40 protein-coding genes (2 of these 40 running past the window's edge) are annotated in these 57,671 nt (G+C 51.1%); 21 read left to right on the top strand and 19 right to left on the bottom strand.

Annotation, left to right across the window (positions count from 1 at the left end):
• Together B5D63_RS32470 and B5D63_RS32465 are read left to right on the top strand one after the other, a co-directional pair.
• On the top strand, positions 1-6,081 hold the 3' portion of the coding sequence (locus tag B5D63_RS32470) for a T9SS type B sorting domain-containing protein (RefSeq protein WP_078673052.1). The gene continues 648 nt to the left of window position 1, outside the view; 6,081 of the gene's 6,729 nt are visible here — the last part of the coding sequence; the start codon falls outside the window, past its left edge; the stop codon is at positions 6,079-6,081.
• Positions 6,082-6,216: 135 nt separating this feature from the next.
• A complete protein-coding gene (locus B5D63_RS32465; protein WP_078673051.1) occupies positions 6,217-8,448 on the top strand; it encodes a glycoside hydrolase family 20 protein in 2,232 nt (743 codons plus the stop codon).
• Between the two features lie 60 nt (positions 8,449-8,508).
• Here B5D63_RS32465 and B5D63_RS32460 read toward each other — a convergent pair whose 3' ends face one another.
• The 3 genes from B5D63_RS32460 to serA form a co-directional block, all read right to left on the bottom strand.
• A complete protein-coding gene (locus B5D63_RS32460) occupies positions 8,509-10,083 on the bottom strand; it encodes a S41 family peptidase (protein WP_078673050.1) in 1,575 nt (524 codons plus the stop codon).
• 26 nt (positions 10,084-10,109) lie between these two features.
• Positions 10,110-10,898: a hypothetical protein gene (locus tag B5D63_RS32455; protein WP_078673049.1), complete on the bottom strand. Its 789-nt coding sequence runs from the start codon at positions 10,896-10,898 to the stop codon at positions 10,110-10,112.
• A 239-nt stretch (positions 10,899-11,137) separates the two neighbouring features.
• Entirely contained in the window at positions 11,138-12,373 is a 1,236-nt protein-coding gene (gene serA / locus B5D63_RS32450) for a phosphoglycerate dehydrogenase (protein ID WP_078673048.1), read from the bottom strand.
• 321 nt (positions 12,374-12,694) lie between these two features.
• On the opposite strand from serA, the gene B5D63_RS32440 reads away from it, so the two are divergent.
• Positions 12,695-13,906: a serine hydrolase domain-containing protein gene (locus B5D63_RS32440; RefSeq protein ID WP_235021687.1), complete on the top strand. Its 1,212-nt coding sequence runs from the start codon at positions 12,695-12,697 to the stop codon at positions 13,904-13,906.
• Between the two features lie 220 nt (positions 13,907-14,126).
• Here B5D63_RS32440 and B5D63_RS32435 read toward each other — a convergent pair whose 3' ends face one another.
• Positions 14,127-15,104 (bottom strand): cation diffusion facilitator family transporter, encoded by a 978-nt coding sequence (locus tag B5D63_RS32435; protein ID WP_078673045.1) that lies wholly within the window; start codon positions 15,102-15,104, stop codon positions 14,127-14,129.
• A gap of 164 nt (positions 15,105-15,268) precedes the next feature.
• On the opposite strand from B5D63_RS32435, the gene B5D63_RS32430 reads away from it, so the two are divergent.
• From B5D63_RS32430 to B5D63_RS32420, 3 genes are read left to right on the top strand one after another with little or no spacing between them, the layout of a single operon-like run.
• Positions 15,269-15,856: an HD domain-containing protein gene (locus B5D63_RS32430; RefSeq protein ID WP_078673044.1), complete on the top strand. Its 588-nt coding sequence runs from the start codon at positions 15,269-15,271 to the stop codon at positions 15,854-15,856.
• A 17-nt stretch (positions 15,857-15,873) separates the two neighbouring features.
• The gene (locus B5D63_RS32425) at positions 15,874-16,389 is read left to right on the top strand and encodes a hypothetical protein (protein WP_078673043.1); all 516 of its coding nucleotides are present in this window, start codon (positions 15,874-15,876) and stop codon (positions 16,387-16,389) included.
• A gap of 10 nt (positions 16,390-16,399) precedes the next feature.
• The gene (locus B5D63_RS32420) at positions 16,400-16,618 is read left to right on the top strand and encodes a hypothetical protein (protein ID WP_078673042.1); all 219 of its coding nucleotides are present in this window, start codon (positions 16,400-16,402) and stop codon (positions 16,616-16,618) included.
• Positions 16,619-16,681: 63 nt separating this feature from the next.
• On the opposite strand, the gene infC is transcribed toward B5D63_RS32420, so the two are convergent.
• Both infC and thrS read right to left on the bottom strand, forming a co-directional pair.
• Positions 16,682-17,350: a translation initiation factor IF-3 gene (infC, locus tag B5D63_RS32415; RefSeq protein ID WP_078673041.1), complete on the bottom strand. Its 669-nt coding sequence runs from the start codon at positions 17,348-17,350 to the stop codon at positions 16,682-16,684.
• 167 nt (positions 17,351-17,517) lie between these two features.
• Positions 17,518-19,458 carry a threonine--tRNA ligase gene (thrS, locus tag B5D63_RS32410; protein ID WP_078673040.1) on the bottom strand — a complete coding sequence of 647 codons (1,941 nt, stop codon included), beginning with the start codon at positions 19,456-19,458 and terminating at the stop codon, positions 17,518-17,520.
• A 515-nt stretch (positions 19,459-19,973) separates the two neighbouring features.
• Between thrS and B5D63_RS32400 the strand changes: the two genes are divergently transcribed.
• The 3 genes from B5D63_RS32400 (at position 19,974) to B5D63_RS32390 (ending at position 21,243) form a co-directional block, all read left to right on the top strand.
• A complete protein-coding gene (locus B5D63_RS32400) occupies positions 19,974-20,294 on the top strand; it encodes a hypothetical protein (protein WP_078673038.1) in 321 nt (106 codons plus the stop codon).
• 29 nt (positions 20,295-20,323) lie between these two features.
• Positions 20,324-20,773 carry a hypothetical protein gene (locus B5D63_RS32395; protein WP_078673037.1) on the top strand — a complete coding sequence of 150 codons (450 nt, stop codon included), beginning with the start codon at positions 20,324-20,326 and terminating at the stop codon, positions 20,771-20,773.
• 98 nt (positions 20,774-20,871) lie between these two features.
• Positions 20,872-21,243, top strand: coding sequence for a hypothetical protein (locus B5D63_RS32390; protein ID WP_078673036.1), 372 nt, complete (start codon positions 20,872-20,874; stop codon positions 21,241-21,243).
• Between the two features lie 3 nt (positions 21,244-21,246).
• Here B5D63_RS32390 and B5D63_RS32385 read toward each other — a convergent pair whose 3' ends face one another.
• The gene (locus B5D63_RS32385; protein ID WP_078673035.1) at positions 21,247-23,610 is read right to left on the bottom strand and encodes a TonB-dependent receptor; all 2,364 of its coding nucleotides are present in this window, start codon (positions 23,608-23,610) and stop codon (positions 21,247-21,249) included.
• A 43-nt stretch (positions 23,611-23,653) separates the two neighbouring features.
• On the bottom strand, positions 23,654-24,241 hold the full coding sequence (locus B5D63_RS32380; RefSeq protein WP_159456251.1) for a DUF3347 domain-containing protein: 588 nt from the start codon (positions 24,239-24,241) through the stop codon (positions 23,654-23,656).
• 208 nt (positions 24,242-24,449) lie between these two features.
• Here B5D63_RS32380 and B5D63_RS32375 point away from each other — a divergent pair, with 208 nt between their 5' ends.
• The 6 genes from B5D63_RS32375 (at position 24,450) to B5D63_RS32350 (ending at position 34,231) form a co-directional block, all read left to right on the top strand.
• Positions 24,450-26,411, top strand: a complete 1,962-nt coding sequence (locus B5D63_RS32375; protein WP_078673033.1) for an ABC-F family ATP-binding cassette domain-containing protein — start codon at positions 24,450-24,452, stop codon at positions 26,409-26,411.
• A gap of 129 nt (positions 26,412-26,540) precedes the next feature.
• Complete coding sequence (locus tag B5D63_RS32370; protein WP_078673032.1) at positions 26,541-27,227, top strand: response regulator transcription factor; 687 nt, start codon at positions 26,541-26,543, stop codon at positions 27,225-27,227.
• Between the two features lie 6 nt (positions 27,228-27,233).
• On the top strand, positions 27,234-28,604 hold the full coding sequence (locus B5D63_RS32365; RefSeq protein ID WP_078673031.1) for a sensor histidine kinase: 1,371 nt from the start codon (positions 27,234-27,236) through the stop codon (positions 28,602-28,604).
• Positions 28,605-28,719: 115 nt separating this feature from the next.
• A complete protein-coding gene (locus tag B5D63_RS32360; RefSeq protein ID WP_159456250.1) occupies positions 28,720-29,997 on the top strand; it encodes a TolC family protein in 1,278 nt (425 codons plus the stop codon).
• Positions 29,998-30,001: 4 nt separating this feature from the next.
• The gene (locus B5D63_RS32355) at positions 30,002-31,093 is read left to right on the top strand and encodes an efflux RND transporter periplasmic adaptor subunit (protein WP_078673029.1); all 1,092 of its coding nucleotides are present in this window, start codon (positions 30,002-30,004) and stop codon (positions 31,091-31,093) included.
• 39 nt (positions 31,094-31,132) lie between these two features.
• A complete protein-coding gene (locus tag B5D63_RS32350; RefSeq protein WP_078673028.1) occupies positions 31,133-34,231 on the top strand; it encodes an efflux RND transporter permease subunit in 3,099 nt (1,032 codons plus the stop codon).
• A 173-nt stretch (positions 34,232-34,404) separates the two neighbouring features.
• On the opposite strand, the gene trhO is transcribed toward B5D63_RS32350, so the two are convergent.
• Both trhO and B5D63_RS32340 read right to left on the bottom strand, forming a co-directional pair.
• The gene (trhO, locus tag B5D63_RS32345; protein ID WP_078673027.1) at positions 34,405-35,421 is read right to left on the bottom strand and encodes an oxygen-dependent tRNA uridine(34) hydroxylase TrhO; all 1,017 of its coding nucleotides are present in this window, start codon (positions 35,419-35,421) and stop codon (positions 34,405-34,407) included.
• A 244-nt stretch (positions 35,422-35,665) separates the two neighbouring features.
• Positions 35,666-35,893 (bottom strand): helix-turn-helix domain-containing protein, encoded by a 228-nt coding sequence (locus B5D63_RS32340; RefSeq protein ID WP_078673026.1) that lies wholly within the window; start codon positions 35,891-35,893, stop codon positions 35,666-35,668.
• Between the two features lie 286 nt (positions 35,894-36,179).
• On the opposite strand from B5D63_RS32340, the gene B5D63_RS32335 reads away from it, so the two are divergent.
• Positions 36,180-36,563, top strand: coding sequence for a response regulator (locus B5D63_RS32335; protein ID WP_078673025.1), 384 nt, complete (start codon positions 36,180-36,182; stop codon positions 36,561-36,563).
• Between the two features lie 113 nt (positions 36,564-36,676).
• Here the strand turns inward: B5D63_RS32335 and B5D63_RS32330 are convergent, their stop codons facing one another.
• The 3 genes from B5D63_RS32330 to B5D63_RS32320 form a co-directional block, all read right to left on the bottom strand.
• Entirely contained in the window at positions 36,677-36,883 is a 207-nt protein-coding gene (locus B5D63_RS32330) for a hypothetical protein (protein WP_078673024.1), read from the bottom strand.
• Between the two features lie 474 nt (positions 36,884-37,357).
• Positions 37,358-39,868 carry a DUF5686 and carboxypeptidase regulatory-like domain-containing protein gene (locus B5D63_RS32325; protein ID WP_078673023.1) on the bottom strand — a complete coding sequence of 837 codons (2,511 nt, stop codon included), beginning with the start codon at positions 39,866-39,868 and terminating at the stop codon, positions 37,358-37,360.
• Positions 39,869-39,946: 78 nt separating this feature from the next.
• Positions 39,947-40,303: a hypothetical protein gene (locus tag B5D63_RS32320; protein ID WP_078673022.1), complete on the bottom strand. Its 357-nt coding sequence runs from the start codon at positions 40,301-40,303 to the stop codon at positions 39,947-39,949.
• A gap of 122 nt (positions 40,304-40,425) precedes the next feature.
• Here B5D63_RS32320 and B5D63_RS32315 point away from each other — a divergent pair, with 122 nt between their 5' ends.
• A complete protein-coding gene (locus B5D63_RS32315; RefSeq protein ID WP_078673021.1) occupies positions 40,426-40,830 on the top strand; it encodes a hypothetical protein in 405 nt (134 codons plus the stop codon).
• 71 nt (positions 40,831-40,901) lie between these two features.
• Here B5D63_RS32315 and B5D63_RS32310 read toward each other — a convergent pair whose 3' ends face one another.
• Positions 40,902-42,089, bottom strand: a complete 1,188-nt coding sequence (locus tag B5D63_RS32310; protein ID WP_078673020.1) for an O-succinylhomoserine sulfhydrylase — start codon at positions 42,087-42,089, stop codon at positions 40,902-40,904.
• 21 nt (positions 42,090-42,110) lie between these two features.
• A complete protein-coding gene (locus B5D63_RS32305) occupies positions 42,111-42,530 on the bottom strand; it encodes an OsmC family protein (RefSeq protein ID WP_078673019.1) in 420 nt (139 codons plus the stop codon).
• A 163-nt stretch (positions 42,531-42,693) separates the two neighbouring features.
• On the opposite strand from B5D63_RS32305, the gene metX reads away from it, so the two are divergent.
• Together metX and B5D63_RS32295 are read left to right on the top strand one after the other, a co-directional pair.
• On the top strand, positions 42,694-43,707 hold the full coding sequence (metX, locus tag B5D63_RS32300; RefSeq protein ID WP_078673018.1) for a homoserine O-acetyltransferase MetX: 1,014 nt from the start codon (positions 42,694-42,696) through the stop codon (positions 43,705-43,707).
• A 96-nt stretch (positions 43,708-43,803) separates the two neighbouring features.
• The gene (locus B5D63_RS32295) at positions 43,804-46,674 is read left to right on the top strand and encodes a TonB-dependent receptor (protein ID WP_078673017.1); all 2,871 of its coding nucleotides are present in this window, start codon (positions 43,804-43,806) and stop codon (positions 46,672-46,674) included.
• An 82-nt stretch (positions 46,675-46,756) separates the two neighbouring features.
• Here B5D63_RS32295 and B5D63_RS32290 read toward each other — a convergent pair whose 3' ends face one another.
• From B5D63_RS32290 to ychF, 4 genes are all read right to left on the bottom strand, one after another.
• A complete protein-coding gene (locus B5D63_RS32290) occupies positions 46,757-48,337 on the bottom strand; it encodes a reverse transcriptase family protein (protein ID WP_078673016.1) in 1,581 nt (526 codons plus the stop codon).
• A 406-nt stretch (positions 48,338-48,743) separates the two neighbouring features.
• The gene (locus B5D63_RS32285) at positions 48,744-50,396 is read right to left on the bottom strand and encodes an SWIM zinc finger family protein (protein ID WP_078673015.1); all 1,653 of its coding nucleotides are present in this window, start codon (positions 50,394-50,396) and stop codon (positions 48,744-48,746) included.
• A 93-nt stretch (positions 50,397-50,489) separates the two neighbouring features.
• Entirely contained in the window at positions 50,490-53,825 is a 3,336-nt protein-coding gene (locus tag B5D63_RS32280) for a HEAT repeat domain-containing protein (RefSeq protein WP_078673014.1), read from the bottom strand.
• Positions 53,826-54,116: 291 nt separating this feature from the next.
• Positions 54,117-55,220, bottom strand: a complete 1,104-nt coding sequence (gene ychF, locus B5D63_RS32275; RefSeq protein ID WP_078673013.1) for a redox-regulated ATPase YchF — start codon at positions 55,218-55,220, stop codon at positions 54,117-54,119.
• 67 nt (positions 55,221-55,287) lie between these two features.
• On the opposite strand from ychF, the gene B5D63_RS32270 reads away from it, so the two are divergent.
• Together B5D63_RS32270 and B5D63_RS32265 are read left to right on the top strand one after the other, a co-directional pair.
• Positions 55,288-56,520 (top strand): nucleoside recognition domain-containing protein, encoded by a 1,233-nt coding sequence (locus B5D63_RS32270; RefSeq protein ID WP_078673012.1) that lies wholly within the window; start codon positions 55,288-55,290, stop codon positions 56,518-56,520.
• 30 nt (positions 56,521-56,550) lie between these two features.
• Positions 56,551-57,671, top strand: the 5' portion of a protein-coding gene (locus B5D63_RS32265; protein ID WP_078673011.1) for a YeiH family protein. Its footprint extends 124 nt past the window's final position; 1,121 of the gene's 1,245 nt are visible here — the first part of the coding sequence; the start codon lies at positions 56,551-56,553; its stop codon lies off the right edge, out of view.

The following is a 57,671-nucleotide window of genomic DNA, read 5'->3' as shown; positions in this document are numbered from 1 at the left end:
GAAATCAAGCAGTGCGACACCAAAGACTTCACCGTGACCGCTAACCAGCCGGCCTCCGATCAGAAAGGTGTATGGAGCTTCGTAGGCGCTAACCTCGGGGCACAGATCACCAATCCGAACAATTACACCACTACCGTAACAGGTGTGCCCGCAGGCAAATCTGTTACACTGTTGTGGACCGTTACCAACACCTTCAAAGCTTCCTGCGTAGCTTCTGACCAGATCATCCTGACCAACACAGAAGCACTGACCGTTAGCAATGCCGGTACTGATATTACCCAGTGCGGTAACAATAAGTTCCAGCTCAACGCCAATGCGCCGAAACCTACTGAAAAAGGTACATGGTCCGGCACCGGTGTCACCTTCAGCGACGTGAACGATCCGAAAGCGGTCGCCACGCTGAACACCAGCACACCACAAACAGTGACCGTTACCTGGACCATCAGCAACGGGGTATGTACCAACAGTACTTCCAGCGTTAAACTGATCCTCAATGCGGCACCAACCGTGGGTGTAGCAGCGGTAGCTCCTGTATGTAATACAAACGGCTTCTTCAACATGGTACTGTCTAACCCGACAGGCATCATCACCCTCTATTCTGTGAAAGCCACCACACCTAATAAAATGGCCGGCTTTACAGATATCGTCAACCAGAAATGGAATGGTGCGGGCACTTACAAAGTGAGCTTCCCCACCTCCACTCCTGCCGGCACCTACGACTTCGAGCTGACCGTTCAGGATGGCACCAACGCCGGTTGTACAAGAACCGTACACTTCACCGTGAAAATCATGAAGCCTTCCACACCGGCCACCGGCCTCAGTGTGAATGCCGCTGAAATCTGCGACAAAGGCGACGTGGTACTCACTATCCAGGGTGGCAGCCTTGGCACAGATGAAAACGGCGCTACCAACGCCACCTGGAAATGGTACATTAACGGTTGCCCGGGAACTGCCGGCAGCACCGCGGTAACACCAGACGTCATCAGTGCAGACGGCAGGACCGCCACCTTTAAAAATGTATCTAAAACCACTACCTGGTTCGTACGCGCTGAAAGCACAGGCCCTTGCGGTAATACCGCCACCTGCGCTTCCGCTAAAGTAACCGTGTACGAACTTCCTGCTAAAGCCAATGCAGGACAGGACAAAACGTTCTGTAACGTTAAAACAGACCTGAAACTGGAAGGTAATGATCCGAAAGCTGCCGGCGCCACCGGTAAATGGACGACCAACAACCCGAAAGCCATCATCCGCAACCCGAACCAGCCGGTAACCGACGTGTACCTGCCGGTGGGAGAAACCGCCACCTTCACCTGGACGATCACCAACGGCGTGTGCGCAGTTACCAGCGACCATGTGGTGCTGACCAACTACGAAACACCTGTGGTGGCCAATGCCGGTAAAGACCAGGAACATTGCGATAACGAAAACTTCACCCTGGACGGTAACGCACCTACGCAGTTTGGCGCCACCGGTAAATGGACTGCCTCTACAATGACCGGCGTGACCATTGCCGACCCGGCCAACGCCAAAACCAAGGTGACCGTGAAAGCCGGTACTACCGTTACCTTCACCTGGACCATCACCAACGGTACCTGCGCCGCCACTTCAGACAAAGTAGTGATCACCAACTACGCAGTGGCCGCAGACGCTAATGCCGGCCCTGACCAGGAAGCGTGCAACCAGACCAGCGACTTCATGATGAAAGCCAACGCCCCAAGCGTGCCGACAGCAACCGGACAGTGGAAAGACGTTAGCCGTATACCAGGAAGAGCGGTTATCAAACAACCGACCAACCCGCTGACTGCTGTAACCGTTCCTGTAGGCGATACCGTAGTACTGGAATGGACCATCACCAACGGTGCATGTAAAACCACCTCCAGCAGAGTAACTATTATTAACTACAAAGCAGCAGCCGTTGCCAATGCCGGCCCTGACCAGGAAAAATGTAACACTACCGGTGACTTTGTGATGGATGCCAACCAACCCGGCGCTTCCAGCGCAACCGGCACGTGGACAGACATCAGCCGCGTACCTGGCCGTGCTACTATTTATGAGCCTAACAATCCGGCCACTAAAGTAAAAGTGCCTGTAGGCGATACCGTTATCCTTAAATGGACGATCACCAACGGTAAATGCGCCAGCACTTCCAGCCAGGTAACACTGATCAACTACGCGAAAGCGCTCGACGCCAACGCCGGTCCTGACCAGGAAGCCTGTAACCAGCTGACCGACTTCACCCTTGCCGCCGATAAACCGAGCGTGTCCAGCGCGACAGGCTTCTGGTCTATCATCAAAGGCACTGCTGTGATCCGGTCTATCAACAACCCTGTCTCCAAAGTGAAAGTGAACCCAGGCGATACCGTTACCCTGCGCTGGACCATCACCAACGGTGTATGCAGCTCCACCTGGGACGATGTAACCCTGATCAACTACCTCACACCGGTAGCCGCCAACGCAGGTCCTAACCAGGAACATTGCGATAACGCTACCTTTAATATGAACGCCAGCGATCCGGGCGTACCAGGCGCCAAAGGCGTATGGGTGGTTACCAGCAACAACGCTGCCCTGATCACCATCAGCAACGCTACCGACAGGAAAGCAACGATTACCGTACCCGCCGGTGAAACAGCACAGCTGACATGGGTGGTAAGCAACGGTAAATGTGCCGCCACCAGCTCCAGCGTAACGCTGATCAACCGCAAACCAATTCTGGGTAATAATATCCAGGCCGACCAAACCGTATGTACCACTGAAACGCCAACGGCTATACGTGGTAATGTACTCTCCGGTGGTAACGGTACCTACACCTATGTATGGCAGCAAAGCACTGCCGGTGCAGCCGGACCGTTCACCAACATCCCGGGCGCTACCACCGATACCTACCAGCCAGGCCTGTTGACCGCAGATATCTGGTACAGAAGAGTCGTATCTTCCGGTGCATGTATCAATAACATCAGCAACGTGGTGAAAATCACCGTGGTGAACAAAGCGCCGATCGTAGTGTCCCAACCGGCAGCTATCACCACCGAATGTGTGCAAGGTAAAGACTACACTACCCTCTTCGGTAAACCGGTATTCAGTCACGCACCTTATGATGACGTGTCCCTGAATGTGACCTACAACGACGTGACCGTTGTCACCTCACCATGTCTCACAACGATTACCCGTACATGGACCGCTACCGACAGATGCGGCCTGTTTGTCACCGCATCCCAGACCATCACCGTGGTAGATACCAAAGCACCGGTGTTCACCACCCCTGCCCCGGCCAACATCACGGTTGACTGTGACAAGGTGCCTGCCAGGGTAGACCTGATCGCGAAAGACGACTGTACCGGCGACATCACCATCCCGGTGGTGGAAGTACGGAAAGATATACCGGGCGCCTGCGGCAACAACTATCAGCTGATCCGCACCTGGACAGCCAAAGATGCCTGCAACACCGGTGTAACACTCACCCAGATCATCACCGTGAAAGACATGACCGCTCCTGTCTTCACCCTGCAGCCACCTGCCGACACCACCGTGAACTGCGACAAAGTACCGGCCGGTATCAACCTGACCGCTACCGACAACTGTACTCCGGGTATCATCACCGTGACCTCCAGAGACTCTATCGTCCGCAAATCCGGCGCGTGCGCCAGCAACTACACCATCTACCGCAAATGGACAGCGCTGGATGAATGTGGCAACGGTAAAACCGTACAGCAGATACTCCGCGTACAGGATACCACCAGACCGGTATTCTCTCTGCCAGCGCCGAAAGACACACTGGTAGACTGCGATAAGGTGCCCGCTTGGCCGGTGATCACCGCTACCGACAACTGCTCCGGTAACATCCAGGTATTCACCAGCTCCAAAACGCAGAAAATACCAGGCGCTTGTGCCGGCAACTATCTGGAAATCCGTACATGGACAGCTACAGACGATTGCGGCAACAAAGCCACCATGCAGCAGACCATCCGCGTACAGGATACCACCAAACCGGTATTCACCGTCGTACCTCCCAGAGACACCACGGTGAACTGCGACGCCATCCCGGCCCCTGCTACCAATGTAACCGCTACGGACAACTGCAGCACTACCGGCAACGGGCTGACAGTGACCCGTCGAACCATCACAGAAACCATTCCTGGCGCCTGCGGCAGCAACTACCGCATCATCAGGACCTGGACCGCTAAAGATGCATGCGGCAACATCGCCACCATGAAACAGATCGTCACCGTACAGGACACCACCAGACCAGTCATCATGCCTGCTCCGGCAGATGTGACCGTATACTGTCAGGAACCGATCCCGGCGCCGGTGACACTGACCGCCACTGACAACTGTGATCCTTCCTTCCCGAAAAAAGCGGTGTACAGCGAAGATCCGTTTGTGAAAGACATCTGTAACGGCTATACCATCGTAAGAAGATGGAGCATCACAGACGCCTGCGGTAACAAAGCCAACGATGTGATCCAACGCATCATCATTCAACCTTGTCCGAAACCGCAGCTGAGCGCTACCCTGCCGGCCAACTGCTCCGATAATCCGAGAGTAGCCCTGCAACCGGTAGGTGACGTGAACCTGCCTTCCTTTACCCTTGTGGCGGTAACACCTGCTAACGCAGTAACAGGCCTGCCATTAACGCAACGCAGCAACCAGTTCAACCTGAACGGCGCCACTTCCGCCTCCTTCATCATGACAGATGGCAAAACAGGCTGCTCTTCCGATACCATGACTTACCAGCTGAACTACATTCAGAAACCGGTAGTCAATCTCGGACAAGACACCACCATCTGCGGCGGCAACAACCTCGTACTGGATGCAGGCGCTGCCAACTTCGCCTACACCATCAAATGGTCTACCGGCGAAACCACACAACGGATCAAAATCACACAGGCCGGCACCTACTGGGTGAACATCAGCAACGGCCAGTGCGAAACCAGCGACACCATTAAAGTAGGGCTCATCCCCACACCGCTGGTAAGCATCCCGGACACTACCATCTGCCGTGGCCAGTCCGTGAAACTGGACGCCTATGTGGACGGCGCTACCTATCTCTGGAGCACTGGTGCCACTACCGCCTCTATCCTCGTCAGCACACAGGAACAATTCTGGGTGAAAGTGATGAAGAGCGCTTGTATCACCATCGACACCGTGAAAGTGAGCGTGAATCCTCCACCGGATATCACCCTGAGCCGCGACACAGCGATCTGCCCTGACCAGTCCATCATGCTCACCGTTAATTCCAACGGCGGCCGCATCAAATGGCAGACAGGCGAAACCGGCAACTCCATTATCGTCAACCAACCAGGCGGTTACTGGGTGTCTGTCAGCAGAGACAACTGCGTGGTAAGAGATACCGTTAATGTAAGAATGAAACCGGGCATACAGGTTGACCTCGGCCCGGACAGGAACATCTGCCCTGACGGCACCGTTACCTTCAACGGTACCAATACAGACGCAATATCCTACCTCTGGAACGACGGCGACACCAACCCGATCAAACAGGTAAGCCAGGCCGGTAAATACAAACTGGCTGTGATGGACAGGTTCTGCCAGAGAGTATACCTCGACAGCGTGAACGTTAACATCACCGGTGTACCGAAAATCAACCTGGGCAACGATACCGTGATGTGTATAGGCGAAACCCTTACACTCCGCGCTGAGGGCAACGGCATCACCAGCGTACGCTGGGATAACGGCAGCACCTCGCCCACCCTGCAGGTTACCAACGGTGGCACCTACACAGTGACCGTGTTCAATGATTGCGGCAGCGCAACAGACGACATCAGGGTCAACTTCACCCAGTGCGAACCGAAACCGCAGTTCCCGAACGCCTTCTCACCAAACGGCGACGGACGGAACGATGTGTTCAGACCCATTGTACGCGGACCTATGTTCGACTACGAACTGCGGATCTTCAACCGCTGGGGAGAACTGATCTTCATCTCCTCCGACAGTCACAAAGGATGGGACGGTAAGTTCAAAGGCAGCCCGGTAGATATCGGTACCTACGTATGGTGGCTCACCTACAAGAAAGTAGCCGGCGGCGCTTCCAATGTTATCAAAGGCGAAGTGACCGTGGTTAGATAAAAAGCGTGAATCGAATACTCCTGTTGCAGAAAGCATAGAGCCTCCGGGCTCTATGCTTTCTGCTTTTTCAGCACTCCCCCCATTCCCTTTTTTGTATTTCTTTCCCTATCATTGTCCTTTAATTTTATCAGGCTTATGTTTAAGTATTGTGTTAGTGTGTTGCTGTTAACAGCATGCTGTGTGCTGCCGGGAAAAGCGCAGTATACCGGTAATCTCGACCTGATCCCGCGACCATCGCAGATCACCGCCGGAACCGGCTATTTTCATCTCAACGGCCAGGGACTCATTTTCCCCGGGAAAGATTTCCGCCAGGCCACCCAACTCCTGAAAGAAATGGGCAGCTTTCCGGCTACCGGGAAAAACCGCTCCCCCATTATTTTCAGACAGGCGAATGCCGCCACCATACCACACCCCGACGGATACCGCATCCGCATCACCCCCGCGGCAGTGACCATCGACGCCCGCAGCAACGCCGGCGCTATCAACGCCGCACTGACAATCGTACAACTCAGCTGGCTGCAGCCGGACCGCTCGCTGCTGCCCTGCGCCGATATCGCCGATCAGCCACGCTTCCATTACCGCGGCGTACATCTCGACGTGTCCCGCAACTTTTTTCCGGCGTCCTACATCAAACGATTTATCGACCTGATGGCGCTGTACCGCATGAACACCTTCCACTGGCACCTCACCGACGGCGCCGGCTGGCGGCTGGAAATCAAAAAATATCCCGCGCTCACCCGGCAGGCCGCATGGCGCAATACCGCCAACTGGAAAGAATGGTGGAAGAGCGACCGCCACTATTCACAGGAAGGAGCCCCCAACGCCTACGGCGGATATTATACCCAGCAGGAAGCAAAGGACATTGTGGCCTACGCCGCCGCCAGAGGTATCACTGTTATACCGGAAATAGAAATGCCCGGCCATTCGGAAGAAGTACTGGCCATGTACCCGTCGCTCTCCTGTTCCGGCATCCCCTATAAAAACTCAGAGTTCTGCCTCGGCAACGATTCTACCTTTTACTTCCTGCAGGACGTGCTGGACGAAGTGATGACCATCTTCCCATCCCGGTACATTCATATCGGCGGCGACGAAGCTTCCACCAAAGCGTGGAAACAATGCCCCAAATGCCAGCAGCGCATCCGCACCGAACAGCTCAAAGATGAAAAAGAGTTGCAGAGCTATGCCATCCGCCGCATGGAAAAATTCCTGATCTCCCGCCACCGCAAGCTGCTGGGATGGGACGAAATCCTGGAAGGCGGCCTGGCGCCCGAAGCCACGGTGATGTCCTGGCGCGGTGAAAGCGGCGGCATCGCAGCCGCCAAAGCCGGTCACGATGTAGTAATGACGCCCGGCGCCTATTGTTATTTCGACAGCTACCAGGCAGATCCCGTCACACAGCCGGAGGCCATCGGCGGCTACCTGCCGCTGGAAAAAGTGTACAGCTACGAACCGGTTCCCCGTGAGCTGGACGCCACCGCAGCAAAACATGTACTGGGCGCACAAGCCAATATATGGACCGAATACATCCCTAACTCCTACCACCTGGAGTACATGACCTACCCACGGGTAATGGCACTGTCAGAAGTAGTATGGTCGGACACGCTGCACAAAAAATGGGAAGATTTCCACCAACGGATACAGTCGCACTATCGCTTACTCCAACGGTTAAACGTAAATTACTACCGTCCTTCCTATGCGGTGAGCATTCACCCGGAAATCAATACCACGCAGCATGAGACGGCCATCACGTTTACCTCGGAACAATACCGTCCACAGATTCGTTATACCACAGACGGCTCCACTCCCACACCGCAGTCGATGTTATATAACGGCCGTTTTACGGTGAAAGGGTCTGCTGTCATTACAGCGGCCATCTTCCGGGATACGGCACTGCAGGACAAACCGGCGGTACTGGCGGTAGATGATCATCGGGCCCTCGGGAAAAAAGTAATCTACAACAGGCCTTATAATGAAAAGTATGCAGCGCAACGCGAAGCAACGCTGGTAAATGGATACCGTGGATCGCTGACCTACGGGGACGGTCAGTGGCAAGGGTTTCTGGGAGATATGGATGTAACGGTAGACCTGGAAAAAATGACGGACCTGCAGCGTCTGTCCATCAATTTTATGCAACTGACCGGGCCAGGCGTATACATCCCGGCATCAGTGGAAATACAGTTATCAGATGACGGACAAGTCTTTCGCACGGTGCAAACAATCAGCAACGATGTGCCGGTAACCTTGTCCACGCTGGCTTTCAAGGATTTTAAGTTTGATCTGCACCAGCAAAAAGCGCGTTATGTACGTATCATCGCGAAGAACGGGCAACGCGGATTTATGTTTACCGACGAAATCATTATCTACTGATAAAAAATCCCCGCAAAGCATCACAGGCAGCTTTGCGGGGATTCATTACGTTTATCCTTTTCAGCGGCCGGCGCTGATAATGCGGCTGCGCTCATAGTCCACCATACCGTTAAAACCGTTCACCGGCTTCAGTGACGGGATCGCCTGCCGCAAATTGCTCATTTCGGTCGATGCGACACGGGCATTGCCGGTATACTTTCCGGTGGTAAGGTAATTGACGATCGCTTTCAGATTATCATCATTTTGGGTATCTCCCCAAGGTACGTTTACGTAGTCCAATGCAGGCGCGTCCACATCAATTCCTGTAAAATATCCGCCTACGCCGTTGGCGTTTTTCGTTTCAAAGTTGATCGCATACAAGTCTGCCAGGTATTTCCGGTTGTGGTTCTGATCGAAAACGGCAATATTGAAATCGATAAAACCGACGGGTTTACCGTATGTTTTAGAGCCTACCAGTTTTACCGTCATATACGGTTTCAGGTTATTCAGCGTCAGTTCGCTGGCGGATGCCGTATTACCTGTGGTAATGAAAAACACATTGTCAAGCTGAAGCTTGCTGGTAGCTGCGGCAAATTTGGTGGTGGTCGTCAACCCCACTTCTGAGGCGTGGGTCATCAGCTTATCGTTGAAGACAGTGTTGTACATCAGTTTACCCGCCGCTCCTACCGGAGCAATGGCGTTGTCCAGGTATTCTGCGGTAGATACAGCGCCACCGCCATTATAACGGAAATCCACGATCAGGCTGGTGATCCCTTGCGCCGCGAACTTATTGAACAGCTGGTCCAGTGCGGTTTTTGTATAAGTATCCTGCCCGCTGCTGTTGATAATACTGGAGAAGGTGTACATAGAGAAATACCCCACCTTCTTGTTGCTGCCGGCCAGTGTAAACACGGTATCAAAAACCACCGGGTTGATGTTATAGCTGGCGGTGGTCAGGGTCTGGGTGATGGTAGTGCCATCAAGCCTTTTGAAACCCAGCGTCACCGAAGGACTGTTGAAGATGGCGTTGTACACCGACGTCAGGAAGGCCTGGTTGGTGGAGATGTTGCTGTTACCATTGACGGAGATGATTTCCCATCCGCGGGTGACCCCGATTTTGCCGGCGGGGCCGTTCTTATCGGCATACAATATAAAAATGTGGGCGTTGCCACCGCCGTCCTGCGCTATGCCGTAGTCCAGTCCCAGGTCACCGTTGGTGGCGGCAAAAGTCTGGGAAGAAATGCCATTCATCAGTTTATTGGTCAGCACCCCGTTACGGTCCAGGAAACTGTAATGATCAAACGGCCGGGTGGTCGTCTGGTTAATGGCGTATGTTTTCATCACAGACAACAGGCTGTCAGCGTTGGCATACTTCGCGTCAAACGGGTTGAGGGCCGGCACCTGGGAATACCAGTAGTAGGTAGGTAATCCGCTGGCCGGGGTACGTCCGCCATCGGCGTAGGTGACTTGCATGATCTGGTACATCAGGTATTTCAGGGAGTCCTCGTCCGACGAGGCCGTTACCTTGGTGGTATCAGTCCGGGGCACCGGATTGGGCGACGGTTTGTTGTCTTTGCGGCAGGCCGTCCATAAAAGTACACAGGTGATACCGGCGAGGGCAATCCTGGCTCCTGAGGTAAACAGATTTGTATGCATAATAACGGTTAAGACTATTTGAAATATTACGGGTGCGCCGCCAATGTCTGTCTCGTCCAGAATTCCGTCGAAAAGAACAGCATCATTTTCATCCGGGTTTCTTCATCCGGCATGGCGGGTGCGCCACCATCCTTGCTGGCTTTGGCCTGCTTTTCCCGCAGGATTTTCTCCTGTTCCCGGCGTTCTGCCGCGCTCAGGGAGTTTACCTTAAAACGGTAAGCGATGGGCTTATCGTATCCTGCAGGAATACCTGCCGCTGCAATGGGTACGGCCAGTTCGCAAACCAGGTTGCCTGCTGCATCAAAAGAGGCGGCAGTACGGATGCCATTGGGATTGTTAACGGGTATATTCCCGTCTGTCACACCCGTCAGTCCTTCTACCTTTATCTCTTTCACATTGGCGAGGGCTTGTCTTCTCCATTCTTCGGCCAGTTTCTGGCGGGACTCCTGCGGTACGTCCGGGGCGGTATTGATTTCACCTACCAGCGGGAAGGTGATCATGGCGCCGCCCTTCTTTTTTCCCGAGGGGTTGATAGATACGCTCAACCCGGAGCGCAGGATACGCTGCTGGCTGATTTTGTCAGGCACGCTGGCAATCAGGAACAGGGTATCCTTATTATTGGCGATCGTATAAAAGAGTTTGGTATCGTTGTTATAAAACTGCAGCGGCTTGGGCCATTCTGTTGCCTGGCCGTCGATGTTGAGCTGTTCAGGGGCCCACTTATTAGGCTCACTGTCCTGCGCGTTTACATTTACCTGCCATAGCAGTGCGGTCATTAATGCTACCCCTGCTATGCGTACGTTGATACTGTTCATGCTTTTGTTTTGATGGCTGTTTACGCTTGCAAGGATAACAAACAAATCTGAAACAATTTACAAATTGATTTGGGGATTTTCGAATTTACGGATTTTGGGATTTGGGGGAGCCGGATTTTTGATTTAGGGTTTTGAGATTTTGAAATTTTGTTATTTATAGATTGCCTTAAAACAGCCTATAAACCCAAAAATTCCAAAATCCCAAAATCCCAAAATCTCCAAATCTCTAAATTCCTAAATTAATAAAGCAGTCGTGCCTTGATAGTATGTTTTACCTCTTTCAGCAGTGCCAGGGCTTCCTGGGACAGCTGACGGTCCACGTCAAGCACTACATAACCAATCTGGTCGTTGGTTTTGAGGTACTGCCCGAGAATATTGATTTTATTTTCAGACAGCGCGGTGTTGATGGCGGACAGTACGCCCGGTACATTCTGGTGTACGTGCAGGATGCGGTGTGTATTTTCGATCGGCGGCACGCTGATGGCCGGCACGGTGTGAGAGCCGAAGCTCGCGCCTTTTTCGAGGTAGTTGAGCAGTTTGGCGCTCACATCGAGACCAATATTATGCTGCGCCTCTTCGGTGCTGCCACCGATATGTGGCGTCAGGATCACGTTGGACAGCTTCTGCAGCGGTGTGCTGAAAGCGGCGCCGTTCTTTTCCGGTTCTACCGGGAACACATCTACCGCAGCACCGGACAGCTGACCGCTTTCCAGGGATTCTTTCAGCGCTTCCAGGTCAACCACCTCTCCTCTTGCGTAGTTGAGGAAGATAGCGCCTTTCTTCACGTAGGACAGCGTTTCCCGGTTGATCATCATTTCTGTGGACCTGTTGGAAGGTACGTGCAGGGAGATGATGTCCGCCTGTTCAAACAATTCTTTCAGGGACCTTTGCTGTACAGCGTTGCCCAGCGGCAGTTTGGTTTCGGCATCGTAATACATCACGTTCATGCCCATATTTTCCGCCAGCACGCTCACCTGGCTGCCGATATTACCGTAGCCGACGATACCCAGCGTTTTGCCACGCAGCTCATAGCTGCCTTTGGCTTCCTTCATCCATACGCCGTTGTGGGCGGCCGCGTTCTTGTCCACGATACGACGGATCAGCACAATAGACAAACCAATCACCAGTTCCGCTACAGAACGGGTGTTGGAATAAGGCGCGTTGAAAACAGCCACACCTTGTTCGGTGGCCGCTTTCAGGTCCACCTGGTTGGTGCCGATACAGAAACAACCGATGGCCTGCAGCTTTTTGGCAGCCTCCAGCACTTTACGGGTGACCTGCGTTTTGGAACGGATACCTAATAAATGAACATCCTTGATTTCATTGATCAGATCAGCTTCGCTGAGCGCACCAGTCAGTTTGCGTACCGAATAGCCTGCCGTGGTGAATTCTGCCACAGCGGCGTCACTGATATTCTCCAACAATAAAATGCTGATCTTTTCTTTCGGATAACTTGTAGACTTTACCTGTTCCATAATATTATAAAGAATTATATGTAATTTTTTCAACCGCAATTGGCTTAATAATTGCGGTTACGCGGGGCAAAAACAAGGCACAAACCTACTTTATGTTGGGGAATAATCAAATACTATCATAGTCAAATTCGATTTTTATCAAAAAACAGGCTTTCTACCCCTGCTTTTTTTGATAATTTAATGATCAACGGGCTTAAAAATGCATTAAAAGCGGGTTGGATGCAGGAGAATATTTGGTATGCATTGTCAATGAGTATAATTTTAACGCCTTGAAAATTTACAGAGAGAATCAGCATTAAGTAAGTCAGTGAATCACCTCTAATGAAGCGATTGAAAGCAGTAAGCATCATCTTATCTATCACGGGAATTGCCATCATCTCCAGCTGCCAGGGCAATGCAGCACGCAGGGAAGCAAAAAGAAAAAAGGCCATATCAGACAGCAGCCTGTATACGCTCAACTTAACAGAGGCTCAACGGGAAGCCATTCTGAAAGCGCCGCGCACTGTGCAGCTACAACGGGAACTGAATACATTTTATACCGGGAAACTATTGCGCAGCGGCTTTAACGGCGCTATCCTGGTCGCAAAAAAAGGCGTCATTATCTTCGAACAATATCATGGTTTGGAAAACTACCGGACTAAAACTCCGATGGTGGACAGCTCTGCCTTTCAGCTGGCATCCGTCTCCAAAACCTTTACCGGCGCAGCAGTGCTGTGGCTGGCAGAAAAAAAGCAACTCAGCCTGGAAGACTCCGTGCAGAAGTTCTTCCCCGAATTCCCCTACAAAGGCATCAGCGTACGTATGCTGCTTAATCACCGCAGCGGTTTGCCCAACTACCTCTACTTCTGCGACAGCCTGTGGAAAGACCGGGCCGCCTTCATCACCAACGAACAGGTGATCCGCCTGATGGAGCAACATAAGCCGCGCATCCAGCACCTCCCCGACACTCATTTCCAGTACTGCAACACCAACTATCTCCTGCTGGCCTCCATCATCGAAAAGGCTACCGGGCAGAAATACGCCGACTTCATGCAGCAAACGTTTTTTAAACCGCTGCATATGGTCAACACCTTTGTATACGATCCGGCATCTACGCCCCGGCCTCACCAGACACAGAGCCACAAATACAATGGCCAGGCAGAACCGGACACTTACTTCGACGGCGTGATGGGCGACAAAGGCATCTACAGCACCGCCCGCGATATGCTCAAATGGGACCAGGCATTGTATTCAGGCCAGCTGCTGGACTCAGCCACACTGAAAGCCGCTTACACACCTTACAGCCACGAAAAACCAGGTATCCGCAATTACGGGCTGGGCTGGCGTTTGATGGTATATCCGGACAGCACGAAAAATATTGTGTACCACAACGGCTGGTGGCATGGCAACAATACCGTGTTTTACCGTTTTGTGCAGGACTCCACCACCCTGATCATCCTGGGCAATAAATACAACCGCGGCATCTATCAGGCAGTGAAGCCTATCCGTGAAATGATGGGCCACGGAGATGGTGAAGAAGCAGGCGCGGAGTAATCACGCAAAGGCGCAAAGCAGTCACGCAAAGGCGCAAAGCAGCAAAGAGCGCAAAGATTTTTTTAAGATTAATAAGAAAGCAAAGGAGCGGAGATCAAATCGATTTGATCTCCGCTCCTTTGCTTTCTCTGCTCGCTTAAATGATCTTTGCGCTCTTTGCTGCTTTGCGCCTTTGCGTGACTGCTTTGCGCCTTTGCGTGAACCCGCGAGCCTGCGAGCGCTACCCGTGCTTTCTATTCGGTAACACATTCTCCCGCGTCCACGTAATCTCCCCCGTGAAAGCATGTTTCCTCACCGGGCAGGCGTCTTTCAGGCAGTAGTGGCAGCAGGAAGGAATGCACGGGTCCATATGAATAAAAAATTCCACTTCGCTCCCTTCAAACCCTTTATTGACCAGCACCTCCACCCTTTTCATTTCATCGTGTGCCTCTGTGAGCGACAGGTAATAGGGCATGGTAATGTGGCAATCGATGTGATAGTTGTTGCCGTATTGCTGCACCCGCATGTTGTGAATGTCTATCCAGTTGGGCACGCGTTCGGCGGAAAGCAACGCAATCACCCTGTCCACCACCTGCATGTCCGTTTCGTCCATCAGGCCCGATATAGAACGGCGCATGAGCTGATATCCCTTCGTGAGGATAAGGATGCCCATCAGCACGGAAACGGCCGGGTCCAGCCAGTTCCAGCCGGTAAAGTGGATGATGCCCAGCGCGATGATCAGCCCCACGCTGCTGTAGACGTCTGTCATGATATGCTGACCATTGCCGCTCAGAGTGATAGAGCCCAGCGTACGGCCGGAGCGGATCAGGTATAGCCCCAGCAGCAGGTTGGCCAGCGTGGTGGACCCCAGCAGCCATAAACCGCTGCTCATTTCATGCAGCTCCTTCGGCGATATAAAATATTGGACAGCTTTAACAAGGATGAGCACACCGGCGAAAAAGATCATGGCGCCTTCAAAGCCGATGGAGAAAAATTCTACTTTGCCGTGCCCGTAGGGGTGATTGGCATCTTTCGGCTTGCCCGACAGGTAGATGCTGTAACTTGCGAAACCACCCGCCACCACGTTGATAATAGACTCCATCGCGTCAGAAAGGATCGCCACGGAATGGGTCAGATAGTAAGCCACGAATTTGGCCACGGTGAGGATAAAACTAACAGCAAGCGACACCAGGATGACGCGTAATTCTCTTCTTAGCAAGTAGATCAGATTGTATGGGTGCGAAAGTACAAAGGTACGGTTATTACCGTATTGCCCCCACTGCGGTGGCCGTGAAAATTAATATTCCCGTAACACCCGCACGTCAAAATTTTACGAAATTAAGAGACTGAATAACCGCTATCTAACGTAAAGCCATAAACGAAATGAACAGTAGAGAAATCCGGGCCAACGCTGTAGTAGACGAACTTTTTGGTTTGTACGAGCAATATGGCCATCATGCCTATGGAGAACAGGTGACCATGCTGATGCACATGATGCAGTCTGCCCTCATCGCCGAACAGACCGGCTTCGACGACGAAATGATACTGGCGGCTTTCCTGCACGACGTCGGCCATTTCTTTGAAAGTGGCGACCAGATGGATATCTACGGCGCCCAGGCCCACGATACCATCGGTTACCGCTACCTTACCTCCTGCGGGTTTCCACCCAGAATGGGCCAGCTGGTGGCCAGCCACGTAGCCGCCAAAAGATACCTCACATGGACCGACAGCGCCTACTATGATACCCTCTCTGAAGCCAGCAAGGAAACTTTACGTTACCAGGGCGGCCCCATGACGGCAGCCGAAGCCAAAATATTCCGGGCAGATCCCCTGTTTGAACAATACATCCAGTTAAGGATCTGGGACGATATGGGGAAAGATCCGGACATGCCGGTGCTTCACATCGACCTGGAACGGATGCGGGAACGTATGTTCCGCTACCTGCTGGCATATGGCCAACTGGGAGATTAATTTTAAATTGCCGTAGTATGGAACTAAGAAAAGAAATACTGGCGGCCAGTTATAAGGAACAGGTCCTTGCAATTGCCGGCTGGGTTGGCAACGACGCTAAACGTTTCGCAAAGCTGATGCAGCTGTTCCTGGAAGACGAATACCGCGTGGTGCAACGCAGCGCCTGGATCATCAGCCTGGTGGCCGATAAACATCCGGAACTGCTGACCCCTCACCTGCCGGAAATGGTAGCCCGCATGGAAACCGGCGGACTTCCCTCTGCGGTGAAACGGAATGTGTTGCGGGTGCTGCAGGACATGACCCTCCCGCCGGACCTGCATGGCCCCGTGATGAACGCCTGCTTCCAATACCTGGAAGACCCTAAGGAGATGATTGCCATCAAAGCCTTTTCCATGACCGTATTGTCCAACCTGGCGGTGGCTTATCCAGATATTAAAAATGAAATCCGGATCCTGCTGGAAGACCTGCTGGAGCATGACCCTTCGCCGGGCATCCGCTCGCGCGCCCAAAAGGTAATGAAGCGCATCGGGTAACACAGGAACGATGTGGTTGCCAACAATCCTGGAAGACAGGGCCAACTATGCAGAGCACCCCGGATTACACGGAAGCGATGTGGTTGCCGACAATCCTGGAATGCTGGGGTCAACTGAGCAGAACGCCCCGTATAACACGGAAGCGATAGTGCCCTGGGAGCCGGCCATTACCTTCCGGGCATCACCTTGCAGCCTCGGCTGTATCCCTGCCGCAGCACGGTCCGCTTAACAAAAAAGCGGCACAGCAGGTAGTGTGATACCTGCTGGTGCCGCTGTATAAGCTGGATACCTGTTAAGCCTGGTCTTCCGGTTTGCTTTCAGCAACGCGGGGTTCTTTTGGCTCTTTTGGTTCTTTAGGTTCTTTGGGTTCCTTTTCTTTTTTCTTGGCAGCTTTCGGTGCGAAGATGGCGATCATACGCTTACCTTCCATGGTAGGCATACTTTCAAGGCCACCCACTTCCGCCAGCCTTTCGGCGAACTTCAGCAGGATCAGCTCTCCACGCTCCTTAAACATGATAGCACGTCCCTTGAACTGTACATAGGTTTTCACCTTGTTACCTTCTTTCAGGAAGTTCTCCGCATGTTTCGCCTTGAAGTCAAAGTCATGATCATCGGTGTTAGGCGTAAAGCGGATTTCTTTCACCTCGCTTTTGTGCGCCTTTGCCTTCATTTCCTTTTCCTTCTTCTTCTTTTCGTAAAGGAATTTATTGTAGTCGATGATACGGCATACAGGGGGTGCGGCATTAGGGGATATTTCCACGAGATCGAGGCCTTGCTCTTCTGCCATACGCAGGGCTTCCTCGGTCCTGTATACGCCCACTTCCACGTTTTCACCTACCAGTCTTACCTCAGGGACACGGATCATTCTGTTGGTCCGGTGTTCTTGTTGTTGTTCCCTGCGGAAATTCGGGTTTCTTCCCCGATTATTACCACCAAAATTTGGTCTGGGTTTTTGTTGCATTAAAAAAATTAAGATTTATTAATTATTGTTCATAGTCCATGGTCCATATCCCACACATGGACCAAAAACAACTTATACAAAAATAAGGGGAAAATTCCGTGCAATTAACATACCTGTTTTCCGGAATGTTCATTGTTTTATATACTTCTTTTCCACATTTAAGTATGTTACTCGATTGGCTTGCGGTTGGTAACCTCATCATTTACCAGTGTGGTAAACTGTTCCAGGGTCATGGTTCCGAGGTCACCTTTGGCTTGCCGGCGTACCGCCACGATATTGTCGGTCGCTTCTTTTTCGCCGAGGACCAGCATATATGGTACTTTGGCGAGTTCTGTATCGCGGATTTTCTTACCGATTTTTTCGCTTCTGTCGTCAATCTCAGCGCGAATTTCCGCTTTTTTCAGCAATTCTGCCACTTTTTCTGCATAGGCCTGGGTTTTCTCGCTGATTGGCAGGATTTTCACCTGGGTAGGTGCCAGCCACAGCGGGAATTTACCGGCGCAATGCTCAATCAGCACCGCGATGAAACGTTCCAGGGAGCCAAACGGCGCACGGTGGATCATTACCGGGCGGTGACGCTGGTTGTCGGCCCCGATGTACTCCAGCTCAAAACGTTCCGGCAGATTGTAGTCCACCTGGATAGTGCCCAGCTGCCATTTACGGCCGAGGGCATCTTTCACCATGAAGTCCAGCTTCGGTCCGTAGAAGGCGGCTTCACCATATTCGATCACGGTATTGAGGCCTTTTTCGGCGGCGGATTCGATGATAGCCTGTTCAGCGAGGTTCCAGTTCTCTTCTGTACCAATATACTTGCTGCGGTCTTCCTTGTCACGCAGGGAAATCTGAGCGGTATATTCAGTAAAGCTGAGGCTGTTAAACACATACATTACCAGGTCGATCACTTTCTGGAATTCTTCTTTTACCTGGTCGGGACGGCAGAACAGGTGGGCGTCATCCTGGGTAAATCCTCTTACGCGGGTGAGGCCGTGCAGTTCACCGTGCTGCTCGTAACGGTACACGGTACCGAACTCTGCAAAACGCACCGGCAGGTCTTTATAGGACTTCGGGGAACCTTTGTACAGTTCGCAGTGGTGCGGACAGTTCATCGGTTTCAGCATGAACTCCTCTCCTTCTTCCGGCGTATGGATTGGCTGGAAGCTGTCTTTACCATATTTTTCGTAGTGACCGGAAGTCACGTACAGGTTTTTGTTACCGATATGCGGTGTTACTACCGGCAGGTAGCCACTGGCCAGCTGGGCTTCCTGGAGGAAACGTTGCAGGCGTTCACGCAGCATGGCGCCTTTGGGCAGCCACATCGGAAGGCCCAGTCCTACTTTTTCAGAGAACATGAACAGTTCCAGTTCCTTGCCCAGCTTACGGTGGTCACGTTTTTTCGCTTCTTCTATCAGGGTCAGGTATTCGTCCAGCTCCTTCTGATTGGGGAAAGTGATACCATAGATGCGGGTGAGCATCTTATTTTTCTCATTACCCCGCCAGTAAGCGCCGGCGATGCTTGTCAGCTTGATGGATTTGATAAAGCTGGTATTCGGGATGTGCGGGCCACGGCACAGATCTGTAAAACCGCCCTGTGTGTAGAAGGTGATGCTTCCGTCGGGCAGTTCATTGATGGTTTCCACCTTGTAGGGGTCGCCTTTCTCTGTGAAATAAGCCAGCGCGTCGGCTTTGCTCACATCTTTGCGAATGTATTCGCTGTTCTTTTTGGACAGCTCTACCATCTTCGCCTCAATCGCCTTCAGGTCCTCTTCGGAGATGGTGCGGTCGCCCAGGTCTATATCGTAATAAAAACCGGCTTCAATAGCGGGACCGTAACCCAGTTTCACACCGGGATACAGGGCTTCCAGGGCCTCGGCCATCAGGTGCGCGGAAGAGTGCCACATGGTGGATTTACCATCTGTATCCGTCCACGTCAGGAGCTGCAGCGTAGCATCCGTTGTAACCGGGCGTGTAGCATCCACTACCTGCCCATTAACTTTTGCAGCCAATACTTTACGTGCCAATCCTTCGCTGATGGATTTGGCAATGTCCAATGCAGTTACTCCTGGTTCATACTGACGAACTGCGCCATCCGGAAAAGTGATATTTATCATACGTTTTACTGTTAGCGTCATACTTTTTCATATGCGCTATATTTCCTTTATAAAATGTTTGCGAAGTTAAGAAATAGTTTGTTAGCTTTTTGCTTAGTCCGCCAGCGAAATTCAAGGGAACTTAAAAATAATGGTCCGCGCGGCGGTGGGGTATCAGTCCGGAAAGTCAACAAAGCCTACAAATATAATAAAATTGCTCCACTTTACAAAGCTGTTGATCCGCCAGGAATCAGAAACCTGACAAAATCGTTATTGCGGATAAGGGGTTGTGATAATCAATGTATCAGCCGGCGCTCCTGCCCCGCCTTATAGACAATACGCACCAAATAAAGCCACCATGGCCAGTTAAACACATTTATAATCCTTCCTGACAAACACTCCCTTTCCCCTTTTTTCATCTCCCAAAAGAAGAATTTTAAAAATTTATTGTGCAAAAAATTGGGAGGACGAATGAGGGGTGGTAATTTTGTTTTGTAATCTAAAAACATTCATTTTGAGCAATTAATCAATAAATTATGGGGTATATTTCAAAACCGCAACGTAAGTCCATATTCAGTGGCGAACATCGTATCTCTTCCATTTTAAGGGATGAACTGAAAATGCACCCGTCTGCTGCCCGCGAACTGCTACTGGAAATGGACAACGTTTTAAACGATCGGTTGCAGGAGATAGTACAATATGGCAATTCGATTCATCAGGAAATTGACAAAGTTGATCAGGAAGTTTTCAGAGACTTTGGAGGAATCACCTGGCGTATTATCTATTGGATAGTAATTCTGGGCATCCCCTTCTTCCTCTTCCTACTCGCATTGATAGGAAATCATCAACCACGCTAATGAAGCTACTAATAACCTAAAAATATGTTATGTCTGCAAACAATATCAAAATCTATGACATTTTCCGAAAAGATCTTCATTTAGGAGACGAAAAAGCGAGGGAGCTCGTATCCGAAATGGATGAAGTCTATCGCAAAGAATTGATAAAGGATTTAGCCACCAAAACAGAAGTCCAGGCGCTTGCTAAAAAGCTGGATCAGACAGATGCTAAGCTGGATGGATTCAATATCAGGCTGGATGGATTCCATACCAGGCTGGATGGATTCGATGCCAGGCTGGATGGATTCAAGGACGCAATAAATGGTTTCCAGGTCGGGTTTGCTACATTCAGGGCTGAAACGGCCATCCAAATGAAAACTGATGTTGAAAAATTCTATTCCAAAATGGATAGACTAGGAGTTTTGCAATACATCGCCATTACAGGCACAATTCTGGGGGCCCTCGCATCTTTAGGCGTCTTTAAACTCTTATTTAAATAGCTGTCTAAACCGAAATTATAGGCTACGGAGAATACGCGGTATTTGTGACACTCCGGCATAAGTGCTGATCACTATTCTATCACCAAACTACTTAAATTATGTCTGTAAACAATATCAAAATCTACGATATTTTCAGAAAAGACCTCCATCTGGAAGATGCAAAAGCACAAGAACTGCTCTCCGAAATGGATGCAGCCTACAGCAAAGACCTGCTTAAAACAGATATACAGCAACTTTCCACCAAACTCGTTGTGGTAGATACCAAGCTGGATAAAATTAAAGAAGATCTTGATGGATTCAAAGAAAACCTTAACAACTGTCATACAAAATTAGACAACGTGCAACTCCAAATACAGACAGACTTCAAAGAAATCTGTTCTAAAATGAGCAATACCGGCCTGTTACAATACGTGACCATTACAGGCACTATTCTCGGTATCATCTGGACCTACTTTAAGTTCTTTAAATGATCGCTAAAACCTAAAATTATACGTCACCGCGGGAATAATCGGAAACAACGACACCTGCTTGGCCGTGACTTTCAGTGACCCATCCACCGCCTTTCCCTCCTGGTCAAAATAAATGAAATAGGGATTTTTCCTGCTATACACGTTATAAATCGAGAAAGCCCAGCTTCCCTGGAACCGCTTATTCTCCCTTTTCGGCCTGGGTGTGTAAATAGCAGACAAATCCAGCCGGTTGTACGGCGCCATGCGATACGAATTGATCTTACCATATCCCTGTACCAGCGCGCCTTCCATGAAATAGAACTGTTCAGGCATCGTAGTCGTATTGCCCGTGCCATAGATGAACACCCCTGAAAAAGTCCACCGTTTATTTAATTCATACGTAGCCACCGCCACAAAATCGTGCCGCCGGTCGTATTTCGCCGGGTACCAATCCCCGTCGTTAAGCTGGGGGAACTTCCGCCACGTCCATGCCAGTGTATACCCCAGCCAGCCGGTGAGCGCACCTTTTTTCTTGTTCACAAACACCTCCACCCCATAGGCCTTTCCCTTCCCAAAAACAAAATCCAGCTCCGGATCGGACAGTGAAGGCGTATACCCCTCCCGGTATTCTATCTGGTGGTACATCAACTTATAATAGGTTTCTATAGAAGCCTCGTAGGTGTTGTTTTTAAAACTGCGGAAGTAACCGGCGGAATATTGCCACGACTGCTGCGGCCGTACCCGGTAGGTACTGGGCACCCATACGTCCGTCGGCAAAGTGGTACCAGCATTGGACACCAGGTGAATGAACTGGTAATTACGCGTAAAAGCAGCCTTGATGGCATTGTCATCATTCCAGGAATACCGCAGGATAAGGCGCGGCTCAAAGCCCCCATAGCTTACCACCGGCCGCCAGCGGCCGTAGCGAACGCTGTCCGTTTTCTGACCGGCCGCATCGCGGATATAACGGGTGTAAGGCCCTATCTGCATAAACCCGCTGAAACGCACGCCTGCATTGAGCTGCAGATGTGGCGATATCTCCCAGTCGTCCATCACATATGCGCCCACTTCATGTGCGTATTTTTTAAAAGCGTTTTCCGGGGGAGAAAATATGGTGGAGTCCTGCCCTCCGGTGACAGTGCTGGGCGTGAACACATGGTAGATATAATTACCGCCAAACTTAATGTGGTGACGGGGACTGGCATAAAAATCGAAATCCAGTTTCCCATTGGCATCGCTGATACCGGATGACAGGCGGAGGTTAAAGTTATTCTGCAGCGCGCTGAACTGGAATTTATAGTCGTTGTAAATCAGCGACAGGTTGGCAAAAAGCTTACTGCTGAAAACGTGGTTCCAGCGCAGGGTGGCCGTACTGTTGCCCCAGGGGATCTTCACCACGAACTTACTGTTACTGCTGGCAAAACTGAACACGTCCCGGCCGAGGTAACCACTGAGATACAGCCGGTCGTTGTCGGACAGGATATAGTTCACCTTCATGTTCAGGTCATAAAAGTAATAGCCGGTGCCCCTGTACTCCGAGTTGTTCACAAAAGGCCTGGAGAGCAGGTCGATATAAGTGCGCCTGCCGGAAACGATGAAAGAAGCTTTGTCCTTTTTCAATGGTCCCTGCAGGGACAGCCGGGAGGCGATCAGTCCTATGCCGCCTTCCCCCTGGAAAGTTTTGTTGTTGCCCTCTTTCATATTTACATCCACCACGGAAGACAGGCGCCCGCCGTAGTTGGCTGGCATTCCTCCTTTGATCAGGGTGGTATTTTTGATGGCGTCGGCATTAAACACGGAAAAGAAACCGAACAGGTGACCGGTATTGTACACCGGCGCTTCGTCCAGCAGGATCAGGTTCTGGTCCGGCCCGCCGCCACGTACATAAAAACCGGCATTACCTTCTCCGGCGGCCTGTACGCCGGGCATCAGCTGCAGCGCCTTCAGCACGTCCGTCTCCCCCATCAGCGCCGGCAATTTCTTCACCTGCCGGGAAGACATCTCCACGCGGCCCATGTCCGTACTCTTCACATGTGCATGCTGCTGCCGGGCCGTTATCACCACCTCCTTCGCCTGGTAAGACCGGGGCAACAGTTCTAAATAACGTATAGTATTGCCTGTTAGGTCCAGTTCCAGCGATTTGTTTTCATAACCAACAAAAGAATAAACGATTGTATAAGTGCCGGGAGGCAGAGAGAGGGAATAAAACCCGTAAGTGTTCGTCTGGATGCCGGTACCAGTGCCCTGCACCTGTACCGTGGCGCCCGGGAGGGATTCGCCGTTGGTACTGTCACGCACATACCCGCTAATGGTGTAATGCTGCGCCTTTGCAGCTACACACAGGGTCAGGGCCATCAGGAAAGTAACTACATATCTAAAGGTTTGCATATTACTGTCTATTGTGCTCCGGCAATAGACAGTAATTTACAATTTACTGGTAACTTAGCGTATCTTTTGTTTCTCCGCAATGCAACATTTTATCGCCGAAGTAAGGATTAAAGATCTCCGGTTTATCGCTGAGCCAATAGGCGCCTTTATCGTCAAAGGCCATCGGGCAATATTGATGGTAGATGGTTTTACCTTTGAGACCGGTATTCTTTACGAGATCGAATAACATTTCAGATACCATCTGAAAAGAAGAGCGTTTGCCCTCAAGGTCTTTTTCACCTTCAAAGCCTGCCAGTTCAGCACTGATGCTGCCGGTGGTGCCGGTGATAATGCTGAGGTGGCTGCTGTCCATCTGTAGGGAAGATACCGGCAGACTGTCCATGTGTTGCTTCAGGGAAGCCGCCGCCAGGTTGGCCCCCACGCTGTCCGCCTTTACCAGGGCGGCCGATAGCTGATAGTAAGCCTGCATGACCGTTTGAAGGGAATCGTAATATACCTGGCTGTAGGGCGCTTGTAACGCCGCCGCCGGAGTTGCTGCTGTTTCGCCGGATTTGGTGGAGGATGACTGACAACCAAACAGCGCGACCGCTATGCATAATGTTCCCACGGGAACGCCTAATCTAAAATTCATGGGTGGATGTTTTTCTTCGTTCGCAAAAGTAATAATAATCAGCCGGGACTGAAAACAGGAATCAAACATTTAATCATCCAAATTATAATATCTATATAATTGATTGTTAAATGCTAATGAATAACAAAAATACAAACACATCGGAAACATTAAAATGACATAAGTTCTGGTTACCTTTGCACGTTTTTTATCCAATTTTTGATCAATTATGTTAATCGCATTACAGGACATTACTTTTGAGTTTGGGTCCAGGGTTATCCTGGAAGATTCTTCCTGGCATATTGAGCCGGGAGACCGCGTTGGCCTTATCGGATTGAATGGAACAGGAAAATCCACCCTGCTGCGTATTATCAATGGTGAATACTCCGTTTCCAAAGGAAGCGTTAATAAAAGCAAAAACCTGACGATCGGCTTCTTCAACCAGGACCTGCTCAGTTTCGAGACCGACGAGTCTATCCTCACCGTAGGGATGATGGCCTTCGGCAAAGCGCTGGAACTGGAAAAAGAAATCGACCGCCTCACCAAAGAACTGGAACACGACCAGACAGAAGAGCTGTTGCACCAGTTCAGCGACGCCCTCCACGAATTTGAAGCGCTGGACGGCTACAACATGAAACACAAAACGGCACAGGTACTGGAAGGCCTCGGCTTCACCACCGCCGACCTGGACCGCCCCTATAGCGAGTTCTCCGGTGGATGGCGTATGCGCGTGCTCCTCGCCCGCCTCATCCTCCAGCAGCCGGACGTACTCATGCTCGACGAACCGACGAACCACCTTGACCTTCCGTCCATCGAATGGCTGGAACGGTACCTCGTTGGCTACAATGGCGCCGTTATCATCGTATCGCACGACCGTTACTTCCTGGACCGCATGGTCAACAAAATAGTGGAAGTGTACCAGCAGCAGCTGCATCACTACGCCGGCTCCTATGCCGACTATGAAGTGGAAAAAGAGCTGCGCCGCGAAATGCAGCAACGCGCCTACGAAAACCAGCAGGACTATATCCGCCAGCAGGAAAGGTTTATCGAACGTTTTAAGGCCAAAGCCTCTAAAGCCGCACAGGCACAGAGCATCGCCAAAAGACTGGATAAACTGGAACGGGTGGAACAGGTAGATAATGGTCCGTCTAAAATCAAGATCAACTTCTCCATCGATAAAACACCGGGTAAAATCCTGTGTACGCTGAACAACGTCAGCAAAGCCTACGGCGCCAATCAAATCCTGAAAAACACCAGCGCTGAAATCAACCGGGGCGATAAAATTGCCCTGATCGGTGCCAACGGTAAGGGTAAATCCACCCTGCTGCGGATGATCTTCGGCATGGAATCCATGGAAGGCGAAAGAGTACCCGGACACAACGTGGTGACCAGCTTCTACGCCCAGCACCAGCTCGAATCCCTCGACCTCAACTGCGAGATCCTCGACGAACTGAAAAATTTCGGTTCCGGCCGCACCGAACTGGAACTGCGCCAGCTGCTCGGCTGCTTCCTCTTTACCGGCGACGACGTATTCAAAAAAATCCGTATCCTCTCCGGTGGTGAGAAAGCAAGGGTGGCACTGGCCAAGACCATCATCAGCCAGGCCAACTTCCTTATGCTCGATGAGCCTACCAACCACCTTGACATGAACTCCGTGCAAATGCTGATCGACGCCCTCGACAAATATGAAGGCAGCTTCGTACTGGTATCGCACGACCGTTACTTCGTGAGCCAGACCGCCAACAAGATCTGGGAAATCGTAGACGGGGAAATCAAAGAATTTAAAGGCACCTACACCGAATACGAAGAGTGGAAAAAACGGATGGCCGCACAAGCCACCACACCCGTGAAAGCCGCTCCTGCCGAAACCAAAAAAGAAACCAAACAGGCACCCGCCACTACCAGCAATAACAACGTCGCCAAAGGCGCCATCAATAAAGATGTGCAACGCGAACTGCAAAAACAGCAGAAACAATTTGCACAGGTAGAAGGACAGCTGGCCAGCCTGAAAGAACGTAAAGCCAGCCTGGAAGCCAACTTAGGCGACCCGGCCACCTATAACGACCGGACTAAGTTTGCCCAGGTGGAAAGCGAATACCAGGACGTACTGAAATTCATCGACCGGGCCAACGAACAATACGAACAGCTCTTCGAGAAAATCATGCAGCTGGAAGCAAACCTCGTTAGCTAATTACAAATTACGAATTACGAATTACGAATGGAGGGCGTACTTTTGACAAAGTCATTAAATAACCGCTCAACCAGGAAGCCCTCCATTCGTAATTCGTAATTCGTAATTCGTAATTTTAAAAAGTTTCATATGCAGAAAATACTGGTGGTAGAAGATGAAGTCAAAGTAGCCAACGCCGTTAAAAAAGGTCTGGAAGAAAACGGCTTCGAAGTAGACGTGGCCTACGATGGCCGCATGGGCAAAAGCCTGGCTGCCAGCAACAACTACGACCTTGTTATTCTCGACCTCAATCTCCCCCATCACAACGGCTACGAACTGTGCGAAGTGATCCGCCGCAAAAACAACCGCGTGCCCGTGATCATGCTCACCGCACTGGGCGGCGTGGAAGACAAAATGCAGGCTTTTGAACTGGGCGCAGACGATTACCTGGTAAAACCCTTTGACTTCAGGGAACTGCTGGCGCGTATCCGCGTATTCCTCAAGCGGGCCGGCTCCGAAGCGCCCCACAGCACACAGTACAAAATCACCATCGCCGACCTGGAAATAGACCGGGAAAAGAAAGAAGTCACCCGCGGCGGTAAAAAAATAGCCCTCACCGCCAAAGAATACCAGCTGCTCGACTTCCTGGCGCTACACAAAGGCAAAGTGATCTCCAAACTCACCATCGCTGAAAAAGTATGGGACATCGACTTCGATACCGGCACCAACGTCATCGAAGTATATATGAACTTCCTCCGCAAAAAAATCGATAAAGACTTTGAGCAGAAACTGCTCCATACCAAAACCGGCATGGGATATTACCTCTCGGAAGAGTAATCCTGCATGAAGATCAAATATAAAATAGCACTGTATTACACCCTGTCGGCCTCCCTGATGCTGATAGCCTTTGCCGCGCTGGCCTACTATTTCTCCTCCAAATCCAGGCGCGCCGAATACCTGGAAAGACTGGAATACCGCGCCCGATCCATCGCCAACGTGATCATCGAAGACGGTCATGTAAAAGTAGACCTGCTGCGGAAACTGGACCGTACTACTTTCCAGGACCTCTACAAAGAAACCATTCTTGTCTACAACCCTGAATACGACCTGCTTTACAGCAACCTCAAAGACACCACCATCCGCACACACCGCAGCCTGCTGGATTACATCAAACAAAATAAACTGTACAGCAACATCAAAAACAGCGGTGAACAGGTAGGCGTTTACTATACAGAAGGAGATGTGTCCGTGATCGTTATCGTATCTTCTTTCGATAAATATGGTTTCCAGAACCTGCAGAACCTCCGCCAGATCCTGCTGATAGAGCTGATCACCGCAGTGGCGATACTGGTGGGCGTAGGGTATTTCTTCGCCCGTAAAATGATGCAGCCCATCGACAAACTGGTGCAGCAGGTAGATAAAATCAACGCCAGCAACATGCTGGACACACAGGTAGCCGTAAAAGGCAAAGATGAAATTGCCATGCTGGGCGCCAATTTCAACACTATGCTGCAACGTCTCGGCAATTCGTTCGATCTCCAGAAGAGCTTCGTCAGCAACGCCTCCCATGAGCTGCGCACCCCGCTGGCAGCCATCATCAGCCAATTGCAGGTCTCCCTTTCCAAGGAACGCACCAAAGAAGAATACCAGACGCTCCTGATATCTGTGCTGGAAGATGCCGAAAACCTGTCGGACCTGTCGAACGGACTGCTGCAGCTGGCACAGTCAGAACTGAACCAGGAACAGTTTGTGTTCAACAATATACGTATCGACGAGCTGCTGATGGACATGGCCAACCTGATCCGGCTGAAACAAAAGACACCCGGTAAGGTGGACATCCAGTTTGTCAAAGTACCGGAAAACGAGCTGCTGGTCACCTGTTTCGGTAACGAAAGCCTGCTGAAAGTACTTTTCCTGAACCTGGTGGACAACGCCTGCAAGTTCTCCCCCGACAGCAGCGCCCATATGTCGATCGATTTCTTCACCCAATACATCACGGTGCAAATCAAAAACCAGGGACCAGTAATCCCCTCCGGCGAAATCAATAAAGTATTCGAACCTTTTTACCGTGGTGAAAACGCCCACCAAACCCGTGGCCACGGCCTCGGGTTATCTATCTGCAAAAAGATCGTGCAGATACACAATGGTCATATTACCGTTACCTCCACAGTGGAAGAAGGCACCACCTTTACCGTGCTGCTCCCCCACTTATAACCGTTCCCCTTTTCTAATACCGTTTTAATCTCCTTTCATTTTAATGTGTTTTTAATACATCTTAAAGCCGCCTTTAATATCACTTGAAGAGCTTTGTGTCATGAAAATTGGCATTATGCGAACCAAGACGAGACTGATATTATCAGTATGCGTTGCCAGCCTGGGCTTTTTCCGACCTGTAGCAGCCCAGACTCCCACCCGGACGGTTACTTTGCAAGCCGTTGAAGACTCCTTCCTGGTGAGAAACTATGTACTGTTAGCACAACGTTATCAGATCGACGCCTCCAAAGCACTGGTGCGTCAGGCTAAAATGTGGAATAATCCCTCCTTCAGCACGGTGCTCGGCTTCGGCAGCACCGACAAGTTCCAGCCTTTTAAAGTGGGCGCAGAAGGGGAAACACAGTACACCATCGATCAGCTGATACAGCTGGCCGGCAAACGCAATAAAAATGTACAACTGGCGGCTACCGCCACCAAAATGAACGAGGCCACCTTCGACGAACTGGTACGCACGCTCCGCCTGCAACTGCGCGAGAATTTCTACACCTTGTACTATCGGCGCCAAACCGGTAAAGTGCTCAAAGAACAGCTGGAAAACCTGCAACGTATCGTAGACGCCTATGTGACTGCCGATAAAAAGGGCAGTGTGGCGCATTCCGACCTGGTACGTTTACAGGCTTTGCAGGTAGGCATCGAAAACGATTATGCCGACCTGAAACAGGAAGAACTGGAAGCCCAGAAAAACCTTCAGCAGCTGTTGCACAGCCAGGATTTCTATGAAGCCGTGGTAGCACCCGCAGACCTGGCTGCCTACCGGCTCGATCATATAGAATTGTCAGCATTAATGGACAGCGTGGCAGTAAACCGCCCGGATGTACGCATCGCCGCTACCCAATACCAGACAGCGGAACTGAACTACCGCCTGCAGAAAGCCATGGCCGTGCCGGACCTCCACGTAGGCGCCACCTATGATAAAAAAGGCAGTTACATTAACAACTTCGTCGGTCTCACCCTCGGTATCGATCTTCCGCTGTGGAACCGCAACCAGGGCAATATCCGCGCAGCACAGCTCCAGATCGGCGCCGGTCAGCAGCAACTGCAGCAACAACAATCCGTAGCGCAGACGGAAGTGCTCAACGCCTATCAGCGCATCGTAACACTGGAAAAGCGTTACAAAAGCTTCGACCTGCACCAGTTCCAGAACGAGTTTGACACCCTCATCTCCGAAGTCGCCAAAAACTTCAGCAAAGGCAACATCTCCCTGCTGCAATTCATCGATTATTTCAACAGTTATAGCGACAACGCCAAAAACATCAACAAGTTTTTATCCAACCGGGTAAACGCATATGAAGAACTTAATTACGCCACAGGACAAGAATTATTTAAAAACTAAGCGCATGAAACAGCCTATATTAATCGTTGGCTTTTCGCTGCTGGCAGCAGTTATCTGGAGTGGATGCAAACACACGCAGGCAGAAGATTCCGAGAAAAGCACCTTTGTGCTCAGCGATACCATGTTAAAAAATATCCGCATCGATACCGCACAGCGGGTACCGGTGATGAACGAAGTGCGGCTCTCCGGTAAAGTGGCCCCCAACGGCGGAAAAGTGCTGAAAGTATATCCCCTGGTGAGCGGCTATGTGGAAGATATCAAAGTGCAGCTGGGCGACTATGTACAGAAAGGCCAGGTGCTCGCCGTGATACACAGCGCCGAAATCGCCGACTACGAAAAGCAGCTGGCACAGGCCCGCTCCGACCGCGGCGTAGCCGAGAAAAACCTGAAAGTGGCACAGGACCTGTATGACAGCCGCCTGAGCACCGAAAAAGATGTGGTGAACGCGAGAGGCGAAGTACAAAAAAACGATGCAGAGATCAACCGCCTCAACGATCTCTTTAAAATATACCGTAAAGGTAAAGGCGCTACCTATCTCGTTACCGCCCCCATCTCCGGTTATATTATTGAAAAAAACATCAATAACAACATGGAGATCCGTACAGACAACAGCGCCAATATCTTCACCATCTCCGAGCTGGACGACGTATGGGTGATGGCCAACGTGTTTGAAACCGATATCGCGAAAATAAAGGAAGGCTATGAAGCAGACATTGTGACCGTGAGTTACCCCGATCAGCCCTTCCATGGCAAGATAGACAAGATATACAACTTCCTCGACCCCGCTACCAAAACCATGCAGGTACGTATCCGGATAGACAACAAAAACATGTTGCTCAAGCCGGAAATGTTTGCCACCGTGTATGTGAAATACACCGACCAGGAAGAAAAAATCGCCGTGCCCTCCGCCGCTATCATCTTTGACAACAGCAAGAACTATGTGCTGGTATTTAAAGACAAATTCAACATCGCTGTACGGCAGGTGGAAGTGGCCAAAACATCCGGCGATCAGACCTACCTGAACAGCGGCCTGCAGGCCAACGAAAAAGTGATTTCCAAAAACCAGCTGCTGATTTACGACGCGCTGAAAGACTAAGACGCAGTACCAGCCCGGCTATTCTAAAGAAGAGGAATTATGAATAAATTCATCAGAAATATTGTCGCTTTTTCGCTTAAAAACAAACTCTTTGTTTTTATCGGCGTGGTGGTGCTGATCATAGCAGGCGTGTTTTCCTTCCTGCATACGCCCATCGAAGCGTTTCCCGACGTTACCAATACACAGATCGTTATCGTTACAAAATGGAATGGCCGCAGCGCCCAGGAAGTGGAGCGTTTTGTGACCCTGCCCATAGAAGTATCGATGAACGCCGTACAACGCAAAACCAGCGTCCGTTCTGTCACCATGTTCGGGCTTTCCGTTGTAAAAATCATTTTTGAAGATGATGTGGAAGATTTCTTTGCGCGACAACAGGTTAATAATATGCTGGCAGGCATTAACCTGCCCGAAGGCGCAGAACCGGAAGTACAGCCGCCCTACGGCCCTACCGGGGAAATCTTCCGCTATTATCTCAAAAGTGACAAACGCGACTCCCGCGACCTGCTCACCTGGCAGAACTGGGTCATAGACCGGCAGATCCGCAGCGTGCCCGGCGTAGCCGACGTAGTGGCTTTCGGCGGACAGGAAAAAATCTACGAGATCTCCGCCGACCCCGTGCGCCTCGCCAAATACGACATCACCCCGCTGGAACTGTACCAGGTCGTTACCAAAAGTAACGTCAACGTAGGCGGCGACGTGATCGAGAAAAACGGACAGGCCTACGTGGTACGCGGCATCGGTCTGCTCAACAGCATCTCCGATATTGAAAATATCATCGTACAGAACATCAACGGCGTGCCCCTGCTGGTAAAAGACCTGGCCAACGTACACGAGTCTTCCGCCCCGCGCGTAGGACAGGTAGGCCTCGACAAAGCCGACGACCTCGTGGAAGGCATTGTGGTGATGCGCAAAGGCGAAAACCCTTCCGAAGTGCTGCACCGCCTGAAAGATAAACTGAAAGAGCTCAACGAAACCGTGCTGCCCGACGACATTAAAATGGAGACTTTCTACGACCGTGACAACCTGATGGCCTTCTGTACCCATACCGTGATGCATAACCTCGCGGAAGGGATCATTTTTGTGACCGTGATCGTGTTCATCTTCATGGCCGACTGGCGCACCACGGTGATCGTGTCTATCATCATCCCGCTGGCATTGCTGTTTGCCTTCATGTGCCTGCGTATTAAAGGCATGAGCGCCAACCTGCTGTCCATGGGCGCTATCGACTTCGGCATCATCATAGACGGCGCCGTAGTGATGGTGGAAGGCATCTTTGTGATGCTGGACCACAAGGCGCATAAATACGGCATGGAGCGGTTCAACAAGATGGCCAAACTGGGATGGATCAAACAAACCGGCGGCGACCTGGCCAAAGCCATCTTCTTCTCCAAACTGATCATCATTATCTCGCTGATACCCATCTTCTCCTTCCAGAAGGTAGAAGGGAAAATGTTCTCGCCCCTCGCCTGGACGCTGGGCTTCGCGCTGATGGGCGCCCTGCTGTTTACCCTGACACTGGTGCCGGTACTCTGTTCTATCCTGCTCAACAAAAATGTAAAGGAGAAAAACAATTTTGTGGTCAACTTCTTCGACCGCATCGTGACCAGCGGCTTTAACTGGACCTACCGGAACAAACGCCTGAGCCTTCTCTGCGCCTTCGCTTTTATGGCGTTGACTTTCCTGTCGGCCAAATTCCTGGGCACAGAGTTCCTGCCGCAGCTCAATGAAGGCTCGCTCTGGGTAACTACCGAGCTGCCTATGAGCATGTCGCTCACCGAAAGCACCCGCATGGCGCACAGCATCCGGGAAGACCTTGGCGGCTTTCCGGAAGTGAAACGGGTATTGTCACAGGTAGGCCGCTCCAATGACGGCACAGACCCTAATGGATTTTACTTTATACAGTACCAGGTGGACCTTCAGCCTAAAGATGAATGGAAACGCAAGATCACGCAGGATGAACTGATATCGCAGATGGAGGGCCGGCTGAAAAAATATCCCGGTATTATCCTCAACTTCTCCCAGCCTATCAGCGACAACGTATCCGAAGCTGTGGCCGGCTTTAAGGCCGCCAACGGAGTGAAAATATACGGCTCCGATCTGGCCGAACTGGAATCCTTGTCGCAGAAAGTGATCGCCCAGCTGAAAACGGTACAGGGTATCAAGGACCTCGGCGTGATCCGCAATATCGGTCAGCCGGAGATGAGCATTAACCTCGACGACAACAAAATGGCCCAGTATGGCGTATCTACCGGCGACGCACAGGCGGTGATAGAAATGGCCATCGGCGGTAAGACGGCCACGCAGTTATATGAGGGCGAGAAAAAATTCGATATCCGTATCCGTTATGACGCCAACTACCGCAAGAACGAGGAAGACCTGGCCAACCTGATGGTGCCTACCATCAATAACAACAAAGTGCCGCTGAAAGAAATTGCGGAGATCACCACCATCACCGGCCCTGCGTTTATTTACCGCGATCTCAACAAACGTTTCATTGGCGTGAAGTTTTCCGTGCGTGACCGTGACCTCGGTTCCACCATCAGCGAAGCGCAGCAGAAAGTGAACAAGGCCATCAAACTGCCCAAAGGCTACAGTGTAGGCTGGACCGGCGAGTTCGAAAACCAGGTACGCGCCACGCAGCGATTGGGACAGGTAGTGCCGATCAGCCTCGTCGCTATTTTCCTCGTGCTGTTTATTATGCTGGGCAATGTGAAGGATGCAGGGCTGGTTTTAATGAATGTTCCTTTCGCACTAATAGGGGGTATTCTCGCTTTGCACGTTACAGGTATGAACTTCGGCATTTCAGCCGGTGTGGGTTTCATTGCCCTGTTTGGTATCTGTATACAGAATGGGGTGATCCTGATTTCGGTATTTCATAAGAACCTGCAGGCGAAACTCCATCTGAATGATGCGATCAAACTGGGAGTGCAGAGCCGTATCCGGCCGGTGGTTATGACCGCGCTGATGGCAGCGATAGGCCTTGTGCCCGCGGCGCTGTCACACGGTATTGGTTCAGAAACACAGAAACCGCTGGCGATTGTTGTGATTGGGGGCCTGATCACTGCCACGGTGCTGACATTACTGGTATTCCCGATTATATTTTACCGGGCATACCGAAGCAAAACTGCTGACATGTAAACTTATGATATCGCCTTCCGGCGGACGCCGGGAGAAGATCAATTTTTAGTTCGCATATAGGTTGATAGAATGGTTATGAAAAAGGAAAGGCCGGACGACGGTCCGGCCCACACTGATTTTGTAATTATATCTACTCCGCCCTGCTGAGAGGAAACCACGCGGGGCGGTTTTTTTTATTTTATTCTTTTCCTGCGGGATTTATTGAACATAAGCCCTTTGTCCACTCCTTTGCGCAGGACAGCTTTTTCTTCTTCCGGCAACGCATGCACTTCTTTGCAGGCGTCGCTGCAGCAGCCATCGTATTTTTGGGCGCAGGCTTCGCACTGGATGAACAAAAGGTGACAGCCGTCATTTAAACAGTTCGTATGTGTGTCACAGGGTTCCCCACATTGATGACACTGGCTAATAATATCCTCACTTATCCTCTCTCCCAGACGATCATCGAACACGAAGTTTTTGCCTTTGAACTTGATGGGGAGATTTTGCTGACGGGCTTTGTTGGTGTATTCGATTATGCCGCCTTCCAGATGAAAAACATTTTTGAACCCGTGGTGCAACATGTAGGCAGATGCCTTCTCACAGCGGATTCCCCCGGTGCAGTACATGATGATGTTTTTGTCTTTCTGATCTTTCAGCATGTCTACCGCCATGGGCAGCTGGTCCCTGAAAGTGTCCGAAGGCACTTCAATGGCGCCGTCAAAATGTCCGACTTCGTATTCGTAGTGGTTGCGCATGTCCACGATCACCGTTTCCGGATCGTTGGTCAGCTCATTAAACCCCTGGGCGTCCACGTACTTACCGCGGTTGGCCATATCGAAAGTGGGATCGTCGATGCCGTCGGCCACGATTTTTTCCCGCACTTTGATCTTCAGTACAAAGAAAGATTTGCCGTCATCATCCACCGCCACGTTCAGGCGGATGCCGTTCAGAAACCCGATGGCATAGAGGGTGCTGCGGAAAGCATCCACATGATGCTCCGGCACGCTGATCTGTGCGTTGATACCTTCGTGGGCTACGTAGATACGTCCGAAAACGTCCAGTTTGAAGAGGGATTCGTAGAGTTGATCGCGGAAAGCCTGCGGGTCTTCGATTTTCGCGTACTGGTAAAAGGAAATAGTAACGCGCTTAAATGTTTCCAGCTCCAGCCGTTTTCTGAGCTCATCGGCGGAGACTCTGTTGTGTAATACCATTTGTTTGAAATTTTACGGACACTTGCCTTGTGAACAAAATTTCAATCAATACCCTGGTCCTTCCAGGTGGTTGATCGATTCGTCTTAAAAGTAGGTCAATGAAGCCTGTTTTTTCCCCAGGCAGCGCAAAGATAGGCAAATCCGGCGGAAAACCGGGCGGAAGGAAGCAGAAAACGGCCAGGCAGTCACTCAGTAAAAGTAAAAAAATCGCAGGCAGTCATCTCGCATGAGCGAAATATCCTATTTATAAATCTTTCAGGAGTTTGGAAATGTCGGTACCGAGTGCTTTCGCGATGGCTTCCATGGTACTCAGTGTTGGATTGCCTTTCCCCGACTCTATGGTCCATACCTGGGAATAGGCAATGCCGGCGGTATCAGCAAATTCCCGTGTGCTGAGGCCTGTTGCCTCGCGTAGTTCCCGGAATCTTTCGCCAAATCTTTTGGACAGTTCTTCGTTGCGGACACCATTCATTCGCACAAATTGGAAAAAAGGGATAAAATTATTGACTTGATATATCAAGTCAATTGAAAAAAAATATTATATTCGGTTATCTTTGCCTCCCCAAAAAAATATTACGAGGCATCGCTTTTTAACCTGTTCTAACCGCCAAACACCAGAACACAGGTATAGAAGGTGAGGCCCGCGACGTCTGTGCGCGGGCTCTTCTTTGCTGTGTTCGGCTTGGCGGTTAGAGCAGCACTGTAAGAGTTCCGCGCTTTTTGTTTCCCGCGCGTATCTTAACCCAAATCAATATCCCATGGTGACCTGGCAGCGTAAGCCCTATAACATTCTCTGGGTGGATGACGATCCTTTTTTTCTGCATTGGATAATCCCGCAGATAACAACCACCTGCTTCATCATACAGACTTTTGAAGATGCCCCGACGGCCCTGGCGCACCTTAAAAGGGTACATCCCGACATCGTGCTCACCAACCTGGTGATGCCACATATGTCCGGGCTGGAGATGATTGCGGCGATACGGTGCCAGGACCCGCATATTCCGATTGTGGTGGTGTCCAACAGGTTCCAGGACGAAGAGCGGCAGGCTGCCTTTAAAGCGGGCGCAAATTCTTTTCTTTCCAAAGCGGGGATCAACGGAGAAGCGATCATGACCGGCATACGGCCTTATCTCGGACAATGACATCAAGTTTTTCGCAGTAAGCTGCCCTCGTTTGTCTAAACCAGGGTTTTTTCATAATCCTTATAAATAACAGAACGGAAAACGCCGGATATCTATCCGGCGTTCTGTATTCTTTAAGCCCGGGGCGCCTCCGCCTTTTTGTCCCACTCGTACAGGCGACGCAGCAAAAACCAGGCGATGGCACTGATAATCAGTATGTAACCAACAAAGCCGCCCGTTCGCAGCTCCACTGCTCCCGGCAGGTCATTGGTTTCCGTGATATAAGCGGCAGCAGCCAGGAAAATGCCTGCTCCCAGCGCTACCCAGGCAATCTTTCTCATAATATCGGTTTTCAGTCAGTAATGGTTAAAATCCCACTTCAGTGTGATAAATTCTACAAAAAGTGTATCTCGTTGAGTATCAATTTTACAACAGATGACTACTGTCAAATGTTCACAAAGTGTGAAAAAGTTATTTATGGATTTATAACTATTTGATATTTATTGTATATATCTTTGTTTCCAAGTTACGAACCCCGAGTTGGCACCCTTTTTGAAAATATCGTTCTGACAAAAAATTGATTAACCCGAAAATGTTATGTTATGAGTATTTACCTTACTTACTTTTTGTACGCTATCGTTGGCATCTGGGTCTACAGACTGTTGGCTTACTTCTTTGATGAACGCAAGGAAATGAGAAGCAAAAAAAGATAAGCCATGAAGAAGACATCGGAAATTTGGTTATTTGGAATAAGGTTATTTGTTCTCCCCAATAAAAGCCGGTCCAAATAACCAAATATGTTGTCGACGCCCCTGCTAATCCAGCTTAATTAAATTACCGAATATTCCGCCCAGCCCCACTCTCACGCCTATGCGCGTATCATCCTGGCTCTGATAGCCAGCCACCACATCTACCCTGATTACTTTCAGAATATTTTCCAACCCGAGGAACGCTTCCACATAGTTGTTTTTATCATTTACATAAAACGCATTGGAACCAGCTACCAGATTCCACTTCAAGCGGTTGAGCAACGGTATTTTGTTCGTCAGCAGCCCATTAAAATGATGCTCTGCATTGGCCGTTATGAAAAACGGCGCCGTGGTACTGTAGCGGTAATAAGGCGCCAGCTGGAAACTGTTCAGGTATTTGGTGTTGTAAAAAGTCTGGTTACCGTTGAAATGCTGGAAATCCGGGAGCTGCACATTACGGTCGTTTAGGAAACCGCCGGCAGTTACACGGTAACGGAACTCTCCAAACAATTTAAAGTTCATATTATCAAACACTGACAGCTTCCACTTGTCGAAATCCACCACGCTGTTGCCTACATTCGGAATTCCTTTGCTATAAGCCACTTCAAACGTCGGGTACCTGGAACCCAGCGGCATTTTACGGTCTGGTAACTCTACAAACTGTTGCCCTGGCTGGTAACGGAAACTCATGTCCACGATAAACGCCTGGTGCCGCTCAAACGGTATCTGCGCCAGGTCTTCCGGATGATTGGGCGAAAACTGTTTGCCACTTTTAAAGATCACAAAATCAGTGGTGTTCTCTACCGGTATGCGGCTCTCATAACGGGCGCCGACGGTTAACCGGTCGTTCGTCTGGAAAGTACGGCTGTAGCGTAACTGCGCAAACCAGTTTTCATACAGCTTCATGTAATTCTCTTTCAGCAACAGCGTATAAAACTCGTTCGCAAGGTTGTTGATCGGATTGTCCTGATTAAACTGGCTTACCCGTTTACCGCCGCCCAATGTCCAGTCATTGCGCCCATAACGGGTACGGATACGGCTTTCTGAACTATACGTTAAAAACGTATAGGCGTTCAGGTGAGTATTGCTCAAACCGTAACGCACATACGGAGAAATTTTCAGTTGTTGTTCTTTTCCGAGGTTGACATTGACCTGGGGTTCCAGCGCCAGCACCAAACCCTCCACTGTATTATACTTCAGGGATTTCGCCAGTCCATTCAGGTGGAAGCTGTGAGATTCAATGGCGCTGTCGCGGCGGAAATACATTTTACGATTCACGCCGTTCCACAGTACGTCCATCACTTTTACCGGCTTCTGCTTTTTACGCAGCGAGTCGAGGGTGTTTCCCTTCATCGCAGCCAGCCTGTTGGCGCGGGCAGTGCTGTCTTTCTTGTGATAGTCGAGGGACTCGGCTTCTTCCAGCGGCACCGGCCGGATGCTGTCCCAATAGGGCGCTTCTTTTTTATCAAAAGCGGAATCGTATTTCAGGAAGGTGTTATCAAAATACTTCGGCGGGAAGTTGGGATGCAGGTTGTAGTCGGAATATACATTCACAAAATTGCCCACCATACCAAAACCGAATTTATCGACAGACATATGCAGCACCTGGTCTTTGACGCGCCACACCTCCCCTGACACCGGCACATGCGTTTGCCGGATACGCAGGGAATCCATCAGTTCCAGCTGGTATTCGCTGGTGAGTATCAGATCGGTGCTATGAATACGCCAGTCCCCGTCAGTGATGAAGATATAGCCGGAAAACAGGGGTTCCTGCTTCCTTTTGGGGATCACCCGTATTTTATTGACCACGTGGCCGTCTTCCCGGAACTCCCCTTCCAGGCGGTATTTATAATAAGACAATGCGTTCTGTGCTATCGGGGAGATATAACCTCTGGGGCCCATCTGCGTGATCACCGCAGACACATTATTATCATAGAAGCTGATGAAAGCCGGGAAGCTCATGCCAAAACCACCTCCGCTCTTACGGTCGGAAATCACTTCCAGCTTCAGTTTTTCAGGTGCACGGAAAGAAATCTTCGTAATAGATTCTGACAGGAACACCATGCCTTTACCGGTGCTGTCCACCCCCATGTCTTCTTTATCTATCTTTTTACCCAGGAACTTGTTGGGTGCACCCGTCATGTTGATCGTGCCCTTGATATAGGACATACAGGTGTACTCCCGGACCTGTTGCTGGTAGAAAACTCTTTTTTTGATGGCCTGCCGGATGATGGCATAAGCGGGGTCTTCCCCTCCTGCTTTCACTACCACTTCTTTAATTTGCAGGTTGACCGGCAGCAGGGTGAAATTGATGATCTGCGGACCATCCACCTGGATCACCTTTTCAGTCTTACGATAACCGATGTACTGGCATACGAGCGTGTACCGGCCGGAAGGAACCTCCAGCTGATATTGCCCGGCGGCGTTGGTAGTGGTGCCGGTGGTAGTGCCTTTTATGAGGACGGTAGCAAAGGGTAATGGATTATTTTTGTCGTCGGTCACAAGACCTTTGACAATAGCGGCTTCACAGTACGTTGTAAACAGGAGTAAAAACAGGGTCGGTAAGTACTTCATCATAGTTCAAAAATAACTACCAGGTATGTACGCAAAGAAAGTACTTACCGTTTTACCACAAATTTAACAGCACATGATAACCTAGGACACGATCTTTTTCGGTGCGCGGACAAAGGCCGCGCTGCTGGCTGCAAAACCAGCCACCAGTCCGCCGATGAGGGCGCTGATCACTCCCAGCAACGGCGCGCTGCGTACTTTGAGGATCATTTCGCTCATACGGTTGGCCAACAGGTGATCGTTACGAACATCCATATAAAAAGCCAGTACGAGCCATAATATAAAAACGGAAAGAAAGGCGCTGAAGAAAGATTTACCGGACGTCAGCGGCAATACCAATGTAACAACGAAAGCCACCAGGGCTACGCTCCACCAGGGAAGCACAGTACCGGCCAGGTATGCCAGGACAAGGATCAGCAGAAAATGGGAAAAGGATTTCATAATTCTAATATAACAAAATATATTAAATGGAAAACACATGCCTTCTATTTCTTAAACTGTCTTAAGAAGAAATGATGTTGTGACAGATACCTTTGTTTCCACTAACACTCATTTATCTGGCCATGAAATTCAAAGAAGAGAAAATAACGGAATGGTTACTACGTATAGCCCTTAGTGCAGGTTTTTTATCGGCCGTGGCCGACCGGTTTGGCATATGGGGTCCTGCACATTCCGCGTGGGGCAACTGGGACAAGTTTGTGGAGTACACCGCCACGTTAACGCCCTGGCTATCGGCGCCACTGGTATCTGTAGCGGCGGCAGTGGCTACGGCACTGGAACTTATCTTCGGTATTTTACTGTTGTTCAATATCCGGACCCGGCTGGTGGCGCAGGGCAGTGGTATTTTATTGCTGTTGTTTGCGCTGGCCATGGCTACCGCCAAAAGCATCAAAGCGCCGCTGGACTTCTCCGTATTTTCCGCCGCCGCCGCGGCTTTTGCGCTGGGCGTGTTAAAGAAACGTTCCTGAGGCAGTACCACCTGTAAAAAACAATGCCCGGAGCTGAAGCCCCGGGCATTGTTTTTTATTGACTTAGATCACTACAATGCGCTTTTTGCCAGTGCCTGTTCGATATCCGCGAGGAGATCGCCGGCATTTTCCAGGCCCACGGAGATGCGGATCAGGCCCGGCGTGATGCCTACGCTGGCCCTTTCTTCATCGCTCAGTTTGGCGTGGGTGGTGCTGGCCGGGTGCGATGCAATGCTGCGGCTGTCGCCCAGGTTAGCCGTGAGAGATAATAGTTCCAGCGCGTCGAGGAAACGTACGCCGCTTTGGAGGCCTCCTTTCAGTTCAAAGCATACGATACCGCCGCCACCGCTCATTTGTTTACGGGCGATGTCGTGCTGCGGGTGGCTGGCGAGGAAAGGGTATTTCACACTGCTCAGGTGCGGATTGCCTTCCAGGGCCTGCGCCAGTTTCAGCGCGCTGGCGGTATGGCGTTCCATGCGCACGTGCAATGTTTCCAGGCTTTTGCTCAGCACCCAGGCGTTGAACGGCGACATGGCCGGGCCGGTGCTGCGGCAGAAAGTATGTACTTCTTTGATCAGTTCTTTTTTGCCCAGGACAGCGCCTCCCAGCACCCGTCCCTGTCCGTCGATCCATTTGGTGGCGGAATGGGTAACGATGTGCGCGCCGGCTTCGATGGGCCGTTGCAGCACCGGCGTGGCGAAGCAGTTGTCAACGTTGAGGATGACATTGTGCTTATTGGCGATACCGGCGAGGTAGGCAATATCGATGATTTCCAGCCCGGGATTGGAAGGCGTTTCCACGAAGATCATTTTGGTGTTGGGTTTGATCATCGCTTCGATGCCGGCAGGATCGTTCAGGTCAAAATAAGACCATTCTATCCCCCATTTGGGCAGGAACCTGGTAATAACGGTATGGGTGGAGCCAAAGATAGAGCGGGCGCTCAGCACATGGTCGCCCGCTTTCAGCAGGGCCATGAAGCTGGCAAAAATGGCGCTCATGCCGGAAGCGGTAGCGTAACCGGCTTCCGCGCCTTCGAGGGCGCACATCTTCTGTACAAACTCATCCACGTTAGGATTGCTAAAGCGGCTGTAGATGTTAAAATCCGTTTCATCCGCAAAGGTGGCCCTCATTTCCTCCGCATTGTCAAAGCAGAAGCTAGAGGTCAGGAACATCGGTGTGGAGTGTTCCATTTCGTTGGTCCGTGCTGTCTGAATCCTGACCGCATTGGTTTCCGGCTGGTATTGTTTGTTATTGCTCATGGACATGGTGGTTTCTCCGTGTTAGGCGTTCAGTTTCACTTCCCAGGTCAGTTTAGTTTTCGCCTGGCGCAACGTTTCCGCTACGGAGCAATATTTATTCATCGACAGTTCCACCGCGCGGGCAGCTTTGTCCGCGTCGATATTGCCGGTAAAATGAAATACGATGTGGGCGGTTTCCCATAAAGACGGTTCTTTGCCCTGTTCTCTTTCCGCTTCGATTTCTATGCGGAAATCCTTCACTTCCTGGCGTTGTTTTTTCAGGATCATCAGCACATCAATGGCAGAGCAACCGCCGAGGCCCATGATGACCATCTGCATAGGTCTTACTCCGTTGTTCTTCCCCCCGTTTTCCAGGGATGAATCCATCAACACTTTGTGGCCGCCTTCATCTACGGCTTCCATGTTGAATCCGTCGTCTACTCTTTGTAATGCTATTTTCATGATAAGGTGGATTTCTTGCAACAAAGATAAATAATTCAATTACGAAATACGAATTACGATGGCAGATGCTAAAGGAGGCCATTGCTACGTGCTGGCCTTCAATTCGTAATTCGTTATTTGTAATTCGTAATTGGTATTGTAGATTTGCAAAAATTTTGGATTATTGTCTGCACAGGTTTTTCACAGCAAAGCACCATTCCGGCTGGAGTCCGGCCAGGTATTACCTGAATTACAGATCGCCTATCATACATACGGGACCATGAATGCTGACGGCAGCAACGTGGTGTGGGTGTGTCATGCGCTGACCGCCAACAGCGACGCGGCTGACTGGTGGAGCGGCCTTATCGGCCATGGGCGGGTGATTGACCCGACCCGGCACTTTATCGTATGCGCCAATATCATCGGCTCCTGCTACGGCAGCTCCGGCCCTCATACGGTCAATCCCGCTACCGGGCAGCCCTGGTATACCTCCTTCCCCGCGATCACCATCCGTGATATGGTAAAAGCACACTGCCTGCTACGCGGGCACCTGCAGATACAACAGATAAGCCTGCTCGTAGGAGGCTCCATGGGCGGCTACCAGGTACTGGAATGGGCATTGACAGAACCGGAGCGCATCAAACGCCTGTTCCTGCTCTGCACCGGCGCCGCCGAAAGCGCCTGGGGCATCGCCATCCATACCGCGCAACGCCTGGCCATCGAAGCGGATACCAGCTGGCAGGACCCTGCTCCCCATGCAGGCGCCCTTGGCCTTAAGGCCGCCAGGGCCATCGGCATGGTCACCTACCGCAACTACCAGACTTTTATGCGCACCCAGTCTGATCCCGACAAGGAAAAGACGGACCACTTCCGCGCTTCCTCCTACATCGAATACCAGGGCGAAAAACTGGTAAAACGCTTCAACGCCCAATCCTACTGGCTGCTCACCAAAGCCATGGACAGCCATAACATTGCCCGGGGCCGCCATGAAGACATCGCCACCTCCCTCTCCCACATACAGCAACCGGTATTACTGATCGGTATCAGCAGCGACCTGCTCTGCCCCCCGGAAGAACAACGCCTGCTGGCTACCTATCTGCCCAATACCCGTTATCACGAGATCGACTCCTCCTATGGCCATGACGGCTTCCTGATTGAGTTTGAGAAGATCGGTAAGATCCTGCAGGACTGGCAATAACCAGCACCGGCAGGAAATATTTTCAGTTTCGCAGTTGTATTTGTTTTTTACTTATATTTAGATAAACCGAGTCTAAATCAAAAACGTCCACTGCGTATGAAAAGCATTCTAAAAGTATGTTTGGGCTCCCTGTTGCTATTGATGTCCTTTTCCCTGGTACTCACAGCGCAAACGCCTGCAACTATCACCGGTACTGTAACAGACAAAACTTCCGGAAACGGTATGCAGGGAGTTACTGTTTCCGTGAAAGGCGCCACAGCCGGCACCATCACGGGCAACGGCGGTAACTTCCAGCTCAAAACGAACCATGCACTTCCGTTGACCCTTGTTTTCACCTATGTAGGTTATCAAACCACAGAACAGGTCGTGAACAACGCCAATGAAAAAGTGACCATTACCCTCAGCACGACCGAAATACTTGGGCAAGAGGTGGTGGTAGCCGCCAGCCGCGTGCAGGAAAGCATCCTGCAATCGCCGGTGTCCATCGAAAAGCTGGACAGCCGCGCCCTGAAAGCATCTCCGGCCGCCTCCTTTTACGACGCCCTCGCCAACCTGAAAGGCGTGGAAATGAGCACCCAGAGCCTTACCTTCAAGTCCGTCAACACCCGCGGTTTCAACAGCAACGGTAACACCCGCGTGCTGCAGCTGAACGACGGTATGGACAACCAGGCCCCCGGCCTCAATTTCTCCGTAGGTAATATGGTGGGCATCCCCGAACTGGACCTCGACAACGTGGAACTGATCCCCGGCGCCGCCTCCGCCCTATACGGCCCCAATGCGCTCAACGGCATCGTGCTGATGACCAGCAAAAACCCCTTCCAGTACCAGGGCCTCAGCGCACAGGTGAAAACCGGCATCCTCAACGATGGCGGCCGCACCTCCGCTACGACCGGCTTCTACGACGTGTCCGTACGCTACGCCCATGCCTTCAACAACAAGTGGGCATTTAAACTGAACTTAGGCTACATCAAGGCCGACGACTGGCAGGCGCACGACTACCGCGACCAGAGCCTCGCCAACGGCCATACGCTGCAGGACGGCACCCGCGCCAACAACGAAGGCTATAACGGCGTCAACATCTATGGTGATGAAAACTCCGTTAACATGTACAACTCCTTCAAAACAGGCGGTCAGCTGACCCAGCAACTGGCAGGCATCTCCGCTTTGTTTGGCGGCAGAGTTACCCCCGATCAGATCTTCAACGCCGCCATGCCGGCCCCCAACAAGGCCACCATCACCCGCACCGGCTACAACGAAGCGGACGTGGTAGACTACGGCACCAAAAACCTGAAACTGAACGGCGCCCTGCATTATAAAATCACAGAAAACCTCGAAGCCCTGATTCAGGGCAGCTACGGCTCCGGCACCACCGTTTATACCGGCGCAGACCGTTACTCCCTGAAAGACTTCAACATGGGCCAGTATAAAGTGGAACTGCGTCACCCCGACTTCTATGTAAGGGCCTACACCACACAGGAAAGGTCCGGTGACAGCTATGCCAGCGGTACCCTTGCCGCCGGTATCAACGAAGCCTGGAAACCCAGCACCCAATGGTATGCGCAGTACTTCGGCACCTACGCCACCCAGGCATTAGGCACCTTTGCGCAGGCCTACGGCGCAGCACTCCAGGGAGGCGCCAACGACGCCGCCGCTTATGCTGCCGCCCAGAACGCGGTTTCCTCCCGCATGCCGCTGTTTTTCCAGAACGCACGCGCCAAAGCCGACTCCGGACGGTTCATGCCCGGCACCGCCGACTTCAACAACGCCGCAGCAAAAGTGCGCGAGAAACCTATCCCCGGCGACGCCAAAGGCGTAGGCGCTAAATTCACAGATAAAACCAATCTCTATCAGCTGGAGTTTATGTACAACTTCCATAACCTCATCAAGTTCGCTGAAATACTGGTAGGTGGTAACTATCGCCGGTACACGCTCAACTCCGAAAAAACACTGTTCGCTGTGGACGACAACGGCAAAGAGTTCCGTATCAACGAATACGGGGGTTATCTACAGATCATGAAAAAACTGATAGACGATCACCTGAAACTTACCGGGTCACTGCGCTATGATAAAAACATGAACTTCAAAGGCCAGTTCAGTCCGCGCTTGTCTGCAGTATATACCTTCCTGCAAACGCACAACCTGCGCGTGTCTTATCAGACCGGCTTCCGTATTCCCAACAACCAGGACCAGTACATCGATCTGACCACGCCACAGGCGCACCTGATCGGCGGTCTGCCGTTCCTGCGTGAACGCTATGGCCTCACCACTGGTCCGGTATTTACCCTGCAATCCGTACTGGCGGGCGCTCCCAAACAATATACTTTCCGCGAATTTAAACCGGAACGCATACAGGCTTATGAACTCGGTTATAAAGCACTGATCGCAAAACGACTGCTGGTAGACGCCTACATCTATAAAAATGATTTTAAAAATATGAATGGCAGCCAGGTGCTCGTTAAACCCGCCAGCGGCACTACTCCGCAACAGATATTCTCTGTACCGGTAAGTGCGGAAGAAACGGTTAAATCATGGGGTTGGGCGCTGGGAGTGGATTACAGCCTGCCGCTGAACTTCACCGCCGGTGGTAATATCTCTTACAATGAACTGAGCAACGAGAAAGAACTGGGCAGTTTCCTGGCCATGTTCAACACACCTAAAGTAAGATACAGCCTCAACCTTGGCAACCGCAACATCGCTAATTCCAATATAGCCGCCAATGTTATATGGAAATGGCAGCAGTCCTACATCTGGCAATCTTCTTTTGTAGGTCCCAATGTGAATGCGCTGGCGCTGAGCGAGATCCCTGCCTTCGGCACACTGGATGCCATGGTCAGCAAGTTCTTCCCCAAAGCCAGGACCACGGTTAAACTGGGAGGCGTGAATATTCTGAACAAATCTTACGTACAATCCTGGGGCAACCCCACCATTGGTTCGCAATGGTATATTTCACTGGGATACAATCTCTGATCTGTTATACACCACCCATAAAAGAGAAGACCTGAGCTTGATACAGCTCAGGTCTTCTCTTTTATGGGTAATGGGTAGTAGCTTATAAAACATCCCACCAGGGCTTGTCCGGTTTGTTGGTAGCCGTCGGCGCGTCTTTGGCCACGGGAATACCTTCCGGATGTTGCGGTACAGACGGTTGCGGTGCAGACGGCGCGTCAGCAGGCATGGCAGCGGTTGCGGCGTCTGTAGTGCCGGTTGTCCAAAGGTTGCGCGCTTCCGTTTTGATATCCTCCCGTTGCAACAGTGTTGCCAGGGTTTCTTTCAGTTTGGCGCCTTGCTCCGGTTTTACCATATAGACGTAGTTAGCGAAACCTTCCATACTGCTGATAATGTTCTTGCCTTTGCCCCAGCGCTTGCCAGCCAGACCGGTTTTCGAGATCTGGTGCAGGAGCGCGCGGAACTTACGCAGCGTGTCGCGGTCAAGGCTGATTTTTTCGTTCACTACAATGCCGGTTACTTCCCGTTTATCGCCGCGGCGCATCACCTTCAGTTTATCCGGGTGGATGGTGAACCCTTCTTCTTTCACCACCTGTTTAACGGCCCACAGCACCTGTCCTGCTTTATCGGCAGCGTCGCCTTTGGCAGAGAAAGTCATGTCGTCCGCATATCGCGTATAGGCGTAACCGTATTTAGCCGCCAGTCCTTCAAAGCGGCGGTCCAGTTTAAAACAGATCAGGTTGGTGAGTGCCGGGCTGGTGGGCGCTCCCTGCGGCAGATGCCTTTCTGTTTTGGCCACATAGTATTTGCGGTTATCCAGCAGGATCTCATCTACTTCCGGTTCTGTACAGAGGAGGCCGAGGATGGTGGCTACCTGTTCAGCGTACCCCAGTTTACAGAAAAGGCCTTTTACTCTTTTGTAGGGAACAGAAGGGAAAAAGTCGCGCAGGTCTATGTTGATCACGATGTCCTGTCCTACGTGCGGCACGGCGTTGGTGACGATAGACCTGCCCGGCACAAAGCCATGGGCAGCTGCGCTGTTATTGATTTTATAGAGGATGTTTTCCAGTATCCAGTGTTGTGCTGCTTTCAGTTGCGGCATGGGCGCGGAAATGACACGGGTGCCTCCTGATTTCTTCGGGATTTCAAAGCGCTGGTAGTGGGAGGTATTGGCCACCTGGCGGTTAAAGGCCAGAAAGCGCAGTTTGCCAAGGCTAATGCCCATGGCGGCCGCCAATGCAGTAGCGTCTTTGAACACCGGCAGACCGAATTTCGCCAGTTGTGCTTCATCTGGCGTTATTTTATTCAGTCCGGCAGACACATCTTCACCGAGGTAGGTGATATCGACCTTCTTTTTTTCTGCCCAGGCAGCGGCGCGGGCTATTCTTTTCTCTTCGTTGCGTTTCTTTGTTTCCGCGCGTTTCAGTTTAGCTTTGGCCATGCGTTCTTTGCGCATGTCTGCCAGCATCTTTTCCTTGTTGCGGTATTTTTGTTTTTCGGCCAGCAGTTCATTCAACTCGCGGCGCAGTTCTCCTTCCCTGCGTATCAGTGTTTCCGGTAAGGATGGCTGGGACGTGTTTCTTGCCCAGAAACCCAGACGGGTCATTTCTTCCAGTATAAATTCCTCTTTGGAGGATGCACGGATTCTGTCGTACAGCTGTTGACGGGTTAAGCCTTCGGCCATAGTGTTGGCGTTTACTTTTTTAATGAATGTTGAGCAGCTAAAACGGAGGCGGAGTTAAAAGGTCCGGCTTTGAAGTGGCTGCGGAAGCCATGCCTGACGCGGGAGAAACAGGATTTTGTAAAGAGGAAAAGGCCTTCGTGCAAGCCATTGACTAAATCAATCAACTCCAGGGAGGGGCGTACCTAGTGTGAATTTCAGCCCCCGGGGCTCGTACCGTAAATTCGCACTAGGTACGCCCCTCCCAAAGTAAAGATTGCATTTAGTGAAGCATGTATAGTCATAATTCCTGAATGACGAAACATCATTCGTCCCTTTTACGGGCGCAAGTGCAATCAATTCCTCTTTACAAAGATCTGTGTTTGTTAACGAGCAGGCAAGTTAGAAAATAATTCTGAAAAACAAAATTTTATTGTGCAGAATTATTTTCAGCATGCGTCATACGCAGTGCCAGCATGTGTTCGCACGGCCCTTTGTACAACTTGTTGGTACTATAAAAACTGCAATCACAGTGCGCATCGCTCAATCTTTCGTCATTGTCGATCACAATAACGGGATGGTATACACGATGTGCACCTTTTACATTGCCTTTGAGCTGAACGCCTTTGCCCGGAATTTCCTGCGCGGTAAAAGTTACTTTCTTTTCATTTACCAGTTCAGCTGCTTCCGCTTCCAGCGGATTGGCAAAACGCAGCGATTCCAGCGGCAGCGGATCGCGGCTCAGTTCACGCAGCCGGTACATGCCACTGTGCAGGTCAAAGATCACTTTGCCGGCTTGTGTATAGATACCGAGTGCGCCCAGCACTGTGGCTTTGTCCAGCCCGGTAGCAGCTGCAATGGCCTCTGGTTTGGCCATCCAGCGGGATTGCAGATCGGCAAACACTTTCAGTTTGGCGCTGTCTTCCACGATGGCGCGGGGCGCCATCAGGTCGAACTGGCCGGCGCGGGACCAGTCATTGGCGGTCCAGCCGGAAAGGCCGAGCGTGAACTGCATATCCCCCAGGTCTGCCACGTAAAACGAAGGCAGGCCGTTACCGGTAAGATGCACGGTGAATTTTTTGGCGATGGGAATCAGTCTTTCCAGGATCAGCAGCCTTCTTCTGCCCCATATCCTGATTTCACGGCTCTGACCACCTTTATATAACGATCTCGCACAAACGATTTCGTGATTCCAGGGTTCAAACACTGCACGGACGGGCTTGCCCGGTTCCAGTTTAAAACGGATGGAACGCGGGCCGCTTTTCTCCTTAAAACGGCGCAACCACAGGCAAAAATTATATACGTCCATCGGATGCAGGTCGAAAGTGGCTGCAGGCAGCGTCATGGCGGAGCTTACCTGTAAGAAACCTCTCACCCAGCTATCCGGCAGGTCTATCTTTACCTCATGATACATTTCTTCCTGGGAAGTCTGTATCTGGAAGCCTCCGGGATCTACTTTAAAGTCTGTCTCCTTATAGTCGCGGATCTTCTGAAATTCGTCGTATAACGCAGCTGAATAGTCGATATTGGTGGTACCGCATTCAAACTCGTTCACCTCTTTAAAGACGTTGTAACTGGCGCTCAGCTTACCATAGGTAGATTCGTCCTGACTGAAACATTCGAAGAACATTTCATCCGGGTGTACGGTAATCACGGGGTCCAGTACAAACCAGGCATCCCTGTCTTTCTGGTAGAGAAAGTCAAAATATTGTTTACGGGCCTTATAGAAAGGCGCCATTACTTTATCCTTCTGGTCTCCTACCTGCTTCAGTTCTTCTGAGAGGGTGGCGATGCGCTGGTTGGCAGCTTCCGCGTCGTAGGCGTTCATATATTCCGCCAGCCACATGGATTCCTGCTGGGCAGCCCATTCCTTATAGGCTGTTTTGTCTTTGGGTTTAAAACGCAGGTCCGACACCACAACATCATGCAGGGCAGATATGGCCTCGCGGAAAGCGATTTTTTTATGGAGTTTTCCAACAAAAAAGGTCGGGTCACGGTGGGTATCCGGTGCAAAGGAAATACCGGCGGATGTAGCATTGCTGTACACCTGGGAGTTACCGCTATATCTGTAATTGAATAACATAAATCTATTTTCAGATTTTGTTATTTGGTTATTTGGTTATTTCGTTATTGACAAGGAGGACTGGCCGCTTTCAATATTGAAGTAACTAAATAATCAAATAGCTAAATTGCTTCGTACGGGCATTAACGTTATTGGCAAAGGAATATCGAACTGTTGCTGGATATTACGCATGATCTGAATGCAACGGGCTTTGTCGGCAATAGACACGGTCGCGGATATATGTGCGATAATCTCTCCTATGTAGGCGGCCGCCTCGGCAGATTTCAGCGCTTCTTTCTCCAGCAGGTTAAAGATACGTTCTTTGGCTACCCTTGCTTTGTTGACGCGGCTCAGTACAGAACGGAAATAATGTTCCATGCTACGCAGGTATTCGAGGTTGCCGGCGGCACAGGTCTCCAGGTAGTTGGTGGCAAAGGCCTGCATGGCCACGCTCGGGTGCTGGCTGAGTTTGAGCAGATAAGCGGCGCCGTCAGCATCTTTGAAGAAACGCATCAGCATCTCACGGCCAAACGCCTGGACGTCCGGGCGTACGCTGTCGGCAATGGATACCAGCGTTTCCGGCGTCCAGTCATTTTCGGAGAACTGTGTCCGGAAGAACTCCTGAGCAAAGCGGCGGGTATCATCCCATTTGGCATCCAGCAGTCCGATGGCCGCATCACGTTCGTAACGCATACGGGCAGCATGCTGCTGATAGAAGCCCCAGCTCCACTCTCTCACGGCGAGCAGTTCGTGGCTGCCGGCGGCAATCACCTGTTTAACCGTAAGGGCTTCTGCCGGAATGTATTTATTCAACACCACGATGCCGAATTCCTGTGCAGCACGGTAGTTGGCATACAGCAAACGTAAAGCGGTGGCGGTGTCTACATCCTGTAAGTGGTCCACCAGTTCATGGCTCAGGATAGCGGCAATATCTTCGTGGATACCTTCTGCAGTTTCTTTACGCATGAGACGGGGCACCAATTCGTTCACCAGATAAACCGCCAGACGGCTGTCTTTCGCTACCAGTGAAGCGATCAGCGGCCGTACTTCTTTACGTACATGCTCGTGTGGCGCCAGTACAACGTCGAGCAATACCTCTGCCCTTCTCAGCAGTTCCGCTTCCGGCATGGCTTTCAGCACCGCTATACCAGCCATCCTTACGGATTCGTAACTGCTGGCCACGAGATTGCGCAGCAGCTGGTCTGACAGTTCCGCGAAGTTCAGCTCATCTTTTTTCATCACCATCAACCGTACGCCAAATGCCTGACAGGCGGGCGTTCCTGAGTTCATCAGCTCCACAATCACTTTCATATCCACTTCACGAAGCGCATCGGCGCAGAAGTGTTCCAGTATGCGGCAACCATCGTTGAGGTTCTGATTCACATCGTCGGCCAGGTTGTTGGAGGCCAACAGTGAGGCGATGGCCTTACCCACCAGCGCGCGCGCTTTATCCGCAGGCAGGTGCTCAGGGGTCAGTTGCCCGCGTACATAGTCACGGACATCCTTATACGGATTAAATATCATCCGCATCAGGAAATCCGCATCGGCGAAGCAGGCTGCCTTGTTTTGGTCCACCCATTCCAGGCCCTGCACCCTGGCCACCTCGAGGGGGCTCATAGTAACAGCGTACAACAGGAAGAAAGAGAGGTTTGCCGGGGTATATTTTTCTTTTGCCAGTTCGAGACCAAAGAGAGCCGGTACATTAAAACGGCTGATCAGCAGATAATAGATCGTTTTCTCATCCATTTTGGCTTTCAGGTCTGCATATTCAGGATGCGACTTCAGCTGCTCCATGGCAAACAGGTGTACTGCTTCCATTTTGCCGGCGATCATCAGTTGCACGAAAGCCTGCGGCATCTGACGCCACAATTCCAGGAACGGCACATCGCTGACCGGCACGGCAGGCGCAGCTTCCGGCTTATGTTCAGGCGGTATCACGCCCGCTGAAGGTGCAGGCTTTTCGCCGCCCAGCCAGTTGAACAGCTTTTTTAACAGCGTTCCTTTCTGCTGTGCTTTTACAGTATCTGGATGTTCCCGCAGCGTAGTGGCTTCGCGGGTGAGTTCTCCTTTTTCATTTTTCGGTTCTTCGTAGAACCATTCCGTGCCGTTGGTGTCCAGCCGCATATTGGGCGTGTTGCCGCGCAGGATATAGTTCAGGAACACGGCGCGGGAATGGGCGGGGAACTGCCGGTACCAGGTAGTATACCGTCCATTGACCCAGCTATAGTGGCGGGTTTGGTATTCCTGTGTCGCATCCCGGTCCTCTTCATATTGCAGCAGCAGGGCGGTAGCAAGGCGCACATATTCCAGGTCCGCTCTTTCGCCGGTAGCGCGCAGGTTGCGCAGCACCCTGCGTCTCAGGTAGTTCCTTGTTTTATTGGAATAAGCGAGGCGGGAGCCGGGCTTTTTCAGTTCTTTAGCTACTTTGAAATGTTCCTGCAGTTCCGGTACGAATACATTGGGATGGTATTCGTTGCCGTCATAGTCCAGCCTTTTGCCGGGATGGTTGAACATGGGCAGTTCCCTTTCAAACCTGACGGCCAGCGTACCAACAATACCCTGATCGTCGCGCAGTTCGGCCTGTTTGAAGATATGGCGTACGTGCTGGAAATAGCTGGGACGCAAAGGCATGTGGACGAGGAAGCCGATGACGGCCTCTCTGACAGCCTTATTATTATACGCCACGATATACAGGTCTTCCAGCATCGGGTAGTTCAGCTCAGCTTTAACCATCACCAGGTTCTGCACTTCGTCGAAGATAGCCTGCGCATTCCCGCCGGCAATGGCTTGTTGCAGCGATTCCGGTAACCGGTGGAGATGACTTTGCAGGTGTGCGGTACGTTCTTCTTCCGGAAGTACCATCAGCAGGCCGTTGGCGGCCAGCATCCGGATGTTCTGGGCGTAGGAACCGTTGTCGGCATAAGAACGCAGCACCGGCGCTGCAGCGGGATCTGCACAGCGGCCTAATGCCCAGAGGGCGGTATAACGCTGCATGGCGTCTCCCCTTTCCATCAGTTTGATGAGGTAAGGGACTGCTTCTTTTATTTTGCGCTCACCTGCCTTCCAGATCACACGCGAAGTTTTCCAGACGGTTTTATATGCGGGCTTGTTTTCAAGCACACCCTGTAACCTTTTGAGAATAGCGGCGTTTTGTGGGTCTGCCACCACGGTAGTGTCTACTGGTACAAAAGACAGGTCCTGTACAGCTTCCTGCTCACCGAGATAACCTTTGCTGCGTTTTTCTTTTTCGAGCGCGTCAAAGATAGTGGTGGCCGCTGCCAGGGCTACGGGGTTTACAGTCTTGGTGCCTTCTTTCAGGGTTCCGAAGCGTTTGCCGTATCTAAAGTTAACAGTATATTGTTCCGGGCCAACTTCACAAAGGTCTATTTCATATGTTTTGTCCGAGTTTCCTTCCCGGAAAAACAATTTTACATTCCTGACTAATCGCATGAGCTAACATTAAAATAGTAGGCTAAGCTAATAAATAAGTCCAATTTGCCAAGTATATTTTTTTTAGAGAGATGCACTTACGCGATCGCCTATCCGCGACCAACCTCAATGTGGGCGGGCATTAGCGGGCGTACCGCAGCAATGCGACAGAATATAACTTGATAAGAAATTTTCTGTTTTTTTTGGGATTCCTTCAACGAAAAAGAGCGTCTCATTGCTGAGACGCTCCTGGTTTTGTTGTAACCTTCATGCGTTTGAGTATCATGAAAGTCGTTATTGTAACGGAAATGATTACACGTTAAAACGGAAGTGCATTACGTCGCCGTCGGCCACGATGTATTCCTTGCCTTCGATCCGCAGACGGCCGTTGTCACGGGCGCCGGATTCAGAGCCGTATTTCACATAGTCATCATAGGCGATTACTTCCGCCTTGATGAAACCTTTTTCAAAATCGGTGTGGATCACGCTGGCAGCCTGCGGCGCTTTCCATCCTTTGTGGATGGTCCAGGCGCGTACTTCCTGTACACCTGCGGTGAAGTAGGTGATCAGGTCCAGCAGGTTGTAAGCGGATCGGATCAGGCGGTTGAGGCCTGGTTCGGTGAGACCGTACTCGGAGAGGAACATTTCCTTATCGCCCGGATCTTCCATTTCGGAGATCTGTGCTTCAATGGTGTTGTTCATCACGATCACTTCAGCGTTTTCGACCTTCACCCCTTCTTTCAGGGCTTCGGAGTATTTGTTGCCTGTATGCAGGGAGGCTTCATCCACGTTGGCTACGTACAGTACCGGTTTTTCCGTGAGCAGGAACAGGTCGGCGATCGCTACACGATCTTCCTTGCTCAGGCCCAGTTCACGGATATTGCGGCCTTTCTCCAGGTGTTCCTGGCATCTTTTCAGCACTTCAAATTCCGCTTTGGCTTTAGGGTCGCCGCCGGTTTTTGCCATTTTCTCTGTGCGGGCTACCTTACGTTCCACGCTTTCGAGGTCTTTGAGCTGTAATTCGGTATCGATGATCTCCTTGTCAGCTACCGGGTTGATGGCGCCTTCATCGCGGAGGATGTTGTCGTCTTCGAAGCAGCGGATCACGTGCACGATGGCGTCTACCTCGCGGATATTGGCCAGGAATTTATTACCCAGACCTTCGCCTTTGCTGGCGCCTTTTACCAGGCCGGCGATGTCCACAAACTCGATAGTAGTAGGCACGATGCGCTGGGGCTGCACCAGTTCAGCCAGTTTGTCCATACGGGTGTCAGGCACGTCCACCTGTCCTACGTTAGGTTCTATGGTACAGAAGCGGTAGTTGCTGGCCTGCGCCTTAGCGCTGTTACTCACCGCGTTAAATAATGTCGATTTCCCTACATTCGGCAATCCTACAATTCCAACTTGCAAAGCCATTTTTTAAAATTTGCGCAAAGATAAGTTTATTTTAGTTTATTTGTTGCTTGAATAAACCAATAATCTAATGGCATTAAACTACGTTTGGCTGGGCTTTTTCCTGATAGCTTTTGTAGTGGCAGTTTTCAAGTCGGTGTTTTTACAGGATACGGCTATTTTCGGCGATATTATGAACGGTATGCTTGCCAGCGCCAAAACCGGGGCCGAAATCTCCCTGGGACTGGCTGGCGTAATGACGCTCTGGCTGGGTATCATGAAGGTGGGCGAGGCTGCCGGGATGATCAACCGCTTCTCCAAACTGGTATATCCCTTTTTCTCCAAGCTGTTTCCCGAAGTTCCCAAAGGCCATCCGGCCATGGGTTCCATGATGATGAACTTCTCCGCCAGTATGCTGGGGCTCGATAATGCCGCCACCCCTATGGGGCTCAAAGGCATGAAGGAGTTACAAGAGCTGAACACCAAACCGGACACAGCCAGCAACCCGCAGATCATGTTCCTGGTGCTGAACACGGCCGGCGTGGTGCTTATCCCTACCTCGGTGATCGCACTCCGGAAGGCTGCCGGGGCTGCCAACCCGGCTGATATTTTCGTTCCTACGCTGATTTCTACTTTTGTAGCGTTTATTATAGGTATGTTCACGGTATCCGCCTACCAGCGGATCAACCTGTTCAAACTGCCGGTACTGGTGTTCCTGGGCGGTTTTGCGGCGGTGGTGACCGGTTTGTATTATTGGGTAAGCACCATGCCGGCAGAAAAGATCGGTCCTACCATGAGCAACCTGGGGGGCGGTGTTATCTTCTCGATCGTAATCCTCTTCCTGGGGGCGGGTATCGTCAAAAAACTAAATGTGTATGATCATTTCATAGAGGGTGCCAAAGAAGGGTTCCACGTGTCAGTAAGGATCATCCCCTACCTGGTAGGTATCCTGGTGGCCATCAGCGTATTCCGCACCACCGGCTGTATGGATTATATCATTAACGCCATCGCCAGCCTCTTTTCATGGATGGGCTTTAATACCGATTTCGTACCTGCCTTGCCGGTAGCGCTGATGAAACCATTGAGCGGCGGTGGTGCCAGAGGACTGATGATCGAGGTGATGACCCGCTACGGCGCCGATTCGTTCCAGGGCAAACTGGCCAGTGTGATACAGGGCACTACAGAAACCACTTTTTACGTACTGGCCGTGTATTTCGGTTCCGTGAACATTAAAAATACCCGTTACGCGTTGGCAGCCGGGCTGATTGCTGACTTCTTCGGGCTGCTGTCCGCCATTCTCCTCGGGTACCTCTTTTTTCACTAGCGTTCAAACGCGCGTATAAGTTACAGACCTATGTTACAACCTAAGAAACTTCATGAAGACTGGATTGCGGTGATCATCGCCTTCCTGACCGTCACGCTGGTGGTGGCCGGGCTAAAGCCGGCATTGCCAAAATACAGCTGGTCTTCCGGCAATGAACTATGGACACAACTGACCAACACTTCCAACCTGCTGCATATCGGCGCCCTGTTCCTCTGGGTACTGGGAAGCCTGTTGCTGGCGCGGTTTCTGGCGGGCGATTTTAAACCTGCCGCACTGGTGGCCGGGCTGCTGGCTATTGTGCTTATTTCCCTGCTGGCGCAGATTATCACCGCCAACAAGGCTATCAAAGAGCTCGGCATTGAAGTGGTGCTTTTCAGCCTGCTCCTGGGCCTGTTCATCAGCAATGTGATCGGGCTGCCCCAGTGGGTGAAGCCGGCGCTGCAAACAGAACTGTACATCAAGATCGGCCTGGTGCTGCTGGGTACCAATATTATCTTTGGCGATATCATGCAGGCAGGATTGCTGGGCATTCTTCAATCGGTGGTAGTGGTATTTACGGTCTGGTATTTCACCTTCTGGTTGTGCAAGATGCTGGGACTGGACGACGAATTCCGTATGATGATTTCCAGCGCGGTGTCTATCTGCGGCGTATCTGCCGCTATTGCCACCTCCGGCGCTATTGAGGGAGATAATAAAAAACTCTCCCATGTTATTTCACTGGTAATGATCGTCGCCATTCCAATGATGCTCGTCATGCCCGGTATCGCGGTATGGGCCGGTATGTCTCCTGCTGTGGCGGGCGCCTGGCTGGGCGGCACTATCGACACCTCCGGGGCCGTAGTGGCCGCCGGTACCAAACTGGGGGACGAAGCCCTGAAATATGCCACCATCGTGAAATTCTCTCAGAACGTGCTGCTCGGGCTGGCCGCTTTCATCATCTCCCTTTACTGGTCTTACACCAAAAAAGAAGGCAACGTGGAAAAACCAACGCTCCGTACCATCTGGGACAGGTTCCCCAAGTTTGTGCTGGGCTTTATTGTGGCCTCCCTCCTGTTTTCTTTCGTATTGCCGGCACCGGTAGTAGCCGCTGCCAAAGGCTCCCTGAAAGAATTGCAGACCTACTGGTTCGCCCTCGCCTTTACCTGCATCGG

Source organism: Chitinophaga eiseniae, from assembly GCF_900167135.1.
GTDB classification, from domain to species: Bacteria; Bacteroidota; Bacteroidia; order Chitinophagales; family Chitinophagaceae; genus Chitinophaga; species Chitinophaga eiseniae.
The sequence above is the reverse complement of the archived record's forward strand: the minus strand, read 5'-3'. Positions and strand labels throughout refer to the sequence as shown.

Excerpts from the sequence above, each read along its gene's own strand:
- B5D63_RS32465 (WP_078673051.1), top strand. The coding sequence starts at position 6,217 with ATGTTTAAGTATTGTGTTAGTGTGTTGCTGTTAACAGCATGCTGTGTG.
- B5D63_RS32460 (WP_078673050.1), bottom strand. The coding sequence starts at position 10,083 with ATGCATACAAATCTGTTTACCTCAGGAGCCAGGATTGCCCTCGCCGGT.
- B5D63_RS32455 (WP_078673049.1), bottom strand. The coding sequence starts at position 10,898 with ATGAACAGTATCAACGTACGCATAGCAGGGGTAGCATTAATGACCGCA.
- serA (WP_078673048.1), bottom strand. The coding sequence starts at position 12,373 with ATGGAACAGGTAAAGTCTACAAGTTATCCGAAAGAAAAGATCAGCATT.
- B5D63_RS32440 (WP_235021687.1), top strand. The coding sequence starts at position 12,695 with ATGAAGCGATTGAAAGCAGTAAGCATCATCTTATCTATCACGGGAATT.
- B5D63_RS32430 (WP_078673044.1), top strand. The coding sequence starts at position 15,269 with ATGAACAGTAGAGAAATCCGGGCCAACGCTGTAGTAGACGAACTTTTT.
- B5D63_RS32425 (WP_078673043.1), top strand. The coding sequence starts at position 15,874 with ATGGAACTAAGAAAAGAAATACTGGCGGCCAGTTATAAGGAACAGGTC.
- B5D63_RS32420 (WP_078673042.1), top strand. The coding sequence starts at position 16,400 with ATGTGGTTGCCAACAATCCTGGAAGACAGGGCCAACTATGCAGAGCAC.
- infC (WP_078673041.1), bottom strand. The coding sequence starts at position 17,350 with ATGCAACAAAAACCCAGACCAAATTTTGGTGGTAATAATCGGGGAAGA.
- thrS (WP_078673040.1), bottom strand. The coding sequence starts at position 19,458 with ATGATAAATATCACTTTTCCGGATGGCGCAGTTCGTCAGTATGAACCA.
- B5D63_RS32400 (WP_078673038.1), top strand. The coding sequence starts at position 19,974 with ATGGGGTATATTTCAAAACCGCAACGTAAGTCCATATTCAGTGGCGAA.
- B5D63_RS32395 (WP_078673037.1), top strand. The coding sequence starts at position 20,324 with ATGTCTGCAAACAATATCAAAATCTATGACATTTTCCGAAAAGATCTT.
- B5D63_RS32390 (WP_078673036.1), top strand. The coding sequence starts at position 20,872 with ATGTCTGTAAACAATATCAAAATCTACGATATTTTCAGAAAAGACCTC.
- B5D63_RS32385 (WP_078673035.1), bottom strand. The coding sequence starts at position 23,610 with ATGCAAACCTTTAGATATGTAGTTACTTTCCTGATGGCCCTGACCCTG.
- B5D63_RS32380 (WP_159456251.1), bottom strand. The coding sequence starts at position 24,241 with ATGAATTTTAGATTAGGCGTTCCCGTGGGAACATTATGCATAGCGGTC.
- B5D63_RS32375 (WP_078673033.1), top strand. The coding sequence starts at position 24,450 with ATGTTAATCGCATTACAGGACATTACTTTTGAGTTTGGGTCCAGGGTT.
- B5D63_RS32370 (WP_078673032.1), top strand. The coding sequence starts at position 26,541 with ATGCAGAAAATACTGGTGGTAGAAGATGAAGTCAAAGTAGCCAACGCC.
- B5D63_RS32365 (WP_078673031.1), top strand. The coding sequence starts at position 27,234 with ATGAAGATCAAATATAAAATAGCACTGTATTACACCCTGTCGGCCTCC.
- B5D63_RS32360 (WP_159456250.1), top strand. The coding sequence starts at position 28,720 with ATGCGAACCAAGACGAGACTGATATTATCAGTATGCGTTGCCAGCCTG.
- B5D63_RS32355 (WP_078673029.1), top strand. The coding sequence starts at position 30,002 with ATGAAACAGCCTATATTAATCGTTGGCTTTTCGCTGCTGGCAGCAGTT.
- B5D63_RS32350 (WP_078673028.1), top strand. The coding sequence starts at position 31,133 with ATGAATAAATTCATCAGAAATATTGTCGCTTTTTCGCTTAAAAACAAA.
- trhO (WP_078673027.1), bottom strand. The coding sequence starts at position 35,421 with ATGGTATTACACAACAGAGTCTCCGCCGATGAGCTCAGAAAACGGCTG.
- B5D63_RS32340 (WP_078673026.1), bottom strand. The coding sequence starts at position 35,893 with ATGAATGGTGTCCGCAACGAAGAACTGTCCAAAAGATTTGGCGAAAGA.
- B5D63_RS32335 (WP_078673025.1), top strand. The coding sequence starts at position 36,180 with ATGGTGACCTGGCAGCGTAAGCCCTATAACATTCTCTGGGTGGATGAC.
- B5D63_RS32330 (WP_078673024.1), bottom strand. The coding sequence starts at position 36,883 with ATGAGAAAGATTGCCTGGGTAGCGCTGGGAGCAGGCATTTTCCTGGCT.
- B5D63_RS32325 (WP_078673023.1), bottom strand. The coding sequence starts at position 39,868 with ATGATGAAGTACTTACCGACCCTGTTTTTACTCCTGTTTACAACGTAC.
- B5D63_RS32320 (WP_078673022.1), bottom strand. The coding sequence starts at position 40,303 with ATGAAATCCTTTTCCCATTTTCTGCTGATCCTTGTCCTGGCATACCTG.
- B5D63_RS32315 (WP_078673021.1), top strand. The coding sequence starts at position 40,426 with ATGAAATTCAAAGAAGAGAAAATAACGGAATGGTTACTACGTATAGCC.
- B5D63_RS32310 (WP_078673020.1), bottom strand. The coding sequence starts at position 42,089 with ATGAGCAATAACAAACAATACCAGCCGGAAACCAATGCGGTCAGGATT.
- B5D63_RS32305 (WP_078673019.1), bottom strand. The coding sequence starts at position 42,530 with ATGAAAATAGCATTACAAAGAGTAGACGACGGATTCAACATGGAAGCC.
- B5D63_RS32295 (WP_078673017.1), top strand. The coding sequence starts at position 43,804 with ATGAAAAGCATTCTAAAAGTATGTTTGGGCTCCCTGTTGCTATTGATG.
- B5D63_RS32290 (WP_078673016.1), bottom strand. The coding sequence starts at position 48,337 with ATGGCCGAAGGCTTAACCCGTCAACAGCTGTACGACAGAATCCGTGCA.
- B5D63_RS32285 (WP_078673015.1), bottom strand. The coding sequence starts at position 50,396 with ATGTTATTCAATTACAGATATAGCGGTAACTCCCAGGTGTACAGCAAT.
- B5D63_RS32280 (WP_078673014.1), bottom strand. The coding sequence starts at position 53,825 with ATGCGATTAGTCAGGAATGTAAAATTGTTTTTCCGGGAAGGAAACTCG.
- ychF (WP_078673013.1), bottom strand. The coding sequence starts at position 55,220 with ATGGCTTTGCAAGTTGGAATTGTAGGATTGCCGAATGTAGGGAAATCG.
- B5D63_RS32270 (WP_078673012.1), top strand. The coding sequence starts at position 55,288 with ATGGCATTAAACTACGTTTGGCTGGGCTTTTTCCTGATAGCTTTTGTA.